General features: G+C 73.3%; 56 protein-coding genes and 1 pseudogene (1 of these 57 cut by a window edge). 27 read left to right on the top strand and 30 right to left on the bottom strand.

Features of this window, described 5'->3' with window-relative positions:
- Positions 1 to 793, bottom strand: partial view of a phenylacetic acid degradation bifunctional protein PaaZ gene (paaZ, locus tag ACFPL3_RS37845; protein WP_343944792.1) — the start only. Its footprint begins 1,259 nt before the window's first position; only the first 793 of its 2,052 coding nucleotides appear in the window; its start codon is at positions 791 to 793; its stop codon lies beyond the left edge, outside the window.
- Between the two features lie 171 nt (positions 794 to 964).
- Between paaZ and ACFPL3_RS37840 the strand changes: the two genes are divergently transcribed.
- Positions 965 to 1,363: a nuclear transport factor 2 family protein gene (locus tag ACFPL3_RS37840; RefSeq protein ID WP_343944791.1), complete on the top strand. Its 399-nt coding sequence runs from the start codon at positions 965 to 967 to the stop codon at positions 1,361 to 1,363.
- On the opposite strand, the gene ACFPL3_RS37835 is transcribed toward ACFPL3_RS37840, so the two are convergent.
- Positions 1,248 to 2,048 (bottom strand): winged helix-turn-helix transcriptional regulator, encoded by an 801-nt coding sequence (locus ACFPL3_RS37835; RefSeq protein WP_343944790.1) that lies wholly within the window; start codon positions 2,046 to 2,048, stop codon positions 1,248 to 1,250. The two genes, ACFPL3_RS37840 and ACFPL3_RS37835, sit on opposite strands and share 116 nt — an antisense overlap.
- A 107-nt stretch (positions 2,049 to 2,155) precedes the next feature.
- Between ACFPL3_RS37835 and ACFPL3_RS37830 the strand changes: the two genes are divergently transcribed.
- The 9 genes from ACFPL3_RS37830 to paaE all read left to right on the top strand — a co-directional run bounded on the left by ACFPL3_RS37830 (position 2,156) and on the right by paaE (position 9,838).
- Entirely contained in the window at positions 2,156 to 3,535 is a 1,380-nt protein-coding gene (locus tag ACFPL3_RS37830; protein ID WP_343944789.1) for an FAD-binding oxidoreductase, read from the top strand.
- A 38-nt stretch (positions 3,536 to 3,573) separates the two neighbouring features.
- Positions 3,574 to 4,368, top strand: coding sequence for an enoyl-CoA hydratase/isomerase family protein (locus ACFPL3_RS37825; RefSeq protein WP_343944788.1), 795 nt, complete (start codon positions 3,574 to 3,576; stop codon positions 4,366 to 4,368).
- 4 nt (positions 4,369 to 4,372) lie between these two features.
- Complete coding sequence (locus ACFPL3_RS37820) at positions 4,373 to 4,972, top strand: TetR/AcrR family transcriptional regulator (protein ID WP_343944787.1); 600 nt, start codon at positions 4,373 to 4,375, stop codon at positions 4,970 to 4,972.
- Between the two features lie 309 nt (positions 4,973 to 5,281).
- Entirely contained in the window at positions 5,282 to 5,926 is a 645-nt protein-coding gene (locus ACFPL3_RS37815) for an excalibur calcium-binding domain-containing protein (RefSeq protein WP_343944786.1), read from the top strand.
- A gap of 130 nt (positions 5,927 to 6,056) precedes the next feature.
- Positions 6,057 to 6,998 (top strand): 1,2-phenylacetyl-CoA epoxidase subunit PaaA, encoded by a 942-nt coding sequence (gene paaA, locus ACFPL3_RS37810; protein WP_343944785.1) that lies wholly within the window; start codon positions 6,057 to 6,059, stop codon positions 6,996 to 6,998.
- Positions 6,995 to 7,294, top strand: coding sequence for a 1,2-phenylacetyl-CoA epoxidase subunit PaaB (gene paaB, locus ACFPL3_RS37805; RefSeq protein WP_343944784.1), 300 nt, complete (start codon positions 6,995 to 6,997; stop codon positions 7,292 to 7,294). The genes paaA and paaB overlap by 4 nt, the downstream gene beginning before the upstream one ends.
- Positions 7,291 to 8,208 (top strand): 1,2-phenylacetyl-CoA epoxidase subunit PaaC, encoded by a 918-nt coding sequence (gene paaC / locus ACFPL3_RS37800; RefSeq protein WP_343944783.1) that lies wholly within the window; start codon positions 7,291 to 7,293, stop codon positions 8,206 to 8,208. Before paaB ends, paaC begins: the two co-directional genes overlap by 4 nt.
- Before the next feature lie 8 nt (positions 8,209 to 8,216).
- Complete coding sequence (paaD, locus tag ACFPL3_RS37795) at positions 8,217 to 8,747, top strand: 1,2-phenylacetyl-CoA epoxidase subunit PaaD (protein ID WP_379590600.1); 531 nt, start codon at positions 8,217 to 8,219, stop codon at positions 8,745 to 8,747.
- On the top strand, positions 8,747 to 9,838 hold the full coding sequence (paaE, locus tag ACFPL3_RS37790; RefSeq protein WP_343944781.1) for a 1,2-phenylacetyl-CoA epoxidase subunit PaaE: 1,092 nt from the start codon (positions 8,747 to 8,749) through the stop codon (positions 9,836 to 9,838). Before paaD ends, paaE begins: the two co-directional genes overlap by 1 nt.
- A gap of 317 nt (positions 9,839 to 10,155) precedes the next feature.
- Here the strand turns inward: paaE and ACFPL3_RS37785 are convergent, their stop codons facing one another.
- The 4 genes from ACFPL3_RS37785 to ACFPL3_RS37770 all read right to left on the bottom strand — a co-directional run bounded on the left by ACFPL3_RS37785 (position 10,156) and on the right by ACFPL3_RS37770 (position 14,690).
- Positions 10,156 to 10,671 (bottom strand): hypothetical protein, encoded by a 516-nt coding sequence (locus ACFPL3_RS37785; protein ID WP_343944780.1) that lies wholly within the window; start codon positions 10,669 to 10,671, stop codon positions 10,156 to 10,158.
- 17 nt (positions 10,672 to 10,688) lie between these two features.
- Positions 10,689 to 11,138, bottom strand: a complete 450-nt coding sequence (locus tag ACFPL3_RS37780; protein ID WP_343944779.1) for a hypothetical protein — start codon at positions 11,136 to 11,138, stop codon at positions 10,689 to 10,691.
- 373 nt (positions 11,139 to 11,511) lie between these two features.
- Complete coding sequence (locus ACFPL3_RS37775) at positions 11,512 to 13,245, bottom strand: choline dehydrogenase (protein ID WP_343944778.1); 1,734 nt, start codon at positions 13,243 to 13,245, stop codon at positions 11,512 to 11,514.
- 80 nt (positions 13,246 to 13,325) lie between these two features.
- Positions 13,326 to 14,690, bottom strand: a complete 1,365-nt coding sequence (locus tag ACFPL3_RS37770; RefSeq protein ID WP_343944777.1) for a lipopolysaccharide biosynthesis protein — start codon at positions 14,688 to 14,690, stop codon at positions 13,326 to 13,328.
- A 192-nt stretch (positions 14,691 to 14,882) separates the two neighbouring features.
- On the opposite strand from ACFPL3_RS37770, the gene ACFPL3_RS37765 reads away from it, so the two are divergent.
- Positions 14,883 to 15,248, top strand: a complete 366-nt coding sequence (locus tag ACFPL3_RS37765; protein WP_343944776.1) for a hypothetical protein — start codon at positions 14,883 to 14,885, stop codon at positions 15,246 to 15,248.
- Positions 15,249 to 15,267: 19 nt separating this feature from the next.
- Here the strand turns inward: ACFPL3_RS37765 and ACFPL3_RS37760 are convergent, their stop codons facing one another.
- The 9 genes from ACFPL3_RS37760 to ACFPL3_RS37720 all read right to left on the bottom strand — a co-directional run bounded on the left by ACFPL3_RS37760 (position 15,268) and on the right by ACFPL3_RS37720 (position 24,871).
- Entirely contained in the window at positions 15,268 to 16,119 is an 852-nt protein-coding gene (locus tag ACFPL3_RS37760) for a sugar phosphate nucleotidyltransferase (protein ID WP_343944775.1), read from the bottom strand.
- Between the two features lie 303 nt (positions 16,120 to 16,422).
- Positions 16,423 to 17,484 carry a serine hydrolase domain-containing protein gene (locus tag ACFPL3_RS37755; protein WP_343944774.1) on the bottom strand — a complete coding sequence of 354 codons (1,062 nt, stop codon included), beginning with the start codon at positions 17,482 to 17,484 and terminating at the stop codon, positions 16,423 to 16,425.
- The gene (locus tag ACFPL3_RS37750; RefSeq protein ID WP_343944773.1) at positions 17,484 to 18,434 is read right to left on the bottom strand and encodes an ABC transporter ATP-binding protein; all 951 of its coding nucleotides are present in this window, start codon (positions 18,432 to 18,434) and stop codon (positions 17,484 to 17,486) included. Before ACFPL3_RS37750 ends, ACFPL3_RS37755 begins: the two co-directional genes overlap by 1 nt.
- Positions 18,434 to 19,393 carry an ABC transporter ATP-binding protein gene (locus ACFPL3_RS37745; protein WP_343944772.1) on the bottom strand — a complete coding sequence of 320 codons (960 nt, stop codon included), beginning with the start codon at positions 19,391 to 19,393 and terminating at the stop codon, positions 18,434 to 18,436. The genes ACFPL3_RS37750 and ACFPL3_RS37745 overlap by 1 nt, the downstream gene beginning before the upstream one ends.
- 82 nt (positions 19,394 to 19,475) lie before the next feature.
- Entirely contained in the window at positions 19,476 to 20,618 is a 1,143-nt protein-coding gene (locus ACFPL3_RS37740) for an anhydro-N-acetylmuramic acid kinase (protein ID WP_343944771.1), read from the bottom strand.
- Positions 20,615 to 21,514 (bottom strand): N-acetylmuramic acid 6-phosphate etherase, encoded by a 900-nt coding sequence (murQ, locus tag ACFPL3_RS37735; protein WP_343944770.1) that lies wholly within the window; start codon positions 21,512 to 21,514, stop codon positions 20,615 to 20,617. The genes ACFPL3_RS37740 and murQ overlap by 4 nt, the downstream gene beginning before the upstream one ends.
- Positions 21,511 to 22,389: an ABC transporter permease gene (locus ACFPL3_RS37730; RefSeq protein WP_343944769.1), complete on the bottom strand. Its 879-nt coding sequence runs from the start codon at positions 22,387 to 22,389 to the stop codon at positions 21,511 to 21,513. The genes murQ and ACFPL3_RS37730 overlap by 4 nt, the downstream gene beginning before the upstream one ends.
- Complete coding sequence (locus ACFPL3_RS37725) at positions 22,386 to 23,348, bottom strand: ABC transporter permease (RefSeq protein WP_343944768.1); 963 nt, start codon at positions 23,346 to 23,348, stop codon at positions 22,386 to 22,388. Before ACFPL3_RS37725 ends, ACFPL3_RS37730 begins: the two co-directional genes overlap by 4 nt.
- Positions 23,345 to 24,871: an ABC transporter substrate-binding protein gene (locus tag ACFPL3_RS37720; RefSeq protein ID WP_343944767.1), complete on the bottom strand. Its 1,527-nt coding sequence runs from the start codon at positions 24,869 to 24,871 to the stop codon at positions 23,345 to 23,347. The genes ACFPL3_RS37725 and ACFPL3_RS37720 overlap by 4 nt, the downstream gene beginning before the upstream one ends.
- A 98-nt stretch (positions 24,872 to 24,969) precedes the next feature.
- Between ACFPL3_RS37720 and ACFPL3_RS37715 the strand changes: the two genes are divergently transcribed.
- Both ACFPL3_RS37715 and ACFPL3_RS37710 read left to right on the top strand, forming a co-directional pair.
- Positions 24,970 to 25,830 carry a MurR/RpiR family transcriptional regulator gene (locus ACFPL3_RS37715; protein WP_343944766.1) on the top strand — a complete coding sequence of 287 codons (861 nt, stop codon included), beginning with the start codon at positions 24,970 to 24,972 and terminating at the stop codon, positions 25,828 to 25,830.
- Between the two features lie 383 nt (positions 25,831 to 26,213).
- Positions 26,214 to 26,417 carry a hypothetical protein gene (locus ACFPL3_RS37710; RefSeq protein ID WP_343944765.1) on the top strand — a complete coding sequence of 68 codons (204 nt, stop codon included), beginning with the start codon at positions 26,214 to 26,216 and terminating at the stop codon, positions 26,415 to 26,417.
- Positions 26,418 to 26,811: 394 nt separating this feature from the next.
- Here the strand turns inward: ACFPL3_RS37710 and ACFPL3_RS37705 are convergent, their stop codons facing one another.
- On the bottom strand, positions 26,812 to 27,456 hold the full coding sequence (locus ACFPL3_RS37705) for a universal stress protein (protein ID WP_343944764.1): 645 nt from the start codon (positions 27,454 to 27,456) through the stop codon (positions 26,812 to 26,814).
- 103 nt (positions 27,457 to 27,559) lie between these two features.
- A complete protein-coding gene (locus tag ACFPL3_RS37700; protein WP_343944763.1) occupies positions 27,560 to 28,393 on the bottom strand; it encodes a sugar phosphate isomerase/epimerase family protein in 834 nt (277 codons plus the stop codon).
- 188 nt (positions 28,394 to 28,581) lie between these two features.
- Here ACFPL3_RS37700 and ACFPL3_RS37695 point away from each other — a divergent pair, with 188 nt between their 5' ends.
- A complete protein-coding gene (locus ACFPL3_RS37695) occupies positions 28,582 to 28,770 on the top strand; it encodes a hypothetical protein (RefSeq protein WP_343944762.1) in 189 nt (62 codons plus the stop codon).
- 35 nt (positions 28,771 to 28,805) lie between these two features.
- Here ACFPL3_RS37695 and ACFPL3_RS37690 read toward each other — a convergent pair whose 3' ends face one another.
- Positions 28,806 to 29,009 carry a hypothetical protein gene (locus tag ACFPL3_RS37690; protein WP_343944761.1) on the bottom strand — a complete coding sequence of 68 codons (204 nt, stop codon included), beginning with the start codon at positions 29,007 to 29,009 and terminating at the stop codon, positions 28,806 to 28,808.
- Between the two features lie 252 nt (positions 29,010 to 29,261).
- Between ACFPL3_RS37690 and ACFPL3_RS37685 the strand changes: the two genes are divergently transcribed.
- From ACFPL3_RS37685 to ACFPL3_RS37675, 3 genes are all read left to right on the top strand, one after another.
- A complete protein-coding gene (locus ACFPL3_RS37685) occupies positions 29,262 to 31,028 on the top strand; it encodes a choline dehydrogenase (protein ID WP_425564221.1) in 1,767 nt (588 codons plus the stop codon).
- A gap of 96 nt (positions 31,029 to 31,124) precedes the next feature.
- Complete coding sequence (locus tag ACFPL3_RS37680) at positions 31,125 to 32,147, top strand: LacI family DNA-binding transcriptional regulator (protein WP_343944759.1); 1,023 nt, start codon at positions 31,125 to 31,127, stop codon at positions 32,145 to 32,147.
- 20 nt (positions 32,148 to 32,167) lie between these two features.
- A complete protein-coding gene (locus ACFPL3_RS37675) occupies positions 32,168 to 33,619 on the top strand; it encodes a mannitol dehydrogenase family protein (RefSeq protein ID WP_343944758.1) in 1,452 nt (483 codons plus the stop codon).
- Between the two features lie 18 nt (positions 33,620 to 33,637).
- Here the strand turns inward: ACFPL3_RS37675 and ACFPL3_RS37670 are convergent, their stop codons facing one another.
- The 3 genes from ACFPL3_RS37670 to ACFPL3_RS37660 form a co-directional block, all read right to left on the bottom strand.
- Entirely contained in the window at positions 33,638 to 35,095 is a 1,458-nt protein-coding gene (locus ACFPL3_RS37670; RefSeq protein WP_379590590.1) for an FAD-dependent oxidoreductase, read from the bottom strand.
- Positions 35,096 to 35,236: 141 nt separating this feature from the next.
- Complete coding sequence (gene uxaC / locus ACFPL3_RS37665; protein WP_343942686.1) at positions 35,237 to 36,661, bottom strand: glucuronate isomerase; 1,425 nt, start codon at positions 36,659 to 36,661, stop codon at positions 35,237 to 35,239.
- 3 nt (positions 36,662 to 36,664) lie between these two features.
- Positions 36,665 to 38,014, bottom strand: coding sequence for a Gfo/Idh/MocA family oxidoreductase (locus tag ACFPL3_RS37660; protein ID WP_343942687.1), 1,350 nt, complete (start codon positions 38,012 to 38,014; stop codon positions 36,665 to 36,667).
- Between the two features lie 250 nt (positions 38,015 to 38,264).
- On the opposite strand from ACFPL3_RS37660, the gene ACFPL3_RS37655 reads away from it, so the two are divergent.
- From ACFPL3_RS37655 to ACFPL3_RS37635, 5 genes are all read left to right on the top strand, one after another.
- Entirely contained in the window at positions 38,265 to 39,593 is a 1,329-nt protein-coding gene (locus tag ACFPL3_RS37655; protein ID WP_343942688.1) for an ABC transporter substrate-binding protein, read from the top strand.
- Between the two features lies 1 nt (position 39,594).
- Positions 39,595 to 40,563 carry a carbohydrate ABC transporter permease gene (locus ACFPL3_RS37650; protein WP_379590587.1) on the top strand — a complete coding sequence of 323 codons (969 nt, stop codon included), beginning with the start codon at positions 39,595 to 39,597 and terminating at the stop codon, positions 40,561 to 40,563.
- Positions 40,563 to 41,465, top strand: a complete 903-nt coding sequence (locus ACFPL3_RS37645; RefSeq protein ID WP_343942690.1) for a carbohydrate ABC transporter permease — start codon at positions 40,563 to 40,565, stop codon at positions 41,463 to 41,465. The genes ACFPL3_RS37650 and ACFPL3_RS37645 overlap by 1 nt, the downstream gene beginning before the upstream one ends.
- On the top strand, positions 41,462 to 42,055 hold the full coding sequence (locus ACFPL3_RS37640) for a hypothetical protein (RefSeq protein WP_379590585.1): 594 nt from the start codon (positions 41,462 to 41,464) through the stop codon (positions 42,053 to 42,055). The genes ACFPL3_RS37645 and ACFPL3_RS37640 overlap by 4 nt, the downstream gene beginning before the upstream one ends.
- Positions 42,056 to 42,235: 180 nt before the next feature.
- Entirely contained in the window at positions 42,236 to 43,258 is a 1,023-nt protein-coding gene (locus tag ACFPL3_RS37635; protein ID WP_343946317.1) for a zinc-binding dehydrogenase, read from the top strand.
- 7 nt (positions 43,259 to 43,265) lie between these two features.
- On the opposite strand, the gene ACFPL3_RS37630 is transcribed toward ACFPL3_RS37635, so the two are convergent.
- Genes ACFPL3_RS37630 through ACFPL3_RS37620 form a run of 3 tightly spaced genes read right to left on the bottom strand, consistent with a single transcriptional unit; the run spans position 43,266 to position 45,296 of the window.
- Positions 43,266 to 44,144 carry a helix-turn-helix transcriptional regulator gene (locus tag ACFPL3_RS37630; protein WP_343946318.1) on the bottom strand — a complete coding sequence of 293 codons (879 nt, stop codon included), beginning with the start codon at positions 44,142 to 44,144 and terminating at the stop codon, positions 43,266 to 43,268.
- A gap of 57 nt (positions 44,145 to 44,201) precedes the next feature.
- Positions 44,202 to 44,426: a DUF397 domain-containing protein gene (locus tag ACFPL3_RS37625; protein WP_343946319.1), complete on the bottom strand. Its 225-nt coding sequence runs from the start codon at positions 44,424 to 44,426 to the stop codon at positions 44,202 to 44,204.
- A gap of 24 nt (positions 44,427 to 44,450) precedes the next feature.
- On the bottom strand, positions 44,451 to 45,296 hold the full coding sequence (locus ACFPL3_RS37620) for a helix-turn-helix domain-containing protein (RefSeq protein WP_343946320.1): 846 nt from the start codon (positions 45,294 to 45,296) through the stop codon (positions 44,451 to 44,453).
- A 59-nt stretch (positions 45,297 to 45,355) separates the two neighbouring features.
- On the opposite strand from ACFPL3_RS37620, the gene ACFPL3_RS37615 reads away from it, so the two are divergent.
- Complete coding sequence (locus ACFPL3_RS37615; protein ID WP_343946321.1) at positions 45,356 to 45,940, top strand: LURP-one-related family protein; 585 nt, start codon at positions 45,356 to 45,358, stop codon at positions 45,938 to 45,940.
- 43 nt (positions 45,941 to 45,983) lie between these two features.
- Here ACFPL3_RS37615 and ACFPL3_RS37610 read toward each other — a convergent pair whose 3' ends face one another.
- On the bottom strand, positions 45,984 to 46,592 hold the full coding sequence (locus ACFPL3_RS37610) for a TetR/AcrR family transcriptional regulator (RefSeq protein WP_343946322.1): 609 nt from the start codon (positions 46,590 to 46,592) through the stop codon (positions 45,984 to 45,986).
- Positions 46,593 to 46,682: 90 nt separating this feature from the next.
- Between ACFPL3_RS37610 and ACFPL3_RS37605 the strand changes: the two genes are divergently transcribed.
- Both ACFPL3_RS37605 and ACFPL3_RS37600 read left to right on the top strand, forming a co-directional pair.
- The gene (locus tag ACFPL3_RS37605) at positions 46,683 to 47,114 is read left to right on the top strand and encodes a nuclear transport factor 2 family protein (RefSeq protein WP_343946323.1); all 432 of its coding nucleotides are present in this window, start codon (positions 46,683 to 46,685) and stop codon (positions 47,112 to 47,114) included.
- Positions 47,111 to 47,938 (top strand): NAD(P)H-binding protein, encoded by an 828-nt coding sequence (locus ACFPL3_RS37600; protein ID WP_343946324.1) that lies wholly within the window; start codon positions 47,111 to 47,113, stop codon positions 47,936 to 47,938. The genes ACFPL3_RS37605 and ACFPL3_RS37600 overlap by 4 nt, the downstream gene beginning before the upstream one ends.
- On the opposite strand, the gene ACFPL3_RS37595 is transcribed toward ACFPL3_RS37600, so the two are convergent.
- From ACFPL3_RS37595 to ACFPL3_RS37575, 5 genes are read right to left on the bottom strand one after another with little or no spacing between them, the layout of a single operon-like run.
- On the bottom strand, positions 47,874 to 48,875 hold the full coding sequence (locus ACFPL3_RS37595; RefSeq protein ID WP_343946325.1) for a phosphotriesterase family protein: 1,002 nt from the start codon (positions 48,873 to 48,875) through the stop codon (positions 47,874 to 47,876). The genes ACFPL3_RS37600 and ACFPL3_RS37595 overlap by 65 nt on opposite strands.
- The gene (locus ACFPL3_RS37590; RefSeq protein WP_343946326.1) at positions 48,872 to 49,894 is read right to left on the bottom strand and encodes a DctP family TRAP transporter solute-binding subunit; all 1,023 of its coding nucleotides are present in this window, start codon (positions 49,892 to 49,894) and stop codon (positions 48,872 to 48,874) included. The genes ACFPL3_RS37595 and ACFPL3_RS37590 overlap by 4 nt, the downstream gene beginning before the upstream one ends.
- Before the next feature lie 11 nt (positions 49,895 to 49,905).
- Entirely contained in the window at positions 49,906 to 50,790 is an 885-nt protein-coding gene (locus tag ACFPL3_RS37585; RefSeq protein WP_343946327.1) for a shikimate dehydrogenase, read from the bottom strand.
- The gene (locus ACFPL3_RS37580) at positions 50,787 to 52,061 is read right to left on the bottom strand and encodes a TRAP transporter large permease (RefSeq protein WP_343946328.1); all 1,275 of its coding nucleotides are present in this window, start codon (positions 52,059 to 52,061) and stop codon (positions 50,787 to 50,789) included. Before ACFPL3_RS37580 ends, ACFPL3_RS37585 begins: the two co-directional genes overlap by 4 nt.
- Complete coding sequence (locus tag ACFPL3_RS37575; RefSeq protein ID WP_343946329.1) at positions 52,058 to 52,594, bottom strand: TRAP transporter small permease; 537 nt, start codon at positions 52,592 to 52,594, stop codon at positions 52,058 to 52,060. Before ACFPL3_RS37575 ends, ACFPL3_RS37580 begins: the two co-directional genes overlap by 4 nt.
- A gap of 134 nt (positions 52,595 to 52,728) precedes the next feature.
- On the opposite strand from ACFPL3_RS37575, the gene ACFPL3_RS37570 reads away from it, so the two are divergent.
- Both ACFPL3_RS37570 and ACFPL3_RS37565 read left to right on the top strand, forming a co-directional pair.
- A complete protein-coding gene (locus tag ACFPL3_RS37570) occupies positions 52,729 to 53,742 on the top strand; it encodes a LacI family DNA-binding transcriptional regulator (RefSeq protein ID WP_343946330.1) in 1,014 nt (337 codons plus the stop codon).
- Positions 53,739 to 54,854, top strand: a pseudogene (locus ACFPL3_RS37565) (sugar phosphate isomerase/epimerase family protein); the annotation flags it as partial. The gene ACFPL3_RS37570 and the pseudogene ACFPL3_RS37565, both read left to right, overlap by 4 nt.
- Positions 54,855 to 54,964 lie beyond the last annotated feature (110 nt).

The raw sequence follows: 54,964 nt of genomic DNA, 5'->3' as shown, positions 1-54,964 counted from the left end.
CGGAGAGGTTGAGCGAGTCGGCCTCGGCGGTGAACCGCACCGCGTGGCGCACGACCGCGGGGTGCGTGCGCAGGGTGGCGGCGGTGGACGCCGAGCCGGTGAACGAGACGAGGTCCTGCTCGGTGAGGTGGTCGAGCAGGTCGCCGGTGCTGCCGGCCACGAACTGCAGCGAGCCCTCGGGCAGCAACCCGGACTCGACGATCAGCTCCACGAGCGCCGCGGTGAGGAAGGCGGTGGGGCTGGCCGGCTTGATCAGCGAGGGCACCCCGGCGAGGAACGCGGGCGCGAGCTTCTCCAGGGGCCCCCACACCGGGAAGTTGAACGCGTTGATCTGCACCGCCACCCCGTGCAACGGCGTGCAGACGTGCTGGCCGACGAACGTGCCGCCGCGGCCGAGCGGCTCGACGCCGCCCTCGACGTAGAACGTGTCGTTGGGCAGCTCGCGGCGGCCCTTCGAGGCGAAGGCGAGCAGCACGCCGATGCCGCCGTCGACGTCGAACTTCGAGTCGCCGAGAGTGGCGCCGGTCTGAGCGGAGACGGCGTAGAGGTGCTCGCGGTGCTCGCGCAGGTGCTGACCGAGGGCTTTCAGCAGGGCGGCGCGCTGGTGGAAGGTGAGCTCGCGCAGCGCGGGGCCGCCGACGCGGCGGCCGTGGTCGAGCGCGGCGGCGAAGTCGACACCGGCCGAGGAGATCCGGGCGATCTCCGCACCGGTCACCGCGTCGTGCAGCGGCCGGCCCTCCTCGGTGGGGCGGTGCCAGTCACCGCTCACGTAGCTGCGCAGGACGGGCGCCATCGGCGGTGCCTCCGTTGGTGTCACTCAACCGACCGTTCGTTCGGGGGGTGACGCTAGCACCTGCGGGCCGCGCATCCCAGGCCCGCGGCCCCGGAGGCATTCGCTCTGGACGCGGCAACCCGCGGGTGGACAATCGCCGGCACCTGAGCGCGCATCGCGAGGAGGTCGGCCATGACTGATCGGGACACGGTTGTCCGGCACGGGGCATCGGTCGAGACGCTGGAGGCGATCGCCGACGCGTTCAACGCGCACGACCTCGACGCGATCATGGAGTTCTTCGCCGAGGACTGCGCCCTCGACATGCCGCGCGGGCCCGATCCCTGGGGCACGCGCGTCACCGGGAAGGCAGCGGTGCGCGACGCGCTGGCCTCGCGCTTCGCCGGACTGCCCGACGTCCACTACGGCGACGCGCGGCACTGGGTCAGCGGTGACCTCGGGGTCTCGGAGTGGCTGCTCACCGGGACGGCGGCCGACGGGCGTCCGGTACGCGTGCGCGGCTGCGACCACTGGGAGTTCCGCGAGGGGAAGGTCGCGCGCAAGGACTCGTACTGGAAGATCGTCGAGACGTAGCCGTCCCGGCGCCTGCCGCGGGCGTGATGTGGGCGAAGCCGCTGCGGGCGTTCCAGGTGGGGAACGCCCGCACCAGCCACGTGGGCCCGTGGAGCCGGATCCGGCCGTCGCGCACGGCTTCGGCCCAGCTGAGCTGCCCGGCGTGCCACTTCACGAAGGCCTCGGCCTCGGCCGTGACGAAGAGGTCCTCGTCCAGGCCGGGGTAGGTCTTGCAGATCTCGGTGTCGCCGCGCTCGACCAGGAGCCAGTACCGCTCCGGGCGGCGGCGGCCCGTGAAGTCGAAGCGGATGACGACGCGGCGCTCGGGGAGCCGGTCCCGGCGGAGCATGTTGCACATCGACCACAGGGCCACGAACGGGTCCAGGTGCTCCGGGGCGATCTCGAGCCAGTGGGCTCCCCATTCGCCCAGCGACCTGCAGACCGCGAAGAGGTCGTGACCGGCGGGCGTCAGCTCGTAGTGGCGGCCGCGGCGGCCGGGCGTGGCTGTCGACGCGACGATGCCGAACCGTTCGAGCTGCTTGAGCCGCTGTGAGAGCAGGGTGCGGGACAGCCCCGGGGCGCCCTCCAGGATCTCGCCGAAGCTCCCGCAACCCAGGTGCAGGTTGCGGATGATCAGCGGCGTCCAGCGCTCCGCGAAGATCTCGGCGCCGCGGGCGATCGGGCAGTACTGGCCGTACGTCCGCACGACGCCAGTGTCCCGCCCTCCGGGGTGCCCGGGAAGTCCAGATTCCTGACTTCACGGCGGCGGTCCGTGGCGGTGCGATGGCCGCATGGGGCGAGGAGGCGATCGCGATGACCGCGATGACGACGACGATGGACGGGTTCCGCGGTGAGCTGATCACCGCCGACCACGCGGACTACGACACCGCCCGGGCCGTGTGGAACGGCGCGGTCGACCGGCGCCCCCGGCTGGTGGCCCGGTGCAGTGGGACGGAAGACGTGGCGGCGGCCGTGCGCTTCGCCCGCGACCACGACCTGGAGATCGCCGTCCGGGGTGGCGGCCACAACGTCGCCGGCATCGCGGTGTGCGACGACGGGCTCGTCGTCGACCTGTCGGCGATGCGGGCCGTCTCGGTCGACCCCGCCGCCGGCACGGCCCGCGTGCAGGGCGGCGCGCTGTGGGGCGACGTCGACCACGCGAGCCAGGCCCACGGTCTCGCCACCACCGGCGGGATCGTGAGCCACACCGGCGTCGCAGGGCTCACGCTCGGCGGCGGAATCGGCCACCTCATGCGCAGCCACGGGCTCGCCGTCGACAACCTGCTGGCGGCCGAGGTCGTCACGGCCGACGGCAGCGTCGTCCTGGCATCCGCGAACGAACACCCCGACCTGTTCTGGGCGCTGCGCGGGGGCGGCGGCAACTTCGGGGTGGTCACGTCGTTCCGCTTCGCGCTGCACGCGGTCGGCCCGACCGTGCTGGCCGGACCCGTCTTCTGGGCGGCCGAGGACACCGATGCCCTCCTGCGCTTCTACCGCGACTTCGTCGGCGACGCACCCGACGAGCTCGGCACCATCGTCCGGCTCGGCACCGTCCCGCCGCTCCCGGTCGTCGCCGAGGAGCTGCACTGGCGACCGGCCGTCGCCGTCACCTGCTGCTGGTCCGGCGCCGTGGACGACGGCGAGCGCGCGGTGGCGGAGCTGCGCAGGTTCGGAACGCCGCTGGTGGACCTGATCTCTCCCACGCCGTACGTCGCCTTCCAGAGCGGCATCGACTCCACCGTGCCCCACGGGTGGCACTACTACTGGAAGGGCACGAACCTCGCCGGTCTCTCCGACGACGTCATCACGGTCATCGCCGACCACGCCTACAGGGCGGGCTCGCCCCGGTCGTACGCGGCGTTGTTCCACATCGGTGGCGCCGTCGCCCGGGTCCCCCGCGAGGCCACGGCCTACGGCAGCCGCGACGCCGCCCACGTCATGAGCATCGACGGCGTGTGGCTGCCCGAGGAGTCCGGCGAGCACGCCGCTGCCGAGACCGCCTGGGCGCGGCGGTTCCTCGAGGCGCTGCGGCCGCACCACGCCGGTGTCTACGTCAACTTCCTCGATGCCGACGACGGCACCGGGCGCGTCCGCGAGGCTTACGGCGATCGCACCTACCGGCGGCTGGCCGAGGTCAAGGCCGAGTACGACCCCGACAACGCCTTCCACCACAACAAGAACATCCGCCCGTAACGGCGACCGATCGTTCGGTCGGCCGTTACCCTGGCGCGATGACCGATGATCCGGCCGTCCGCGTCGAGCGGGACGGGGCCGTCGCCGTCCTCACGTTGGCGCGGCCCGCGCGCTACAACGCCCTCACGGTGGAGCTCAAGACGGCGCTGCTCGCGGCGCTCGGCGAGCTGGCCGGCGCGGGCGACGTGCGGGCGCTCGTGCTCACCGGCGCGGGCAAGGCGTTCTGCGTGGGGCAGGACCTCGGCGAGCACGCCGATGCGCTGCGCCGGGACCCGGGCACGGCATTGAGCACCGTCGCCGAGCACTACAACCCGATCGTCCGCGGGCTCACCGACCTGCCGTTCCCGGTGGTCGCCGCGATCAACGGCCCGTGCGTCGGGGCAGGGCTGGGCTTCGCGCTGGCCTGCGACCTGCGCGTCGCCGCGACCGGGGCGTCCTTCTCCACGGCGTTCACCGGCATCGGGCTCACCGCCGACTCGGGGCTCTCGGCGAGCCTCACCCACGCCATCGGCGTCTCGCGGGCCCTGGAGCTGCTGCTGCTCGGGGAGAGCTTCACCGCGGAGGACGCGCAGGCCTGGGGTCTGGTGCGCACGGTGGTGCCGCCGGAGGAGTTGCGCGGGGCCGCGCTCGAGCTGGCGCGGCGGCTCGCGGCCGGGCCCACGCGCGCCTACGCCGAGGTCCGGAAGGCGGTGCGGTACGGGGCCACCGCGCCCCTGGACGACGTGCTCGCCGCGGAGGCGCTCGCGCAGACGCGCCTGGCCGCCACGGCCGACCACGTGCAGGCGGTGACCGCCTTCCTGGAGAAGCGGCGCCCGACGTTCGAGGGCCGGTGAGCGCGTGAGCACCCAGACCGGCGGGCGGGTGCGGCGGCCGAGCCACGGGCCCGGGTCGCTGCTGGAGGTGGCGGTGGGGGAGTTCCTCACCCGCGGCTACGACGCCACATCGATGGAGGACCTCTCCCGTGCCGCCGGGATCACGAAGTCGTCGTTCTACCACCACTTCAGCGGCAAGGAGGCGCTCCTGCGGGCGGCTCTCGAACGCGCGCTGGACGGCCTGTTCGCGATCCTCGACTCGGAGGGCGCCCGCACCGGCACCCCGCTGGAACGGCTGCGCCACATCGTCCGGGGCCAGGTGGGCGTGCTGGTGGCGGAGCTGCCGTACGTCACCGTGCTGCTGCGGGTGCGCGGCAACACCGAGTCGGAGCGGTGGGCGCTCGAGCGCAGGCGCGAGTTCGACGCCCGCGTCGCCGCGATCGTCCGGGAGGCGGTGGAGGCGGGCGAGCTGCGGGAGGACGTCGACCCCGCGCTCGCGGCCCGGCTCCTCTCGGGACTGGTGAACTCGGTCGTCGAGTGGGCACGGCCGGGCCGCGACCCCAACCGGCTCGCCGACGCGGTCGCCCGCGCCGCGTTCGAGGGGATCCTCCCGGCGCGGGCGTGACGCTCCGCCTCGATCTCGAGGCGCCGTGGTGGGGCTCTCGCGCCCGATATCGAGTTGAGACCTGCATCGCTGAAACAGCGCCGTCAGCGGAAGCGAACAAGCATGCGGCTCCCACGCGGGCCGCGAGCAGCGCACTGCACCGCATCCCGGTCGCCCGACGCCAGGCGACCCGGAGGCCGGTCGTGGAGCGGGCGAGCGGACGGCCGGGCGGCCCCGATCAGCAGGTGGGCGTGCCTGCTCCACGGGCCGGTCCGCCGAGCCGACCCGCCGCCGATCCGAGCGGCCCCACCCGTCCCACGAGGAACAACCATGCGCAAGCCTGCGAAGATCGGTCTCGGTGTCTTCGGGTCCATCGTCGCGATCATCGTCATCGCCGGGATCGCCAACGGCGGGGACCCGGCCCCGGTCCCGGCCGCCGCGCCCGCCACGTCCACCGCCGCGGCAACCCCGACCCCTCCCACCGCCACGCCCCCACCCACCACAGCTGCTGCGCCCCCGGCCGACGAGCTGTTCGTGGCCGCCGTGGTCGACTCACGGGAACTGGTCGGTGTCGGCCGCTCGATCTGCGGCGCCATCGGCACGCCGGACGTGTCCCACGCGAGCCTCGTCGCGGAGCTCGGCGCATCGAAGTGGGGAGTCGCCATCGCCGAGGCCGTGGTCGCCTCGGCCGAGCAGAACCTGTGCCCGGAACGGCAGTACGTCGTGCCGCCGGCCCCGTCGACCGTCGCGGCGCCCGCTCCGCCGGCCCCGCAGGCTGCCCCGAAGCCCGAGCCGAAGCGCGAGCAGGCCCCGCGGTCCGAGCCCGCTGCGGCGCCCCGGGACGAGGCTCCGTCGTCCGCGTACTACGAGAACTGCGCTGCGGCCCGGGCTGCCGGCGCCGCTCCGCTGCGCGTGGGTGAGCCCGGCTACCGCGGCGCGCTCGACCGGGACAAGGACGGCACCGCCTGCGAGTGAGTCGCACACCGCCCTGAGGCGTCGGCCCCTCCCTTCTCCGTGCACCGGCGGAGGGGCGGGCTGCCGCCTTGCGCACCCGGCATCCGTGCGTCACCATGAACCGAACGAACATTCGGTACGGAGGCTAGGCATGGACGAGACGGCCCTGGCCGCGCACTTCGACGCGACGATCGCGGGCGACCAGCGGATCGAGCCGCGGGACTGGATGCCCGAGGCGTACCGCAGGACGCTGATCCGCCAGATCGCCCAGCACGCGCATTCGGAGATCATCGGGATGCAGCCGGAGGGCAACTGGATCCGGCGCGCCCCCAGCCTGCGGCGCAAGGCGATCCTCCTGGCGAAGGTGCAGGACGAGGCCGGGCACGGGCTCTACCTCTACGCCGCCGCCGAGACGCTCGGGGTCGACCGCGAGGAGCTCACCGAGAAGCTCATCTCGGGCAGGCAGAAGTACTCGTCGATCTTCAACTACCCCACGCTGTCCTACGCCGACGTCGGCGTGATCGGCTGGCTCGTCGACGGCGCGGCGATCTGCAACCAGGTACCGCTGTGCCGCTGCTCCTACGGCCCGTACGCCCGCGCGATGGTGCGCATCTGCAAGGAGGAGTCGTTCCACCAGCGGCAGGGCTACGAGCTGCTGCTCGCGATGGTGAACGGCACCGACGCGCAGCGCGAGATGGTGCAGGAGTCCACCAACCGGTTCTGGTGGCCGTCGCTGATGATGTTCGGTCCGCCCGACGGCGACTCGCCCAACACCCGGCAGTCGATGGACTGGGGCATCAAACGGCACACCAACGACGAGCTGCGCCAGCGCTTCGTCGACATGACCGTGCCGCAGGCCGAGGCCCTGGGCGTCACGCTGCCCGACCCGGGCCTGCGCTGGAACGCCGAGCGCGGCCACTACGACTTCAGCGAGCCGGACTGGGACGAGTTCAAGGCCGTGATCTCCGGCTCGGGTCCGTGCAACGCGCAGCGGCTGGCGCAGCGGCGCCGGGCCCACGAGGAGGGCGCGTGGGTGCGCGCGGCCGCGCAGGCGTACGCGGAGAAGCAGGCGAGCAGGACGGCGGCGGCATGAGCGACGACGGTGCGCGGCGCGGCTGGCCGCTCTACGAGGTGTTCGTGCGCGGCAAGCGCGGGCTCAACCACGTGCACGTCGGGTCGCTGCACGCGCCCGACGCCGAGATGGCGCTGCACAACGCCCGCGACCTCTACACCCGGCGCAACGAGGGCGTCTCGATCTGGGTGGTGAAGGCCTCCGACATCACCGCCTCCAGCCCCGACGAGAAGGACCCGTTCTTCGCGCCGTCGGCCGACAAGGTCTACCGGCACCCGACGTTCTACGCGATCCCCGAGGACGTGCCGCACCTGTGAACACCGACAGCGGGACCGAACACGACCCGACGAACGCCTACCAGTCGCTCGTCGAGACGCTGGGGCACGACGACCCCCGCTGGGCCTTCGGGTCCGGCGTGGAGGATGTGCAGGCGGAGATCACCTCACCGGTGCCCGACGGCGTCGACCCGGCCGACCTCGCCGCGTACTGCCTCATGCTCGGCGACGACGCGCTGATCTACAGCCACCGGCTCACGGAGTGGGTGACGAACGCGCCCGAGCTGGAGGAGGAGGTCGCCCTCGCCAACACCGCGCTCGACCTGCTCGGCCAGGCGCGGGTGCTGCTCGCGCGCGCCGGTCACGTGGAGGGGCGCGGGCGGGACGAGGACGCCCTCGCCTTCCTGCGCACCGAACCGGAGTTCCGGAACATCGCGCTCGCCGAGGTGCCCGACGACCGCGACTTCGCCCGCGCGATCGCCCGGCTCCTGCTGTTCTCGACCTGGCGGCTCGCGCTGCTGCAGCGGCTGCTCGGCTCGCGGGACCCGGTGGTCGCGGCCGTCGCGGGCAAGGGCGTCAAGGAGCTGGCCTACCACCGCGACCACGCCGCGCGCTGGACCCTGCGCCTCGGCGACGGCACCCCGGAGTCACACCGGCGGATGCAGGCCGCGCTCGATGCGCTCTGGCCCTACGTCGAGGAGCTGTTCCGCACCTCCGACGTGGAGCGCCGCCTCGCCGACGCGGGTGTGACGGTGGACCCGGCGCAGGTTCGCGGGGAGGTCGACGCCGTGCTGGACGAGGTGCTGGGCCGCGCCACGCTGACCCGGCCGACGGCCCCGCCTGCCGGCCCGATCAACGGGGGCGCCGGCCGGCAGGGCCTGCACACCGAGTACCTCGGCCACGTGCTCGCCGAGATGCAGAGCCTGGCCCGGCAGCACCCGGGGGCGACATGGTGACCCGACCCGTGAGTGGATACGAGTGCTCCAGCACTCGTATCCACTCACGACCGGATGCCCGCCGGGTCGTCGCCGAGGTCGTCGACCCGGAGATGCCGATGCTCACGCTCGACGACCTCGGCGTCGTCCGCGCGGTCGAGACCGACGCGGACGCGGTGACCGTCACGATCACGCCGACCTACTCGGGCTGCCCCGCGTTGGAGGCGATGCGTGACGACCTGCGCGCCCGGCTCGCCGCGGCCGGGTACGCGCGGGTCGAGGTGCGCACGGTGCTCTCGCCGCCGTGGAGCACCGATTGGATCACGCCGGAGGGCCGTCGCAAGCTCGCCGAGCACGGTGTGGCCCCGCCTGATCGCGTGGGCGTCCGCGGCGCGGGCCCCGTCCCGCTGACGCTCGCGGCCCCGCCTGCCGTCGTGCGCTGCCCGCGGTGCGGCTCGGCCGCCACCGAGGAGCTCTCCCGCTTCGGCCCCACCTCGTGCACGGCGCTGCGCCGCTGCACCGCGTGCCGGGAGCCGTTCGAGCACATGAAGGAGCACTAGTGGGCGCGCCGCAGATCGATGTGCCCGTCCCGCGCACGAGCGGCTTCCACCTGCTGCGGGTGGCCGACGTCGAGCGGCTGTGCGACGACGCCGTGGCCGTCACCTTCGACGTGCCCGCCGACCTGCAGGACCTCTTCGCGTTCCGCCCCGGTCAGTACCTCACCCTGCGGCTGCACCACGACGGCACCGAGGAGCGGCGGTCGTACTCGATCTGCGCGCCGGCCGGTGCGCTGCCCAAGGTCGGGGTGCGGCGGGTCGACGGAGGCCTCTTCTCCGAGTGGCTGGTCGACCGGGTCGCACCCGGCGACGCGATCGAGGTGGCCCCGCCCGCCGGCTCGTTCACCCCGGAGCTCGCGCCGGGCACGCACCACGGGCTGATCGCCGCCGGGTCGGGGATCACCCCGGTGCTCTCGATCGCCGCGTCCGTGCTCGCCGCCCACCCGGACGCCCGCGTCACCCTGCTCTACGGCAACCGGCGCACCGACACCGTGATGTTCACCGAGGAGCTCGCCGACCTCAAGAACGCCTACGGCCCGAGGCTGCACCTGCTGCACGTGCTGTCCCGGGAGCCGATGGAGGCCGAGATCTTCACCGGCCGGCTCGACGCCGCGAAGCTGCGGCAGCTCCTCGGCGCGCTCGTCGACGTCGGCGACGTGGACCACTGGTGGCTGTGCGGGCCGCTCGGGATGACCGAGGCCGCCGTCGAGGTGCTCACCGGGTTCGGCGTCGACCGCAAGCGGGTGCACCGCGAGCTGTTCTACGTCGACGAGCCGCCGCCGGAACTGCACCGCGCCGACCCGGCGATCGAGGGCGCCACCAGCGAGGTCACGGTGGTGCTGAACGGCCGCTCCACCACCATGACCCTGCCCCGCGCCGACAGCGTGCTCGACGCCGCGCAGAAGGTGCGCGGCGACCTCCCCTTCGCGTGCAAGGGCGGCGTCTGCGGCACGTGCCGGGCGAAGGTCACGGCGGGCGAGGTGGCGATGCGGCGCAACTTCGCGCTGGAGGACGAGGAGGTCGAGGCGGGTTTCGTCCTCACCTGCCAGTCCCGCCCCGTCTCCGACGCGGTCACGGTCGACTACGACAGCTGACGCCCCGGCGTGCTCGCACATCGGTCGTGGAGTTCGCACACCGATTGCAGTCGGTGTGCGGGCGCGCATATCGGTGTGCGAGCGCGCCGGGGCGGGGTGGGGAGCTCCCTTCCCTGCCCTTCTGGGCGCGCGACGCCACCAGGAGGCGGTCTTCCGGAGATCGGGTTGTCAGCGTGGGGTGCTCGCACATCGGTTGTGGTGCCGGCACATCGGTTGCAGTCGGTGTGTGAGCACGCGTGGTGGTGTGTGAGCCCCGCGGGGGCCGGATTCCGACCCGCGTGCCACCCAGCGGCCTGCCGGGTCGTGGCCGGTGAGCGTCAGTTCAGGAGGAAGTCGTTGGGCGCGACCTTGTTGATCGCCGCTCCGAGCCCGGCGGCAACGAGCGTGGCGGCGAATGCCGTGGTGAACATGGCGGTGAGGACGCGCCGGATCCGCCTGTCTCGTCGCACGAGGTCCCCGTGCGCGAGGACGACCACGGCGACGGCCGTGGCGAGGAAGGGAGCGAGCCAGCCGATGTGCTCTTTCCACTCCATCCCGAAGGTGTGCCACCAGGCGGTGGCGTCGCTGCTCAGCAACCACGCACGCGGGTAGGCGTCGAGGGTCGTGGCTGCGGGCGGTTCGGCCCGGTAGCCGGGGTAGATCATCCAGGTCCCGGAGATCACCGTCGCCCAGGCCGTCAGCGCCATCCCGATCACGCTGGCGATCTGGACCCGCCGGGCGATCGGACCGGTGGGCACGCGGATGAGCGTGGCGAGGCCTCCGGCGAAGGCGTGCAGGAACACGACGGAGACGGTGATGTGGACGATCAGGAACAGCTGGTTGGCGGTGAACACGGCGCTCCTCGAGCGGCTCAGTGCCCGGCGATCATGCCGTAGACGGGTGGGAACGTCCCGAGCAACCCGATGGTCAGCAGCACGGTCGTCCAGGTGGTGACAGTGGTGATCTTCGGTTGGGACTTCCGGAGCGCGGCGTGCAGGACCAGCCAGACGACGGGGTAGAGCACGACCGCGGCCACGGCCTTCCCGGAGAGCGGCCCGACGGCCGTCGAGAGGGTGAGCCACTGCTTGACCACGCTGATCGACTCGGCGAGTACGACGGCGACGCCGAACGCGGCGCAGCCGACACCGGCCGCGATGATCGTCGCGGCGACGCGGCCGTCGACGTTCTGCGACGGCGTCCCCTCGGCCGGCCCGGTGCGGGCCGCGCCGGGCGGTCGGGCAGGTCGTGGGGTGGCCCGAACCGCGATGGGAGCGGTGGCCGCTTCCGCCGACATCACGTCCGGGGGCGTCGGACGACCCACCGGTGCGGGCATCCGCGTGGTCGCGTCCGGCTCGGTGCGCCGGTGTACCCAACCGGATGGCGGCGCTGACCACCGTTCGGTCTCCGGCTCCACCGGCCCTTGCCGATGGCCCGCAGCTGGGCGGGGACGAGGGCTCGGCCGAGGCGGCAGCCCGGCTGCCGGCGGCGGCTCGTGTCGTGTCGTCACAGCCTCCCCCTCGTCTCGCGTGCTCCACCGCCGGGCTCGCGCCAGGCGCGCAACAGGTGTTGCGATGTGATCCGCGGAGAGGCTAGCTCACCCGTGCAGGTGCACGTCAGTGCACGATCGCCCTCGTTCCGGGCTGGTCGGCGGCTGCGTTGCTCCGGGCCGAACGGTTCGTGCGGATCGGCAGGCGTCATCGCTCTGATCCGTGGGGTACGCCGGTGGCGTGGCCGGTCCCGTGCCGATCGGCACGGTTCGACGGCACAGGGCTGTCGTGCGTGCCGTCGGGACGGCTGGTGCCCCAGGGCTCGGGGGGCGGCGCGGTGTTGCCGAGGATGAGGTCGGCCGCCTTCTCGGCGATCATCATCGTCGGTCCGTAGGTGTTGGCGTTCGGCAACGCGGGCATGACCGAGGCGTCGACGACGCGCAGGCGTTGCACGCCGTGCACCCGCATGGTGCGGGGGTCGACCACGGCGTGCTCGTCGAGGCCCATCGCGGCGCTGCCCACGGGGTGCAGGCCGGTCTGAGCGCTGCGCCGGACCCAGTCGAGTATCGCGTCGTCGCCGTCGACGTCCGGTCCGGGGAGGATCTCCCCTCCGTCGTAGGGCTCGAACGCCGGCTGGGCGAACAGCTCCCTGGCCTTGCGCACGGCGATCGGCCAGAGCTGGTGGTCCTCGCTGCCGGTCAGGTAGTTGATCCGGATGACGGGATGGACGGCCGGGTCGCGCGAGGTGATCGTGACCGAGCCGCGGGCGTCGGTGCGCATCACGCCGACGTGCAGCTGGTAGCCGTGGTCACGGGGGCCGAGCGCGGTTTCCTCGCTGTGCATCGCGATCGGGGCGAACATGAACATGAGGTCCGGGTAGGGCGCCGTGTCGGAGCTGCGCACGAACCCGACGGCCTGCATCGGGTTGTTCGCCCCTGGCCCGGTGCCGGTCAGCAGCGACTGCGCGATGATGCCCGGCCAGTTCAGCTTGTTCTTCACGGCGACGTCGGAGACCGGCCGGCTGGCCGCGTGCTGCATGTGGACGGCGAGGTGGTCCTGCAGGTTCTGCCCGACCCCCGGCAGCTCGTGCACGACGGGGATGCCCAGCGGCTCCAGGTGGTGCGTGTCCCCGATTCCGGAGAGCTGGAGCACCTGCGGGGTGTTGATGGCGCCGCCGCAGAGCACGATCTCCCCGCCGTAGACGGTCGACATCCTGCCGCGGCTGTCGCGGTAGCGGACGCCCACCGCACGGGTCCCGGCGAACTCGATGTTCGTCACCAGCGCGTGGCAGCGCACGTGGAGGTTGGGCCTGCCACGCACCGGGCGCAGGTAGGAGGCGGCTGCCGACTCGCGCCGACCGTGCCGCACGGCCTGGTCGAGGCGGGCGAATCCTTCCTGCTGGACGTCGTTGATGTCCGGGGTGACCGGGTGGCCGGCTTGCCGGGCGGCGGCGAAGAAGGCGTCGAACAGCGGGCCCCGCGCGGGGCTGCGTTCCAGTGACTGGGGACCCTGACGGCCGCGGGTCGTGCCTCCTGGTTCGTCCCGGACACGTTCGAGCCTGCGGTAGTAGGGAAGGCAGTGGGCGGCGTCCCACTCGTGCATCCCGGGTCGCTCGGCCCAGCGGTCGTAGTCGGCGGGGTTGCCCCGCTGGTAGACCATCCCGTTGATGCTGCTGGACCCGCCGAGGACCTTGCCCCGGGGTTGGCGCATGCGGCGACCGTGCATCTGCGGTTCGGGCTCGGTCTCGTACATCCAGTCGTGCGTCCGGTTGCCGACCGGGAAGCCCATCGCGAGCGGCAGGTGCACCGCGAGGTCCCACCAGTAGTCCGGTCGGCCCGCCTCCAGGACCAGCACCCGGGTGCCGGGATCGGTCGTGAGCCGGTTGGCCAGCACACATCCCGCCGATCCGCCGCCGACGATGATGAAGTCGAAATGTGACATCGGTCCCCCCGTCTTCGGACACCGGTCCGGTGTCCCTGTCGTTGCTGAAAGCGTGTTGTTCGTGTGGTGATCGTGTGCTGTCAGGTCGTTGCCGGACGGCCGGCTCGTCGGCGGATCCGGACGAGGACCACGTGCACCGCGCAGGCCACCTGGACCGCGACGTAGCCCAGTGCCACCGGCAGCAACGCCGCTCCGACCCCGTCGGGGTGCGTTCCGGTCGACGCCGGCACGAGCAGCGCGGCGACGAGCACGAGCAGTGCGCTGGCGGTGTGCAGCCGCGCGTACGCCATGCCGTGCCCGGCGGCCGTGCGCACCCCGAGTTCGTGCACGACGAGCAGCCGGAACGCCAGCCCGAGCAGCAGCAGCCGGAGCACATCGGCGGCCGCCGCATAGCCCGGTCCGAAGATCGACAGCCCCGGCCCGGCCAGCACTGCGCCCACGGCGAGCGCCGGCAGGAAGATCATCAGGAGGCGGCGGCGCGACGAGGACGTCAGCTCCGCCGCACGGTTGGGGGTTCGTGCCCAGCTGGCCGACAGGGAGTGCATGTAGTAGTTCGCGGCGGTCTCGATGACCACCGCGGCCTGCCACGCGATGAAGAAGGCCGCGCCGGACTCCGGCCCGAACCGCAGGATCACGACCAGCGGCACCTGGTTGAGCAGCAGGGTGTAGCCGACCTGCGCCGTCGCGGTCGGGCCGAGGAAGCCCACCACCTCCGACCGGCAGGGCATGGTCCCGCCCTCGGCCTGACGGGCGAAACGCCGCACGACCACCAGGAGGACCAGCGAGCCGACCCCGATCCACACCACGATGGGCCCGACCCACGACAGGACGACCCCCTGCGCGCCGAACGCCGTGCCCAGCACGACGAGCAGCGAGATCCGCACGACGGCGAACAGGCCGTTGCGCCAGACCGTCCACCAGGGTTTGCCGATCGCGACAAGGATGTAGTCGTGCACCACGAACACGCCCCACCCGGCGGTCGCGAGCGCGAACAGGCACATACCGACAGCCAGGGGTCCGTCCGCACCGGCGGCGGTGCGGGCGAGGTCGGGTACCGCGATGACGTAGCCGAGGCCGACGATCGCGGACAACGGCATGATCAGCAGCAGGCTGCGCCAGGCCAGCGGCTGGGCGTGGCGACCGGCGACCGGCAGCCAGCGGATCAGGCCGAGGCCGAGGTTCAGCTGGGTGATACCGGCGATCAGGATGAACGCCGAGACGACGGCGGCCGCGTGGCCGACCTCGGCCTGGGGCAGGAGGCGCGCGGCGATGAGCCAGCTCGCGAGCCCGGCGAGCGCGCCGAGCGCGGAGCTGATCGACAGGGCGAGACCCTCGCCGATCCCACCCGACGACTTCGTCCCGGCGTCTGCCGTCGTCGGCGGGGTCATCGGACCGGCGCCGAGGATCATGATCGGCTGGGTCTGCAGCTCGGCGATCGCCGACATACCCCGGTGCCCTGCCCTCGTCCCCGCCGTGCCGGGACGGGCGAGCGGGATGGGAACGGTCGCAGACAGATCCGGCTCGGTCGCGTGCGACTTGTGCCCTGTCACCGCGCCACGCCCTGCTGCACGGGCATGATCGGGGTGCGTCCACGGAGGATCGAGTCGGGTGTTCGGGCAGGAAGGTCGTAGCTGACGATGGGGCAAGACGCCGACGACCCGGCCGTCCAGGCACTGGTCGAGTTGAGGGCGGGCCTGGAACGCACGATCTCCGACTTGAGCACCGCCGCGGCTCGCGCGGACGAGCTGATCGAGCGGCGCGCGTCCGGCAGATCCTGGTACGACATCGTCTCGACCGAGGAACCCCCGCTCGTCATCGAGACGATCACCCGGGTGCTGGATGAGCTCGGTGAGCTGGGCAGCCGGTTCCGCCGCGAGGAGGCGCTCGCCCTGCAACGCGAGGACATCAACATCACCCGGATCGGAGAGCTGTTCCGGGTCAGCCGCCAACGGGTGTCGGCGCTCCTGCACGACCGGCCCACCCGTGCCCGGCGCGAGCCCTGACCACCCACCATCGCGGAACTCATCGGCACCGCCCCGTGCCGTTCCCCGCGGCTGCCGGCACCAGCGGATCACGGCGCGGCTCCCCGGCGGTGGTGCCGGGTTCCTGTTCCCACAGCATCCACGGCCGGTTGCCCGCAAGGTAGGCCGCCTCGAGCGCGTGCCGCTCCTTCACCGTGTCCGCGGGCTGCCAGAACCCGCGGTGCCGGTGGGCGAGCAGCTTGCCCTCCTTCGCCAACGAGGTACAGGCGTCAGTGATCAGATCCCCGCCGGACGGCAGGTGGTCGAAGATCTCCGGCCGCAGCACGAAGTACCCGCCGTTCTCCCACAACGGCATCTCCTGGAGCGGCAGGATCGCGGAAACCCGGTCGTCGTCGCCGACGTCCACGCAGTGGAACGCCGACTGCGGCGGCACCGCCAGCAACGCCGCCGCCGCGTCCGTGCGCCGGAACCGCGCCACCATCTGATCCAACGGCAGGTCGGTCAGCACGTCGGCGTAGTTGGCCAGGAACATCTCCTCGCCCGCCACATGCGGGCGCACGCGCCGCAACCGTTCCCCGATCGGCGAGTCCAGCCCCGTGTGGACGAACGTGATCGTCCAGTCCTGCACGTCCGACCCGAGCAGTCGCACGCGCCCGGACTCCAGGACGAAGTCGTTGGAGTCCGTCTCGGAGTAGGTCAGGAAGAACTCCTTGATGTGGTTCGCCCCGTACCCGAGGCACAGCACGAAGTCGGTGTGCCCGAAATGCGCGTAATAGCGCATCACGTGCCAGATCAACGGTCGTGGCCCCACCGGGTGCATCGGCTTGGGCAGGTCGGACACCCCGTCCCGCATCCGCATCCCGTACCCGCCGCAGAACAGCACCACCTTCACGAGTCGGCCCCGTCCCGAGTTCGCGCCACGACTCCGGCCCTGCCGTCCTCGCGCCCCGCGACCCGGCCCGGCCGAAACCCCCCGCCGCTGACGCTCATGCACACCCTCCGTCACGCACTGTGAGCGCAATACCTATTGCGCTCTCTCGTTAGCATGACGCGCACGGGTGCCCACGGGTTGCCTGCCCCCGCCGAATCGATCGGATCCGGTGCGCCGCGCCGTCGGCCGGCGGTGTCGAGGTGGCCCGTCGCGTCGTCCGCACCGGTGTCGACCTGGTCGACCTCGACCCGGGGCGCGCGAGCCCTACTCGTGCAGCAGCCGGTGCGCGGCCTGCAGCGCCGGCACCCACATCTCCTCGTTCGGCAGCGGCTCGCCGGGCACCTGCAGGCGGTTGGTGGCGAGCACGACGCTCGCCCGGTGCTCGGGCAGCACGGCGAGGGTGGTGCCGGTGAAGCCGGGGTGGCCGTACGCGGTGGTCGTGCAGGCGTCCACGGTGGTGGTCCAGGAGCGGTAGCCGCGCGATTGGCCCGCGTCCGGCCCGGGCGCCAGATAGCGGCCGATGCCCCGCCACGGGCCGTCGCCCGCGGCGGACGCGCACAGGGCGGTGCCGAGGCGTAGCAGGTCCTCGACCGTCGAGAACAGCCCGGCGTGCCCGGACACCCCGTGGAACGTGTGGAAGGCGTTGCCGTCGGCCACCTCGCCGACGATCACGTGGTCGCGCCAGCCGGTGAAGTCGGTGCGGGAGCGGGGCACCGGGTAGGGCTCGCCCGTGTCGAGCATCCGCTGCTCGATCGCGTCGCCGGTGCCGCTCGCGGCGACCTCGGGCCCGGTCGGCGCGCCGAACGCGGTCGCCTCCAGCCCGGCCGGGTCGAGCACGAGCTCCGCCAGCGCGGACGGCAGGGCGGCGCCCGCCGCGACCTCGACGACCTGCCCGAGCAGCATGAACCCGAGGTCGGAGTAGTGCCGCCCACTGCCGGGGGCGTAGCGCAGCGGCAGGGTCCGCGCGAGCCGGGCGCCCTCCTCGGGGCCGGCGGCGTCGCAGTAGGTGGGCCACCACTCCCACAGCCCGCCGCGGTGCAGCAGCAGGTCGTCGACCGAGACCGGGGGAGCGTCGGGGAGGTAGCGGTGCAGCGGGTCGGCCGGGTCGACGCCGAGCGCGGCGAGCGCGGTGGTGGTGAACGCCTTCGTGATCGAGGCGAGGTCCAGGCAGGTCGGCGCGGTCATCGGCAGCGGCTCGGCCACCGCGAGCACCTGGCGGTGCCCGGTCACGGCGAGCGCGTCGACGTCCGGCGCGCGCACGGCGAGGCAGGCGCCCGGCGGGCCGCCCGCCGAGGCGGTCAGCGCGTCGACGACGTCCTGGAGCATCACCGCAACGCCCCGGCCCGCGCCGCGACGTGGCAGGCCGCCCGGTGGCCCGGGCGGATCTCGACGAGCGGCGGGGGGTCGGCGCGGCAGACGTCCTCCGCCTTCGGGCAACGCGGGTGGAACGGACAGCCCGCGGGCGGCCGGACCGGGTCGGGCACCTCGCCCACCACGGTGGGGGTGAGCGGCTGGTCGAGCGTCGGGTCCGGAACGGGCACGGCGGCGCGCAGGCCGGCCGTGTAGGGGTGCAGCGGCTCGGAGAGCACCTCCCGCCAGCCGCCCTCCTCGACGATCCGCCCGAAGTACATGACGGCGACGCGGTCGCTGATCTGGCGCACCATCGCCATGTCGTGGCTGATGAACACCTGCGCGAGGCCCAGCTCGGTGCGCAGGTGCGCGAGCAGGTTCATCACCTCGGCCCGCACCGACACGTCGAGCGCCGACACCGGCTCGTCGAGCAGCAGCACCCGCGGCTCCGGCGCGAGGGCGCGGGCGATCCCGACGCGCTGGCGCTGGCCGCCCGACATCTCGTGCGGCAGCCGGCGGGCGAACGCGGCGGGGAGCCCGACGAGGTCGAGCAGCTCCTCAACCCGGCCGGGGCGGTGCAGGCCGTGCACGGCGAGCACCTCGTCGAGGGCCGCACCGACGGGCTGGCGCGGGTCCAGCGAGGAGAACGGGTCCTGGAAGACCATCTGGATGTGCCTGCGATGCGCGCGCAGGCGCTTGCCGCGCAGGGCGGTGAGGTCCACGCCGTCGAGCAGGACCCGCCCGTGTGTCGGGTCCTCCAGCCGCACCAGCACCTTGGCGAGCGTCGACTTGCCGCAGCCGGACTCGCCGACGATCCCGAGCGTCTCGCCGGGCCCGAGCGTGAACGAGACCCCGTTGAGCGCGTGCACCTGCGCGTCGGTGCCGCGCACCGGGAACCGCTTGACCAGGTCGACCGCTTCCAGCACTACGTCCACTCCTCGGCGGGCACCCAGCAGGCCGCGCGCCCGGCGCCCCGCTCCTGCAGCGGCGGCCGCTGCGCGCACACGTCCCGGGCCTGCAGGCAGCGTGGGCGGAACGCGCACCCGTCGACCCGTTCCGTGGGCAGCGGCGGACGGCCCGGGATCTGCGCGAGCGGGGGACGGGCGTCGTCGGCGGGGTTGGGCAGCGACGCGAGCAGCCGAGCGGTGTACGGGTGCTGCGGTGCGGCGAACACGTCGCGCACCGGGGCGTCCTCGACGACGTGCCCGCCGTACATCACCACCACCCGCTCCACGAGCCGCGCCACCACGCCCAGGTCGTGGGTGACCCAGACCGTCGTCATCCCCAGCTCGCGCTGCAGCTCGGCCACCAGCCCGAGGATCTGCTGCTGGATGGTGACGTCGAGGGCGGTGGTCGGCTCGTCGGCGATCAGCAGGGTGGGGCGCAGCGCGAGCGCCATCGCGATCACGACGCGCTGCCGCATGCCACCGGAGAACTCGTGCGGGTACGCCCGGACGGTGCGGGCGGGGTCCGGGATGCCGACGCGCGCGAACAGCTCGAGCGTGCGCCTGCGGGCCGCGGCGGCGTCCACGCCGTGCACGCTCATGACCTCGGCGACCTGGTCGCCCACCCGGATCATCGGGTGCAGCGAGGTCATGGGGTCCTGGTAGACCATCGCGATCTCGCGGCCGCGCAGCGCCCGCATCTCCTGCTCGGAGAGCGTCGCGAGGTCCTTGCCGTCGAAGCGGACGCTCCCGCGGGTGATCCGCAGCGGGTCGCCGAGCAGCCGCATCAGCGCGAGCATCGTGACCGACTTGCCCGAGCCGCTCTCGCCGACCACACCCACGGTCTCGCCGCGGCGCAGCACGAGGTCGACGCCGTGCACGATCTCGAGGTCCCGGGCCCCGACGGCGAGGTCCCGTACCTCCAGCACGGGCGCGCTCACGGTGCCCACCCGATTGCCAGCATGGTGGCTTTACTGGCACAACACGCCAGTATGGCCACCTTGCTGGCGTAGGGGTGCGGGGTCACCGGGCCACCTCCTCGCTCACCGTCAGGCGGAGCGCCTGCGGGGCCTCCGCCGGCTCGGGCAGGCGCAGCGGGCCCGCCCCCGGCGTGATCGTGCCCAGGATCCGGGGCGCTTTTGCGCCGGTGCAGCTCGGCAGGGTGGCCGGGAGGCCGTGCAGCGTCTGCCATCCGATCAGCGCGAACGCGATCGCCTCCTTCGCGTCCCGCGGCGCGCCCAGCTCGTCGGACGCCACGAGCCGGACGCCGGGCAGCTCGGCGCCGAGCATCCGCATCAGAGTCGGGTTGGCCGCGCCGCCGCCGGAGACGACGAGCGTGTCGACGTCCGCCGCGCGCACGGCGTCGGCGACGGTCCGCGCGGTGAGGGCGGTGAGCGTGGCGACGAGGTCGGCGGGCTCGATGCCCAGGAAGGGCTCGAGGTAGCCGTCGTGGAACAGTTCCTTGCCGGTGGTCTTGGGCGGCGGCAGCTGGTAGTAGGGCTCGGCGAGGAGCGCGGCGAGCACGCCCTCGTCCACGCGGCCGCGGGCAGCCAGCGCCCCGTCGACGTCGTAGCCGGCGGGGTGGGCGCCGGTGCGCACGACGGCGGCGTCGATCAGGGCGTTCGCCGGACCGGTGTCCCAGGCGAGCTTCCCAGGGAGGGTGATGTTGGCGATCCCGCCCAGGTTGAGCGCCGCGGGGTGGCCCGGCAGCCCGGCGAGCAGCAGCGTGTCGAGGTAGGAGACGAGCGGCGCGCCCTGGCCGCCCGCCGTGATGTCGCGGATCCGGACGTCGGCCACGACCGGCACGCCGAGGCGCTCGGCGATCCACGCCGGTTGCCCGATCTGCAGCGTGCCGAGGGCGCGGGTGCCCTCCACCCAGTGGTAGACGGTCTGGCCGTGCGAGCAGACCGCGTCGACGCGGGGCGCGGCGCCCGCGGCGTCGGCGAACGCCTGCCCGATGAGCGTGTCCAGCGCGCACACCTCGGCGAGCGTGGTGGCGGCCGGCGGCAGTGCCGCCCGCAGCCGGGCCCGCAGCTCGGGGGCGTACGGGGTGCTCGCGGTGGCCGTGACGTGGCCGTGGAGGACGCCGTCGCGCAGGGCGAAGTCGACGACGGCGGCGTCGATGCCGTCGTGCGACGTGCCGGAGATCAGCCCGAGGACCCTCACCGCTCCTCCAGGACGTCCCGGAGCCTGCCGCCGGCCGCGGCCAGGCGGGCGCTCGCCTCGTCGGGGTCCAGCCCGCGTTCGAGGTGCAGGATCGCGTGCTTCACCCGCATCCCGGTGGCGGCCAGCGCCTCCTCGGCCCGTTCCCGCGAGGCGCCGGTGACGGAGCGGACCATCCTGATCGCCCGTTCCCGCAGCTTCGCGTTGGTGGCGCCGAGGTCCACCATGAGGTTGCCGTAGGTCTTGCCCAGCTGCACCATCGTGATCGTCGAGAACATGTTGAGCACGAGCTTCTGGGCCGTGCCCGCCTTGAGCCGGGTGGAGCCGGCCACCACCTCCGGGCCCACAACCACCTCGATCCCGTGCTCCGCGGCCGCCGACAGTGCGGTGCCCGCGTTGCAGGACACCCCCACCGTCAGCGCGCCCCGCTCGCGCGCCTCGCCGACGGCCGCGAGGACGTAGGGGGTGCGCCCGCTCGCCGTGATCCCGACGACGGAGTCGGCGGGCCCCACGCCCTCCGCCGCGATCACGGCGCGTCCGGCGTCGGCGTCGTCCTCCACGCCCTCCTGCGCGGCGAACACCGCCGCCTCGCCCCCGGCGATCAGGCCGCGCACCAACTCGGGCGGTGTGCTGAAGGTCGGCGGGCACTCCGAGGCGTCCAGCACCCCCAGCCGGCCCGGGGTACCCGCGCCGACGTAGAGCAGCCGCCCGCCGTCGCGCATCCGCTGCGTCACCGCCTCGATGGCGGGGACGATCTGCGGGAGCGCGGCCCGCACGGCGGCCGGGACGGTGGCGTCGGCCTCGTTCATCAACGTGGCGAGCTCGGCGACGCTTGCGCGGTCGATGTCCGCGTACCGCGGGTCGGCGCGCTCGGTCTCCAACCCGGAAAGCTCGGTCACCGGCCACTCCCGTTCCGTGGGTCCAGGGCGTCGCGGAGGCCGTCGCCCAGCAGGTTGAGGCCCACGACCAGGGCGACGATCACCGCGCCGGGGGCGGCCATGGTCCACCAGGCGACGTTCACGAGCACCCGGGCCTCGAGGACCATCGCGCCGAGCGACGGGGCGGGTGGCGGGGTGCCGAGCCCGAGGAACGACAGCGACGCCTCGGTGAGCACCGCCCACGACAGCGACAGCGTGACCTGCACGATCACGATCGGCGCGATGTTGGGCAGCACGTGGCGGACCAGCGTGCGCAGCGGGGAGAACCCCAGCACGGTGGTGGCGCGCACGAAGTCGGCCTCCCGCAGCGAGAGCACCGGCCCGCGGGTGACCCGTACGAAGATCGGGGTGTAGACCACCGCGATGGCGACGGCCACCGTCAGCCAGGTCCGGGTGAACGCCGAGGCCAGCGCGAGCGCGAGCAGCAGCGGCGGGAACGCGAAGAGGACGTTGGTGACGCCGAGGACCGAGCGGTCCGACCAGCCGCGGAAGTACCCGGCGGCCACCCCGGCCGCCGTGCCCGCCACGGCGGCGATCGCCACCGCCACCACCGCGATCTGCAGCGACGCGGCCGCGCCCGCCGAGGAGCGTGCGAAGACGTCGCGGCCGAACTGGTCGGTGCCGAACCAGTGCGCCCCGGACGGCCCGGAGAGCCGCTCGGCGGGCACCTGGGCGAGCGGGTCGGGCAGCAGACCCAGCAGCGCCGCGAGCGCGCCCAGCACGATGATCCCGACGAGCACCGCGCCGGCCGCGCCGCTGCGGCTGGCGAGCGTGCGGCGCAGCAGCCCGCGCCGTCCGCTCGCAGCGGGCGCCTCCGTGGCGACGACCGTGCTCACGACGCGCGCACCCGCGGGTCGATCACCCGGTACAGCAGGTCGGTGCCGAGGTTGACCAGCACGAACGTCAGCGCGATGACGAGCACCGTGCTCTGCACCACCGCGTACTCCTTCTGCTGGATGCCGAGCAGCACCTGCCGGCCGATCCCGGGCACCGAGAAGATCTGCTCGACGACCACGGCCCCGCCGAGCAGGTAGCCGAATTGCAGGCCGGTCATCGTCACGATCGGCACGAGAGCGCCCGGCAGGACGTGGCGCAGCGCGAGCCGCTGCGGGCCGACGCCCTTGCCGCGCGCGGTGCGCACGTAGTCCTGGGAGCGCACCTCCAGCAGGGCGGACCGCGCGGTCCGCATGATCGGGGCGGCCAGTCCGAAGCCGAGCACGACGGCCGGCATGAGCAGTTGCTGCAGGTGCAGGCCCGGGTCGGCGGTCAGCGCGGCGAACTGCTCGGCGTTGGGGTTGTAGCCGAGGAACCGGGCCGAGAGGGCCAGCAGCGCCGAGCCCAGCAGGAACGCCGGCACGGACAGCCCGGCGAGCCCCACCGCCTGCCCGGCGGCGTCCCGCGCCGAGTTCGGGCGCGAGGCCGACAGCATGGCGGCGGCGATCCCGAGCACCAGCCCGATCACCAGCGACAGCACCGCCAGCTCCAGCGTGATCGGCAGCGCCGACGCCGTCATCTCGAGCACCGACTGGCCGGAGCGCTGCGAGGCGCCGAGGTTGCCGGTGGCGACGGCGCCGAGCCAGGACAGGAACTGGACGGGCAGCGGCTGGTCCAGCCCGTAGTAGGCCTCGAGCGCGGCGCGCTGGGCCGGGGTGAGCGCGGCCGCCTCGGTGCCGAGGCTCGCCGTGACCTGGTCGCCCGGGATCGCGCGCAGCATGACGAACACCAGCACCGCGACGCCGAGGAGGGTGGCGAGCGCCTCGAGGAACCGGCGGAGCAGGGGATGACGAACGATCATGACCCGCCGACGGTGGTCTCGCGCAGGTTCTTCAGCGAGCCGTTGGCCATCGGGGTGAAACCGCTGACGCCGGTGCCGGTGACCGTGTAGGTGTAGCTGGTGAAGAGCCAGACCCAGGCGGCGTTGTCCTCCAGCTCCGCCGACACCTGCTGGTAGATCGCCTTGCGCGCCTCGGGATCGGCGGTGGCCTTGCCCTGCTCGAAGAGCTCGTCGAGGGCGGGGGAGGAGTAGCCGGCGACCTTGTTGAAGTTGCCGGTGCTGGTGAAGTACCGCCCGTACATGCCGTCCGGGTCGGGACGGCCGCCGTTGAGCGCCACCGCGGTCTCGAAGTCGGCCGCCACCCAGCGGTCGACGTAGGCGCCGGACTCGAGCACCTCGAGGTTGAGCGTGATGCCCGCCTCGGCCAGCTGGGCCTGGATGTTGGTGGCCTCGTTGACCGACGTGGCGTACTCGCCCTGCGACACGATCGTCGACAGCGTCAGGCCGCCCGCGTGCCCGGCCGCGGCGAGGTGGCGCTTGGCCGCCTCGACGTCGCGCTGCGGGCACGGGCGCGCGTCCGGGTCGGAGCGGTAGGCGGGAGAGGTGATCGGTCCGGTCACCTCCCCCTCGCCCAGTGCCGCGGTGTCGAGCACCTGACGGCGGTCGATGGCGCACTGGATCGCCAGCCGCACGTCGAGGTTGTCGAGCGGCGACCGGCGGGCGTTGAGCTGCAGCACGTGGTAGGACAGCTGCGGCGTCTTCGTCACGGTGAGGCCCGACCCCTCGGCGCTCTGCGCCACGAGCGGGTCGTCGAACACCGCGAAGTCGATGTTGCCGGACTGCATCGCCGAGACGATCGAGGTCTCGTCGGGGATCACCCGGAACTCCAGCGTCGGCACGCGCGGCGCGCCGCCCCAGTAGGCATGGTTGGGCGACAGCGCGATCGACTGGTCCGGCGTGCGCTGCGCGAGCGTGAAGGGGCCGGTGCCGTTCGGCGTCTCCTGGAGGGCCTGCTCGGTGGCGTCGCTGGGCAGCATGGCGAGGTTCACCGAGGCCAGGGCGGACAGGATGCCGGCGTCCGGGCCGGAGAGGGTGAGCACGAGCGTGGCCGGGTCCGGCGCCTCGACCGAGGCGACGGCGCCGAGGCTCGCGGCCGACACGGCGCCGGTGGCCTCCTCGCGGATGCGGTCGAGCGATGCCTTCGCGTCGGCCGAGTCGAAGGCGCTCCCGTCGGCGAACGTGACGCCGCTGCGCAACGCCATCGTGATCGTCAGGCCGTCCTCGGACACCTCCCAGGACTCGGCCAGACCGGGCACGACCTCGAGGTTCTCGTCCAGCTCGGTGAGCGTGCCGTAGAGCTGCTCGAGCACCTGGACGGCCTGGAACTGGGTGGCCTTCCAGGGGAAGAGGGTGTCCGGGTCGGACGTCGCCCCGACCACCAGCCCCCTCGGCTCGCCCCCGGAGGAGGCGCCGTCGCCGCCCCCGGAGCAGGCGGCGAGCAGCACCGCTCCCGCCACGACCACCGCACCCAGCCGTCCACGCATGGCGGCTACCGGATCACAGCCGCCGCGGGGAGGTCAAGAGTTTCCATGAACGGCGATGCAGAAGTAACAAAATGCCGCGGAGTGCCATACTGCGGCGCGTGAGCGTCCTGGTGCGGATCCGGTCCGTCGCGCCCTCGCTGCGACCCGCGCAGCGCCGGGTGGCCGACGAGGTGCTGCGCGACCCCGCGGGCACCGCGGAGCTGCCCATCGGAACGCTCGCGCAGCGGTGCGCGACGTCGGCGGCCACGGTGATGCGGTTCTGCCGGTCGGCGGGCTTCCAGGGCTACCCCGAGCTGCGGCTCGCGCTCGCCCGCGAGACCGGAAACCGGGCGGCGACCGACGGCGCCGTGCTCTCCCCGGACATCGACCGCGACGACTCGCTCGCCGACGTCGTGGCGAAGATCGCGTTCAGCGACGCGGCCGCCGTGCAGGACACCGCCGCCAACCTCGATCTCGACGCCCTCGCCGCGGCCGTCGACGCCGTGGCCACGGCGCGCCGGATCGACGTCTACGGCATCGGGGCGAGCGGGTTCGTCGGCCAGGACCTGCACCAGAAGCTGCACCGCATCGGGCTGCTCGCCTTCGCCTGGCCCGACCCGCACGCCGCGCTCACGTCGGCAGCGCTGCTGGACGACGACTGCGTCGCGATCGGCATCTCGCACACCGGGTCCACGGTCGACACCGTCGACGCGCTGCGCGCCGCCCGGGAGTCGGGCGCGCGCACGATCGCGATCAGCAACTTCGTGCCGTCCCCGCTCACCGCCCACGCCGACCTGGTACTCACCACCGCCGCCCGCGAGACGACCTTCCGCTCCGGTGCGATGGCGAGCCGGATCGCCCAGCTCGCCGTGATCGACTGCCTGTTCGTCGGCGTGGCCCAGCGCTCGTTCGACCGGACTACGACGGCCCTGAACCGCACGTACCGCGCCGTCCGGTCGCGGCGGCTGATGGAGGAGTAGCCCCTGTCGGCCCCCCGATCGGCGAGTCCCGCGTTTCGCGGTCGGAGATGCGCGTTCTGCTGGGTGAGCGCGACGAGCCGTACGAGGCGGTCCCCGAGAAGCGGTGAGGTGCTGCTCGGGCGGGTTGATCACGGCGAGTGGTACGTGGCTGCTGGTGGCGCGACGGTGTGGTGCTTCTCGGGGGCGGGTGGCGCAGGGGCGGGCTGGTGATCGCGACGAGTCGCACAGGGCGGTCCTGGGGGGCGGCGGGGTGTCGCTCGAACCGAGCAGCACCTCGCAGCAGGTCCCGAGACAAAGCGGTACTGCTCGAGCCGCGGGTGGCTTGGCGGTCAGGTCGGTGGGGACGGCGAGTCGTATGAGGCGGTCGTCGGGGGAGCCGTGGGGTGCTGCTCGGGCGGGTTGCTCGCGGTGAGCAGTACGTCAGTGCTGGTGTCGCGACGGTGCAGTACTTCTCGGCCCCGGAGCACGGCGGGCGGCTGGTGATCGGCAGGCATCGGCGATCGACAAGCGAGGTGGCGATCGCACCGAGCCGTACAAGGCCGTCCCGCGGCAGCGGCAACGTGCTGTTCGGGCGGGTTGATCGGTGAGCAGTACGTGGCTGCTGGTGTCGCGACGGTGTGGTGCTTCTCGTGGGCGGGTGTCGCAGGGGCGGGCTGGTGATCGCAGGCGGCCCCGGGGAGCGGCGATGTGCTGCTCGAACGGATCTTGGTTGTTGATCGAACTGAGCAGTACGTCGCGGTGGATGGCGCGACAGTGCTGTACGGCTCGAGCGGTGGGTGCGACGGGGGCAGGTCGGTGGGCGCGCCGAGTCGTACGGGGTGGTCGTCGGGGGAGCGGTGAGGTGCTGCTCGGTCGGGTTGATCGCGGCGAGCAGCACGGGGCTGCTGGGATCACGACGGTGCGGTACTGCTCGTGCCGAGCGGGCGGCCGAGGCAGGACGGTGAGCAGGGCTGCCGCGACAGCCTGGTATAGCTCGCCGCCTCAGCCGGGGCGGGCCGCCAGGAGGACGGGGCAGGGGGCGTGCTGCACCGCGCTGCACCCCACGAGCCCGACGCGGGCGGGGATGCGGTGGCGCGGGCCACCGAGGACCAGGACGTCGGCGTCGAGCCCCTCTCCCACGAGCTCGTGGGGGTGCACCCGCAGCAGGCGGGGGGTGACGGTGAGGCCGGGGGCGTCGGCCGCGAGCTGCGCGACGGACGCGTCGAGGACCTCGTGACCGCGGGCAAGCGCGTCGGTGAGTCCGACGCTGCGTTCGCCGAACGAGAGCGGGACGCAGTGCACGGGCGCGACGGTGGCGCCGAGCTCGGTGGCGACGAAGGCGGCCTCGGTGAGGACGCCCGCGTCGGCCGGCAGGTCGCGGACCGCGGCGACGACGCACCCGGTGCCGCCCGGCCCGTCGCCGGGCGGGCCGACGACGAGGACGCTGCGCCCGGCCAAAGCGGCGACGGTGACGAGGCGTTCCTCGGGGCTGCCGGGTGCGGGCTCGAGCCGCACCTGCCGCTTGGTCCGCCGGCACGCCCCCGCCACCCATGTCGGCACTTCCGGCTCGTGTGCCATGACGACGAGTGGCTCGGCGGGTCGCGGCGGGGCGGTGGGCGGGGCGAGCGCGGACATGCGCTGGCTCATCCAGGGCTCCCTCTCGGCGACTGGCTCGCTCGCTGAGCGACGGTGCTCCAGTCCTGCCCGTTCGACCAGGCCGCCCGCACTACTTCACCCGGAAGGGCGATCCCTATGCGGTGAGCTCCCGCAGGTATGCGAGGTCGTCGGTGAGCCGTTCCCGCAGGGGCAGGGCGGTGGCGAAGTCCTCGAGCGACACCCAGCCCTCGTAGCCGACGCCGGCGAGCGCGTCGAACAGCCGCTGCAGGGGGGCCGCGCCGGTGCGCAGCGGCGCCCACTCCCAGCTCCACGGCGGGGACGCGCCGGGTGCGGGTGCGAGCACCGCGTTCTTGACGTGCACGTGGGCGAGGTGCTCGCCGAGGATCTCCAGGCTCCACGGGTCGAACTCGTAGCCCTCGCGCACCATGTTGCCGACGTCGTGGATGACGCCGACGGCGCGGGGGTCGACGCCGTCGAGGAAGCGGGCGGCCGCGGAGGCGCTCGCGATGATCGACTGGTGGTGCAGTTCGAGCAGGGCCTGCACGCCGTGGCGCAGTGCGAGGTCGGCGACGGCCCGGTACTCGTCGCGGCGCCGCGCGAAGGTCTCGCGGTAGCCCTCCGGGCCGGGCGCCCCGACCTGCACCCGCATCCGGGGCGCGCCGAGCGCCGCGGCGCCGCGCATGAGGCGCTCGACGGCGTCGAGGTCGTCGCAGCGGGCGTAGGGCCCGATGGCGGGGACGGTGAGGCCTGCCGCGCGGGTGAGCTCCGCGATCCGCGGGGCGTCCTTCTCGAAGGTGGCCGCTTGCAGGGTGCAGCGGTTGCCGCGCCAGAAGCCGGGCGGGTCGTCGGTGGCCGGGTCGTCGGCAACGCGCCACTCGATGCCGTCGAAGCCGAGCGCCGCCACTTCGCCGAGGGCTTCCTCGGGCGTCCATTCCGGGAGGCTCACCGTGCAGACGGCGATCTTCATGCCGGCGAGTCTCCCACCGCCCGGGCAGGCGGGGGAGGTGGGAGAGATCACTCACAGGGGCCCGGATCCCCCGCGTGGGTGGCCCGTGGTGGTCACTCCTTGCGCGCCCCACCCGTGCGAGCGATGATCGGCGACACCGACCGGAGGCATGTGGTCGCGCAGCGTCAGCATCGTTCTGGGGAGGCGTCATGTCGGGGGACCACGACTATTCCGGTGATTACGGGTACGACCTCGCGCACGAGGTGAACGCGGCGCTCGCCGAGATCCCGCGCCCGCGCCGGGCGACGTCGGTGCCGGTCGTCAGCGCGTCCGCGGCGATCCATGGGGATCTGCACGGCGACCTCGGCTACGACTCGGCGCACGAAGGGGGCAGCTGACTGAGGTGACTCTCAGGTCCTGCCTCAGCTGGCTCTCAGGTCCCGGTGCGCGTGCGGCCCTCGGCGGCGAGGCGGTACCGCAGCTGCTGCTCGCTGAGCTCGTCGAACTCGCGGGGTGTGAGGTAGACGGTGCGCAATCCGTCGCTGACGCGGACGATGTCCCCCCGCTCACCCTCGGGTGCGGGTTGCCCGAGTGGGTTCTGCAGCAGGCGGGTGACCTCGAGCGGCGGCCCGCTCACGTGCCGCTCGCGAGGCGCGGCCGGCCCTCGGATGTCGTCTGGGTGAACGGCACATAACCATTCTGCACCGCCTGGACGAACCGTTCCGCAGCGCAACGGCTGCTGCGGCCCCCGCCGCGTCGAGGGTCGGCTGGATCCGGCTAACGTCGATCAGGACCCGCTCGATAGCTGGATGCCGCGTGCTGCGGTAGGGCGCAGGGCGGCGACGGTGGAACCGGTGCCGCGCGCGCCGCGAGGGGGGAGAGGGACGAATTGTCTTCAACCGGCTGTGACGTCTTGATCGTTGGAGGAGGGCCGGCCGGGTGCATCCTGGCCAACCGTCTGAGCGCCGACCCGTCGGCGCGGGTGATCCTGCTGGAGGCCGGTGGCACGGACCACTGGTGGGACCTGCGGATCCAGCTGCCACTCGCGATGGGATTCCCGGTCGGCCACCGCTCCTTCGACTGGCGCTACGAGTCCGAGCCCGAGCCGAACCTGGGCTCGCGCAGGCTGCACCACCCGCGCGGCAAGGTCCTCGGCGGCTCGAGCAGCATCAACGGGATGCTCTACGAGCGCGGCCACCGGGGCAGCTACGACCGGTGGGCCGAGGAGGCGGGCTCGCCGGAGTGGGACTACGACCACTGCGAGCCCTACTTCCGGCGGCTCGAGGGCTGCGTGGGCGAGCCGCGCGGCACGGGCCGGGGGCGCAGCGGCCCGCAGTCGCTGCAGCGCGGCCCGGCGGAGGGCCCGATCTTCGACGCGTTCTTCGAGGCCGCGCAGCAGGCCGGGTACAAGGTCGTCCCCGACGTCAACGACGACGCGCAGGAGGGCTTCTCGCCCCTGGACCAGGCGGTGCGGGGCGGCAAGCGCGCGTCCGCGGCGGCGGCCTACCTGCACCCGGTGGAGAGCAGGCCGAACCTGGAGATCCGCACCCACGCCACGGTCAGCAAGGTGCTGTTCGAGGGCACCCGCGCGGTGGGCGTGCGCTACCGGGACAAGGACGGGGAGACCCACGACGTCCGCGCCGCCGAGACGATCCTGTCCGCGGGCGCGATCGGCACGCCGCAGATCCTGCAGCTGTCCGGCGTCGGCGACGGCGAGCACCTGCGCAGCCTGGGCATCCCGGTGGTGCACCACCTGCCGGGCGTGGGCGAGTCGCTGCAGGAGCACCTCGCCGTGCACGTCCAGCACAAGTGCATCCAGCCGGTCTCGATGTCGGACATCCGCAACAAGGCCAAGTGGCCGGGCGTCGTGCTCGACGCGCTGGTGTTCGGCAAGGGCCCGGGCACGCGCAACCCGATGCAGGCGGGCGGGTTCGTCCGCAGCGACTTCGCCGAGGGCGACGAGCCCGATCTCATGTTCCTGCTCGCGCCGCTGGCCATGAACAGCTCCGAGGAGTCGGTCGAGGTCACCGCGCACGGCTACCAGATGCACGTGGGCGTGATGCGGTCGGAGGCGCGCGGCTCCGTGAAGATCGCCTCGCCGATCCCGGCCGTGCACCCGAAGATCCTCGTGAACTTCCTGTCCGACCCGAAGGACCGCCCCCGCTGGATCAACGCACTCCAGCGCGCGCGGCACCTGCTCGGGCAGCCGGCGTTCCGCGACCTCGACGGCGGCGAGACGCTGCCGGGGCCCGGTGTGCGCAGCGACGAGGAGATCATGGCGTGGGTGCGGCGCACCGGCCGCGTGGGCTACCACCCGGCGTGCACCGCGGCGATGGGGCGCGGCGAGATGTCGGTGGTCGACCCCGACACCATGCGCGTGCACGGGGTGGACGGGCTGCGGGTCGTCGACGCGTCGGTGATGCCCTCGCTCACCAACGCCAACACGCTCGCGCCCACGATGATGATCGCGGAGAAGTCCGCCGACATCATCCTCGGCAACGCCCGGCTGCTGCCGCGGCGCCCGCAGCGCCCGCGCCTGGTGGCGCCGCCCGAGGAGCCGCTCGTGGCGTCGCAGGCTGCGCCCCGGTCCGCGTCGCAGTCGGCCCTGCAGCCCACCCCGCTGCCGTCGGGGGCGGCGTTGTTCGCCGAGAAGTGAGCGGCCCGCGGTCGAAACCGCGACCGTAAGCGTTTGCGTTCTTGACACTTGCTGCAATGGTTTGCAGGCTGTGCTCAGCCGGCGGACGGGAGCAGCATGGCGGTCACGATCCACGACGTGGCGAAGGGCGCCGACGTCTCGGTGTCCACCGTGTCGCGGGCGTTCACCATGCCCGACATGGTGAACGCCGCGACGCGGCGCAAGGTCCTGCAGGTGGCCGAGGAGCTCGGCTACCAGCCCAACCGCGCCGCGCGCGGGCTCGTCACCGGCAAGACCGGCAACATCGGCGTGGTCGTGCCCGACGTCGCCAACCCGTTCTTCTCGGCGATGCTCAAGGGCTGCACGGCCCGGGCCCGCGAGGTGCGCCACGTTGTCTTCCTCGCCGACGCCGCGGAGGACCCGCGCGTCGAGGCGGAGGTGGTCGGAGCGATGGCGAAACAGGTCGACGGCGTCGTCCTGTGCTCGCCCCGCATGCACCCCGACCACTTGGCGCGGCTGGTGGGCACCACCCCGCTCGTGCTGATCAACCGGGACGAGGCCGGGCTGCCCGCCGTGCTCATGGACTCCGCCGACGGCGCGCGCCAGGCCCTCGAGCACCTCGCCGCGCTCGGCCACCGGCGGGTGGCCCACCTCGCCGGACCCGCCGCGTCGTGGGCGGGGGAGCAGCGGCTCGTCGGCCTGCGCGCCGCGGCGCCCGTCTGCGAGGTGGAGACGATCGAGCTCGGCCCGTTCCCGCCCACGTTCCAGGGCGGCGTGCAGGCCGCCGACCTCGCGCTCGCCCGCGGCGTCACCGCGATCCTCGCCTTCAACGATCTGATGGCCGTGGGCGTGCTGAACCGGCTGGCCGCCCGCGGCGTCGCCGTGCCCAGCGACGTCAGCGTGGTCGGCTACGACGACATCGAGATGTCGTCGATGACCACCGTCCCGCTCACCACGGTGCGGATGCCGATGGAGGCGGGCGGCCGCGCCGCCGTGGACCTGTTGCTGGACAACCTGGACGCCGGCGCCGATCCCGACGCCACCCCCACCCGCCGGTGGCTGCCCACCCAGCTCATCGTGCGGTCCACCACCGCGCCCCCGTCGCAGGACGCCGCCGCCCGCGCGCTGGCGGGCCGCTGACCCGAATGGATCTTCCCCGCATGCCCCGTCTCGGCTTCGCCGCGCTCGCCGACCTGCCCGCCGCGCACCGCCCGCTCGTCGACCCGCGCGCGCTCGGAACCGGCATCGTGCACCTGGGCATCGGCGCGTTCCACCGCGCCCACCAGGCCGTCTTCACGGAGGAGGCGGTGGCAGCCGCCGGTGGTGACTGGGGCATCTGCGGGGTCACCCAGCGCAGCCGCGGCGTGATCGACCAGCTCCGTCCGCAGGACGGCCTCTACGCGGTGCTCGTGCGCGGGGAGCAGACCTCCGTGCGGGTGGCCGGAGCCGTGCGCGACCTGCTGTTCGCCGCGGAGGAGGGGGAGCGGTTGCAGGCCCTGCTCGCGGCGCCCGCCACCCGCCTCGTCACGCTCACCGTCACCGAGAAGGGCTACCGGCACGACCCGGCCACGGGCAGGTTGCGCCTGTCCGACCCGGACGTGGCCGCCGACCTCGCCGGGGGCGCACCCCCGCGCACCGTGGTGGGGCAGCTGGTGCGCGGGCTGCAGGCCCGCCGGGCCGCCGACGCCGGGCCGATCACCCTGTTGTCCTGCGACAACCTGCCCGCCAACGGCGAGGTGCTGCGTGGGCTGGTGAGCGACTTCTGCGCCGCCCTCCCGGCCGCGGAGGGCGAACCGCTCGCCGCCTGGATCGGCGAGTCGGTGTCGTTCCCGTCCTCGATGGTCGACCGGATCGTCCCTGCCACCACCGACGACGACCGCGCCGAGGCCGCCCGCCTGCTCGGGTTCTCCGACGAGGGCGTGGTCGTCACCGAGCCGTTCCGACAGTGGGTGGTGGAGGACCGCTTCGCCGCCGGACGCCCGGCGTGGGAGCGCGCCGGGGCCGTGCTCACCGGCGACGTCGCGCCGTACGAGGCGATGAAGCTGCGGCTGCTCAACGGCAGCCACTCCACCCTCGCCTACCTCGGCGCGCTGGCCGGGCACGAGCACGTGGCCGACGCGATGGCCGACCCGGGCATCGCCGGGGTCGTCGCCCACCTCATGGCCGACGACGTCGAGCCCACCCTGGCCGTGCCCGACGGGTACGACGTGGCCGCCTACCAGCGCGAGCTGATCGAACGCTTCCACAACCCGGCGCTGCGCCACCGCACCGTGCAGATCGCGATGGACGGCACGCAGAAGCTCCCCCAGCGGCTGCTCGGCACGATCCGCGACCGCCTCGCCGCCGGCGCCGAGCCGCGGTGGGCCTGCCTGGGCGTGGCGGCGTGGATGCGCTACGTCTGGACCGCCCCGGCCGTCGACGACCCGATGGCCGACCGCCTCCGCACGCTCACCGCTGACGCCGCCACGCCCCGCGCGGTGGTGGAGGCCCTCCTGTCCCTCGAGGAGGTCTTCGGCGCAGAGCTGCCCGCAGACGGGCGGTTCCGCGACCTGGTCACCGACTCCCTCGAGGCGCTGATGAAGGGCGGCGTGGCGGCGGCCACGGCCGGTTGAGGCGGCCGCCCCCGAGGTTCAGGAAAGCCACATTGAGGGCCGGAGAGGCCTGGAATGTGGCTTTCCTGAACTCCCGGCCGCGGCCAGCAGCGCGGTGCGGTCGGGGCCCGGGAGCGGGTAGCGCGGCGCGTCCCCGCCGGCGGTCCACACCCGCTCGATCGCGCCCGGCCGCGACAGCACCTCGCCCGGGAGCGCCAGCAGGCCGGCCACCTCCAGCAGCATGCGCAGCACAGTGGGGTCGTTGCGCGTGCCCGCCGTCATCGCCTTCACGAGCGCCCAGGACTCGTCGCGGGCCGCGGGAACCCCCGTCCGGTCGCTCTCGAGCTCCGCGAAGCGGGCGCCCGACGTGCGCACCGTGGCCCGGTACCAGGGCTCGACGCTCTCCGCGGTGTCCTGCGCCCACCGCAGCGCCACCTCCACCGGGTCGGCGCCGCCGGCCGCGCGGAGCAGCTCGCGCAGCCGCACCGCGTGCAGCAGCCCGATGGACGCGCCACGCCCCAGCGACGGGTTGGTGAACGCCGCCGCGTCCCCCAGCGCCAGCACCCCGGTGACGACCGGCCGCCCGTCCACCACGAGGCGGCGCAGGCGGTCGCCGATGCCGCCGAACGCGTCCACGCCGGTGATCGGTTCGGCGTCGATCCAGTGCGCGGCGAGCGGGTAGCAGCGCATCGCGGCCGTCCACGACCCGGGATCGCGCAGCGCCCGCAACGGCTTGTCGCGGGCGCTCCCGACGAACGTCACCGACCAGGTGCCGTTGTCCGCGGGCAACGTCAGGATCGAGACGGAGTCGTACCACTGCTGCACCGGCCCCCGGATCTGCGGGAGCGGGCCCGTGAAGTGCCGGGAGTAGTAGACGAACCCGCCCTCCTCCTGCTCCTCGGCGGGCGGCTCGGCACCCAGGTCGGTGAGCAGCGCGGGCAGCGGTGAGCCGCGGCCGCTCGCGTCGACGACGAGGTCGGCGCGCAGCTCCTCGCCGTCGCCGGCCCGCGCGCCGGCCACGTGCGGCACCGCCGGCAGCACCGCCTGCCCGGTCAGCAGCGCCCGCACCGCGCTGCCGCGCCGGACCCGCACCCCCGGCTCCGCCGCCGCGGCCCGGGCCACCACCGCTTCCAGCACGGGCCGGCGCGCCGTGAGCGTCGCGAACCGGTCGTCACCGTCGCCGATGCCGCCGGTCACGGCCGCCGGCAGCGCCGCAAGCACGTCGTAGCGCAGCGCCCCGGCCGCGACCAGCGCGTCGGCGACGTCGGGCAGCTCGGCCTCCAGCAGGTGGCGGAACCGCGGCTGCATGAAGTGCGGCAGCCGGAACTGGGCGCACCCGCGCCGCTGCCAGTCCTCCCACGCGGTGGCAGGCTCCGGCGGCTCGGCCGGGTCGCGCTCGACCACCGTGACCCGGTGGCCGTCGCGGGCCAGGAGCATCGCGGCCAGCAGACCGTTCAACCCGCCACCGACGACGAGGACGTGCCGGGCATCCGGCATGGCGCACCTCCCTGCCCGCCTGTGAGCAGGAGGACGCCCTGATCAAGCCCGCTGATACGAGGGCCTCCCCGGGTGGTACAGGAAAGCCACATTCAAGGCCTCTCCGGCCCTGAATGTGGCTTTCCTGAACTTCCGGGGGGCCTACCCACGCGGGGCGTAGGCCGTCCGCGGGATCGTGACCGAGAGGTCGACGGCCGTCTCCTGGGCCTCCTCGAGCCCGAGCTGGCCGTTCGCCACGAGCTGGGCGAGGTAGCCGCTGTCGACGCGGCGGGCCAGGTCGTGGCGGGCCGGGATGGAGGCGAAGGCCCGCGTGTCGTCGACGAAGCCCGCGGTGTTGTAGAAGCCCGCGGTCTCGGTGACGGCCTCGCGGAAGCGCCGCATGGCGTGCGGGCTGTCGAGGAACCACCACGGCACGCCGAGGCGCATCGACGGGTAGACGCCGGCCAGGGGCGCGAGCTCGCGGGAGTAGGTGGTCTCGTCGATCGTGAAGACGACGCACCGGAAGGCGGGGTCGGTGCCGAACGCCGACAGCATCGGGTGCAGCCCGCGGACGAAGTCGACGGGGAGCGGGATGTCGAAGCCCTTGTCGGGGCCGAACCGGTCGTGGACCTCGGGGTGGTGGTTGCGCAGGACGCCGGGGTGGATCTGCATGACGAGCCCGTCGTCGCGGCTCATGCGGGCCATCTCGAAGAGCATGTGCGCGGCGAAGGCGTCGGCGGCGGCCGGTTCGACCGCCCCGGAGAGGGCGGCGGCGTAGATGCGCTCGGCGTCGGCGCGGTCGAGCGGGGTGGTGTCGGCGGTGGTGTGGCCGTGGTCGGTGGCCAGCGCGCCGTGGCGGCGGAAGTACTCGCGCCGCTGTTCGAGGGCGGCGAGGTAGCCGGCGTAGGTGTCGATGCCGATGCCCGCCACCTCGCCGAGCTCCTCGACGTCCTGCTTCCAGCGTGGCTGGCGCAGGTGCACGAGCGCGTCGGGGCGGAAGGTGGGCACGACGCGGCCGTCCCAGCCGGACGCGGCGATCGCGGCGTGCGCGTCGAGGCTGCTGGAGGGGGCGTCGGTGGTTGCGAGGATCTCCAGCTTGAACCGGTCGAACAGCGCCCGCGGCCGGAACTCGGGCTGCGCGATGCACGCGGCGATCCGGTCGTAGATCGCGTCGGCGGTCTCCTCGGAGGGCTGCACGTCCACGCCGAACACGTCGTGCAGCTCCTGCTCCAGCCAGAACCGGCTGGGGGTGCCGCGGAACAGGTGCCAGCCGGCGCAGAAGCGGCGCCAGATCGCGCGGCCGTCGGTCTCGACGGGGCCGCCGTCGCGGCGGGGCACGCCGAGGTCCTCGAGCTGCACGCCCTGGGAGACGAGCATGCGGGTGACGTAGTGGTCGGGCACCACGAGCAGCTGGGCCGGGTCGGGGAACGGCGCGTCCTCGGCGAGCACGGACGCCTCGACGTGGCCGTGCATGCTGATCAGCGGCAGGTCGCGGACGACGGCGAAGATCTCGCGGGCGATCGCGCGCACCGCGGGGTCGGTGGGCAGGATGCGGTCGTCGTCGAGGACGAGCGGGCGCGGGGCCATCGGTCAGAGCTCCAGGATCTCGTCGGCGCGGACCGGCAGCCCGGTCTCGAAGGATCGGTTGGCCGCGAGGCCGGTGAGCAGCGACAGCGCGCCGTCGCGGTGGGTGGACGCCCGCCCTAGCGGGTCGGGGGCGATCTCGCCGCCGAAGATCTCGGCGAGCATCCGCTCGTCGCCGCCGCCGTGGCCGCCGCTGGTGTCGGGCAGGTCCAGGTCCTCGGGCTTCTCCCAGTGCTTGCGCAGGGTGAGCCGGGCGCCGCGCTCCGGTTCCGGGCGCACCTCGGTGCCGGGCCGCCCGTGCAGCGCCTCGCCCGCCACCGTGCCCGCGGTGCCGGGGTCGACGAACGAGTTCTCCATGACGTCGAGTTCGAGGCGCCCCGCGCTGCCGTTGAACCCCACGCGGTAACCCTCCCACGGCGAGTAGGCCGTGAGGTGGTAGCTCATCGTGGCGCCGCTGCGGTAGCGCACGGCCACGGTCATGTCGTCCTCGATCGTGACGCCGGGCCCGAAGACGTTCTGGTCGCGGTGGTAGCCGTCCTCGTGCTCGGCGTCGAGGTAGAGCGCGGTCATCGTCTCGTTGCCCGCGAGGTGCAGCGCGAACGGGTCGTCGGCGGCCTCGGAGGCGCCGTGCGCGCGGGCGTAGGGCCGGGCGAGCCCGCGGCGGGTGCCGTTCTCGTCGCCGTAGAAGAACAGGCGCCCGAGCCCGTAGACGACCTCGGGGGACGACGCGATCCACCAGTTGACCAGGTCGAAGTGGTGGGTGGCCTTGTGGACCATGAGCCCGCCGGAGTTGGCCTTGTCGCGGTGCCACCGGCGGAAGTAGTCGGCGCCGTGGCGGGTGTCGAGCAGCCACTCGAAGTGCACCGAGCCGATCTCGCCGATCGCGCCCGACGCGATCACCTCGCGCACCCGGGTGTGGAGCGGGTTGTAGCGGTAGTTGAAGGTGACGGTGACCTTGCGGCCCGTCTCCGCCTGGGCGTCGAGGATCCGCCTGCAGCGCTGCGCATCGGTGGTCATCGGCTTCTCGGTGATGACGTCCCGGCCGGCGCGCAGCGCGGCCACGATGTACTCGTCGTGGGTGCGGTCGATCGAGGTGACGATCACGGTGTCGACGCGCTCGGCGTCCAGCATCGTGGCGAAGTCCTGCGCGCGGTAGGTCGGGACGGCGGGCAGGCCGCGCTCGACGACGGTGCGGTTGTGCGCGTCCATGCGGGTCTGGTTGAGGTCGCAGAAGGCGACGAGCTGCGCCGTGTCGACGTGGGCGCGCGTGAGCGCGTCCACGAACATCTGGGCGCGGCCGCCGAGGCCGACGATCGCGTAGCGGGGGCGCGGCGAGTTCGCGGCGCTGGGGGACATGCACACTCCCTGTGCTGGACCGCTTGCAAAGGCTTGCAAGGCGGCGAGTCGGCTGAGCGGGCAGCTCACGGCGTTGTGGAGCACCGCTGCCGGGGCGGCGGTGGACCCATGATGCAAACGGCTGAAAAAAACCGCAAGACGTTGTTGACGACAGCGCGCTCGCTCTGAACTAATGGCCCACAGCCAGGTCCTGTGCCCGTCGCCACAGAGGGCGGCCGAACCGGGGCCAGTGTGATCGAAGGAGCTCCCCATGGCCATCTTCGGGTCCCGGTCGGTGCGCGCGCTGTTGGCGGGCGCGGCCGCGGTCACCGTCCTCGCCACCGCAGCGTGCGGGGGCGGGTCGCGCGCGAGCGACCAGGAGGCGGGCGGCCCGCCCGAACGCGAGGAGCCGGTGCAGCTCGAGGTCACCTGGTGGGGCGGGCCCGCGCGCGCGGAGATCACGCAGAAGGTGCTCGACCTCTACACGCAGAAGCACCCGAACGTCACCTTCACCACGCAGTGGCAGGGCTACTCGGGCTACTACGACAAGGTCAACACCACGGCCGCGGGCCGCAACGCCGCCGACATCATCCAGATCGACAACCGGGTGCTGCGCGAGTACGCCAACAAGGAGCTGATCGCGCCGCTCGACGCCTGGGTGGGCGGCACGCTGCAGGTCGACGGGATCGACCCGAAGCTGCTGGACACCGGCAAGGTCGACGGCACGCTCTACGCCGTGCCGCTCGCGGCCAACACCGGGTCGTTCGTGGTGGACAAGACGGTGGTGGAGCCGCTGGGTCTGCTCCCGCCGGAGACCGGGTGGGCCTCGTGGGAGGAGTTCGGCTCCTGGGCCGCGCAGGTCAACCAGGCCACCGGCGGCGCGCCGTGGGCGTTCCGCGACGAGAGCTCCACCATGGGCGCGTTCGAGTTCTGGCTGCGCCAGCGGGGCAAGGAGCTCTACAACGGGCAGGCGCCGGGCTTCACCGTCGAGGACGTCACGCAGTGGTTCGAGATGTGGGCCGGGTTCCGCCAGAGCGGCGCCGCGTCGCCCGCCGAGGTCGCACAGCCGGCCAACGGCGGTGACATCTCGAAGAACACCGTGATCACCCAGCAGACGGCAGGCACGTTCAGCTACGACAACCAGCTCACCGAGATCGCCAAGGGCACCGACCACGAGCTGGTGCTCATGCCGCTGCCCGGCCCGCAGACCGGCGCCTACGCCCGCCCGTCGCAGTTCTTCACCGCGTACGCACAGGGCGACAATGTGGCCACCGCCGTGGACGTCATCAACTTCTTCGTCAGCGACCCGGAGGCCGGCGCCATCCTCGGCACCGAGCGCGGCCTGCCGCCCTCGAAGCAGGTGCGCGACACGATCTCGCCCGCGTTCGACGAGCAGCTGAAGTACGTGCTCGAGTTCGACGAGCGGGTCACGGCACAGGCCGGCCCCACCCCGCCGGTGCCCGCGCAGGGCGACTCGCAGATCACCCGCCTGCTCACCGCGGCGTCGGAGAATGTCGGCTTCGGGCGCCAGTCGCCCGCCGACGCGGCGGCGGAGTTCGTCGCCCAGGTCACGGGCGAGCTCGAGCGCGCGGCCAGCTGACGTGAGTACGTCCACGGTGGACAAGGCAGCAGGTCCGGCACCCGCGTCCGGCCGGGGGGAGACCGGCCCCGGCCGGCCGGGACGCCGGAAGGAGGCGGTGGCGGGCTACGTCTTCCTCAGCCCGTGGCTGCTCGGCCTGTTCGGCATCACCGCGCTGCCGATGCTCTACTCGCTCTACCTCAGCTTCACCGACTACGACCTGCTCCAGGACCCGGACTGGGTGGGCCTCGAGAACTACGAGCGGATGTTCACCGGCGACCCGCAGTTCTGGAACGCGGTGGGCGCCACGCTCCTGTTCGCGGTCACGTCGGTGCCGCTCAAGCTCGCCGTGGCGCTCGGCGTCGCGCTGCTGCTCTACCGCAACCGGCGCGGCGTCGGGCTGTACCGCTCGCTGTACTACGTGCCCTCGCTGCTGGGCGGCAGCGTCGCGATCGCGATCGTGTGGCAGACGCTCTTCGGCGGCCAGGGCGCGATCAACGGGGTGCTCGCGATCTTCGGGATCGAGGGCCGCGCGTGGATCAACGACCCGGCCACCGCGCTCGGCACGCTGGTGATCCTCGCGGCCTGGCAGTTCGGCGCCCCGATGGTGATCTTCCTGGCGGGGCTCAAGCAGATCCCGCAGGAGATGTTCGAGGCCGCCGCGCTCGACGGCGCGGGCCGGGTCAAGCAGTTCTTCCACGTCACGCTGCCGCTGCTGTCGCCGGTGCTGTTCTTCAACGTCGTGCTGGAGACGATCGCGGGGTTCCAGGGCTTCACGGCCGCGTTCGTGATCAGCGGCGGCACCGGCGGGCCTGCCGACTCCACGCTCCTCTACACCGTCTACCTGTACCTGCGCGGATTCGGGGACTTCCAGATGGGCTACGCGTCGGCGATGGCCTGGGTGTTCCTCGTGGCGCTGGGCATCATCACGGCGATCGTCTTCCGCAGCGGCTCGCTCTGGGTCCACTACGCCGACGAGGGGGACCGCTGATGGTCACCACCACCGCCGTCGCCCCGGTCGACGCCTCGCCCACCGCGCCGGGCCCCGGGCGCGCGGGCGGACGCTGGTACGAGGGCGCGGGTGCCCACGTCGTGCTGATCCTCGTGCTGGTGGTGGCGCTCTACCCGATCGCCTACATGTTCGGCACGTCGTTCAAGTCTCCGCAGGAGATCCTCAACAACGTCAACGTGCTGCCGCGGGAGTTCACGCCCGGCAACTACGCCGACGGCTGGATCGGGATCCCGGGCGTCACGTTCGGCCGCTTCTTCCTCAACAGCGCGGTGGTCTCGGCCGGCGTGGTGATCGGCAACGTCGTGGCCTGCTCGCTGGCGGCGTTCGCGTTCGCCCGGCTGAAGTTCCCGCTGCGCGGCGTCTGGTTCGCGATCATGATCGGCACGCTGCTGCTGCCGCACCACGTGCTGATCGTGCCGCAGTACGTGCTGTTCAACAGCCTGGAGTGGATCAACACCCCGCTGCCCTTGATCGTGCCGAAGTTCCTCGCCACCGAGGCGTTCTTCGTGTTCCTCATGGTGCAGTTCATGCGCGGCATCCCGCGCAGCCTCGACGAGGCCGCCGAGATCGACGGCTGCGGCCCCTACCGGCGGTTCTTCTTCGTGATCCTGCCGCTCACCAAGCCCGCGCTCGTCACCACCGCGGTGTTCTCGTTCATCTGGACCTGGAACGACTTCTTCACCCAGCTCGTCTACCTCAACGACCTCGAGGCCTACACCGTGCCGATCGGCCTGCGGCTGTTCCTCGACTCGAGCGGGCAGAACGCGGTGGCGCCGATGTTCGCGATGTCGGTGCTGTCGCTGGTGCCGGTGTTCCTGTTCTTCCTGGTGTTCCAGCGGCTCATCGTCGACGGCATCAACACGAGCGGGATCAAGGGGTGACCACCGCGGTGCCGGTGGCGCGGGGCTGGAAGGAACAGCTCCGGCGCGTGGGCGAGCTCGCCCTGCTCGGCATCGTGGCGGTGGTGGTGAGCCTGCCGGTGCTGACGCTCGGCGCGGTCGTGGCCACCCTGTCCACGGCCGTCGGGCACTGGGCCGACCACGACGACCTCCCGCGGTGGCGGGAGATCGGCGCCGAGTTCGTCCGGCGGCTCCTGCCCGGGGTGCCGGTGAGCGTGGCCGTGGTGCTCGCGGTGCTCGTGGTGTCCCAGCAGCTCGCCTGGCTCCGCGCCGGCGTGGTGCCCGGGGGAGGCGTGGCGCTGGCGGGCTTCGGGCTGGCGGTGGCGTGCCTGTCGGCGGTGGCGCTGCTCGCCGTGCCCCGGCTGGCCGGCCCCGGCACGTGGCGGGCCGCGCTCGCCGCGGGCTGGACCGACCTCCTGCGCGCCCCCGCCGCCGGCCTCGCGGCCCTGGCCGTCACGGCGATCGCGGTGCTGCTGGCGCTGCTCCTGCCCGGGGTCGTGCTCGTGCTCCCCGCGCTGCTGGTGCTGGCGCTGCACGCGGTGCACCGCCGGTTGGTGCTGCCGCGCGGGTAGCCGGCCGGCGCCCTTGGGCCGCGGAGTTCAGGAAAGCCACATTCAAGGCCTCTCCGGCCCTGAATGTGGCTTTCCTGAACCATGGGGGAGGCCCTCGCAGTACCTGGTATGGCACGCACTCCCGGGCCGCGCCGCACCGCGGTTCTCTGGACGCCGAGATCGACCAGTCCGGAGGGACCGATGCGAGCAACAGTCATGTACGGCGCGGGCGACGTGCGGGTGGAAACCCTGCCCGACCCGGTGCTGCAGGAGCCGACCGACGCGATCGTGCGCGTGCTGCGGGCGTGCGTGTGCGGCACCGACCTGCACCCCTACCGCTCGAAGCCGCCGAGCGCGCAGGGGGCGCCGATGGGGCACGAGTTCCTCGGTGTCGTGGAGGAGATCGGTTCGGCGGTGTCCGGGCTGCGGACGGGAGACGTGGTCGTCAGCCCATTCGCCTACTCGGACGGCACGTGCGAGTACTGCTGCGAGGGGCTGAACACCGCGTGCCCGAACGGCGGGTTCTTCGCGGGCGCCCAGGCCGAGGCGGTGCGGGTGCCGCAGGCGGGGGGCACGCTCGTGCCGCTCCCGGTGGGGGAGGACTCGCCGCTGCTGCCGTCGCTGCTGACGCTGGCCGACGTGTTCGGAACCGGCCACCACGCGGCGGTGCAGGCGGGTGTGGACGAACGGACCACCGTGACCGTGATCGGGGACGGCGCGGTGGGCCTGCTCGCGGTGCTGGCGGCGAAGCGGCTCGGCGCCGAGCAGATCATCCTGATGGGACGCCACAAGGAGCGCACCGACCTGGGCCGCGAGTTCGGGGCCACCGACGTCGTGGCCGATCGCGGTGCCGAGGGCGTGGAGTTGGTGCGCGCGCTGACCGGCGGACACGGCACGCACGCCGTACTCGAGGCCGTGGGGCACCGGCCCGCGTACGACCAGGCGGTGGGTGTGGTCCGCGCGGGCGGCGTGATCAGCCGGGTCGGCGTGCCGCAGTACGAGGACGCCCCGGTGGGGATGGGCAGCCTGTTCCGCCCGAACGTCACCCTCACCGGCGGCCCGGCGCCGGTGCGCGCCTACATCGACGAGCTGCTGCCCGACGTGCTCGAGGGCCGGGTCGAGCCGGGCAAGGTGTTCGACCGCACCGTGGGCCTCGACGAGGTGCCCGACGCCTACCGCGCGATGGACGAGCGGGCCGCCCTGAAGGTCCTCGTGACGCCCTGACGCGCGCTCAGCCCGGGACGGTCTCGGTCGGGAGGCCGTCCTGGGTGGCGGCCCAGGAGGCGAGCAGCCGGAGCGCGTCCGCGGTGGGGGTGCCCGCAGCCGCCGTGTAGGCGTAGAGCAGCAGGCCCGGCGCGGAGGACAGCTCCATCGACTCGACGTCGAGGTCGACGGGGCCGACCACGGGGTGGCGCAGCCGCTTGCGGCCGCTGGGATGGAACTTCACGTCCTGCGACGCCCAGCGGCGGCGGAACCGCTCGGAGCGGGTGGACAGCTCACCGATCAGCTGGACGAGCGCCGCGTCGTGGGGGTTGCGGCCGGCCTCCAGGCGGAGCATGGCGGCGGCGTCGTCGGCGATGCGCTCGTAGTCGACGAAGAACTCCTGGGCAGCCTCCGGCTCCAGGTAGACGAACCGGGGCATGTTGGCCGGCCGCCGGGGGCCGGCGAGCACGGGGGAGTAGAGCGCCCGGGCGAGCCCGTTCATCGCGACGACGTCGAGCCGGCCGTTGCCCACCCAGGCCGGTGCGTCGGTCATCGCGTCCAGCACCTGCTGGATCGTGGGGCGGACGGTGGCGGGGGAGGAGCGCCTGCCGCGGGTGCGGCTCTCGCGGGCCAGGGCGAACAGATGGGCGCGCTCGGCCTCGTCGAGCCGCAGCGCCCTGGCGAGGGCCTCGAGCACACCGTCGGACGCGCCGGCGAGGCTGCCGCGCTCCATGCGGACGTAGTAGTCGACCGACACCCCCGCGAGCATGGCGACCTCCTCGCGCCGCAGGCCCTTCACCCTGCGGTTGCCGCCGTAGGCGGGCAGGCCCGCCTCCTCGGGGGTGATCCGGGCGCGCCGCGTGCTCAGGAACTCCCGGATCTCCGAGCGGGGGTCGATGGAGCCCATGGGCTCACGGTAGGGGCGCGGGTGGCCGGGTGGGAGGCACTGCCAGTACCCCGGGGCTCAGGACTGCGGCGTGCCGAACTCGCCGGCCCGGACGCCGGTGAGGAACGTCTGCCAGGCCGGGGCCGAGTGGCGGTGGGCCGCCCGGGACCGGTCCTTGGTGTCGCGGACCGCCACGCCGCCACCCGGCAGCGGGGCCACCTCGACGCAACCACTGCTGGCCCCGCCGCTGCCGCTGAAGCTGCTCTTGCGCCAGGCCAGGCCGTCGAGGGTCGGGACGGGCATCGGGCACCTCTTCGCGTCGCGGCCTCACATCTCCATGGCCACCCGCTCGATCAGGGCCGCCGACTCCTCGGGGCTCAGCGCGCGCGACCGCAGGTGGTCGAACACGACCCTACCCCGGGCGACGTCCTCGGCCTTCTCGATATGGATCGATCCCATCGCGTGCTCGACGTAGCCGACGTCCGGTTCTCCCAGGTCGTCGAAGCTCAGCACGATGAACGCGCCCGTCGCGCTCGGATGCGCGCCGACGTCCGCGGGCAGCACCTGGACGGTGACCGTGTCGAGCTCCGCGGCCTCCACGAGGTGCGCGAGCTGCGCGCACATCACGTCCGGATCGCCGATCACGCGGCGCACCGCCGACTCCTCGATCACCGCCACCAGCGTGAGCGGGTGCTCGGGGTCGGTGAGCCGTCCCTGGCGGATCATGCGGACCCGCACGTCGTTCTCCCGCACCGCGCGGCTCCCGGCGTGCAGCGAGCTCTCGAACAGCGCCCGCGCGTAGTCGGCCGTCTGCAGGAGCCCGGGCAGGTAGTTCACCGTGTACTCGCGCACCGCGCTCGCCTCGGCCTCCAGCGGGACGTACCCCTGGTCGTCCAGGCCGTAGGCGCGCCACCAGCCCTTTGCGCTCGCCTGACGGGTGAGCGCCAGCAGCGCCTCCCACTGCTCGCCGGTGACACCGAAGATGTCCATCATCGTGCGCACGGCGTGGACGTCGACGCCCTGGTGGGCGTTCTCGATGCGGCTGAGCTTGCTCGGGGAGAAGTCCAGCCGGGGCGCAAGGTCCTCGATGGTCATGCCGGACCGTCGCCGCAGGTCGCGCAGGATGCGGGCGAGCTGGCGTCTGCGGACGAGGGCTCCGCTGCGCGTCCCCATGGTGACAGGGTGTCAGTGGGATGTGCGGGGTGAAAGATCCGGCTGCAAGACTCTGGACCATGCACGTCCCGCGCTTCTTCGTACGCCAGAAGATCACGATGATGGTCAACCGCTACGAGATCCGGGGCGCCGCTCCGGACGGCAGCGAGGGCCCACTGCTCGCGTTCGCGCAGCAGAAGCGGATGAAGCTGCGGGAGGAGATCGTCTTCTACACCGACGAGTCGCGTTCGCGCGCCGTGTTCTCGTTCAAGGCCCGCCAGCGGCTCGACGTGCACGCCGAGCACGACGTGTTCGACGAGTACGGCAAAGCGCTCGGCTACTTCCGCAAGGAGTTCGGCGCGAGCCTGCTGCGCTCCACCTGGCGCATGGCCGGCCCCGGCTACGAGGCCATCGGCAAGGAGCGCAGGCCCGTCATCGCGATCCTGCGCCGGGTGTGGGACTTCATCCCCTACCTCGGCGACATCTGGGTGCCGTTCGTCTTCCACTTCGACTTCGTCGACACCGCTACCGGGGCACCGGTGATGTCCAGCGAGCGCAAGAAGGCCATCCGCGACCGCTACGTCATCGACGTGCCCGACCCGCGCGTCGACTTCCGGGTGGCCGCGTCGATGGCGGTGGCGCTGGACGCGCTGCAGTCCCGCTGAGCCGAGGCCGCCCGAGGTCGCCCGACGGCGTCCTGAACCCGCGTCAGGGCGCCATCCGGCCCGTCAACGCCCGCAGCACCGCGTCGGCCACGGCGTCGAGGTAGCCGGGCTCCACCGGGGCCCCGCGCACGGACAGCCGCCAGTAGACGGGGGCGGCGATCAGGTCCAGCGCGAGCTCGAGGTCGGTGTCGGCGGGCAGCTCGCCGCGCGCGATCGCGCGCTGCAGCACGGCGGCCCCGATGGTGCGCCGTGGCCCGCCGATCGCCGCCCGCACGGCCTCGGCCAGCTCCGCGTTGCGCACGCCCTCGGCCGCCAGGTCGGGAAGGATCCGCGAGATGCGCGGATGGGTGAGCCACTCCGTGAACGCGTGCACGAGGCCGGCGAGGTCGCCGCGCAGCGAGCCGGTGTCGGGTGCGGCGGCGCGGTCGATGCTGAAGTCCGCCACCACCGCCATGACCATCTCCTGCTTCGACGGCCAGCGCCGGTAGAGCGCGCTCTTGCCGACGCCCGCCCGCCGGGCGACGGCCTCCATCGAGAGCTTGCCGTACCCGGTGTCGGCCAGCTCGTCCAGCACGGCCTCGGTGATCGCCTCGGTGACGTCGGCCTGCAGCACGGCGGCCCCGGTCGGCTGCCGCTTCCGGATCTCTCCCACGGCCGCCGAGTATGGCATGGACGGAACGGTCCCGTCGCGCGTATCGTCCGTCGGGACGGGACCGTATCGTCCAACCCTGAGGAGGCAACGATGAGCGGACCGACCGAGGTCGTCGACCGGGCCATGGAGCTGCTGCTCGCCCACGACATGGCGGGGTTCGCCGCGCTGTGGGCGCCTGACGGGACCATCGAGTTCCCGTTCGCGCCGGAGGGCTACCCGCAGCGCGTGGAGGGCCGCGCCGCTGTCACGGAGTACCTGCGCGACTACACCGACCACGTCGACGTCCGCGCGATCACCGAGCGCACGGTGCGCCGCACCGAGGACCCCGAGGTGGTCGTCGTGGAGTTCGCGGTGGACGGCGCCGCGGTGCGTACCGGCCGGCCCTACCGGATGCGCTACATCTGCGTGATCACCGTGCGCGACGGCGAGATCGCCGCCTACCGCGACTACTGGAGCCCCCTGGCTGCCGCCGAGGCGCTCGGCGGGGCGGACGGGCTCGCGTCACCGGGAGGCGCGCGATGACCGTGCTCGTCACGGGCGGCACCGGTACCACCGGCAGCCGCGTGGTCGCCGGGCTGCGGGAGCGGGGCGTGCCGGTGCGCGTCGCGAGCCGCCGCCCGGCGGCGGGGCAGGTCCGCTTCGAGTGGGCCGATCCGGCCACGCACGCGCCCGCGCTCGACGGGGTGCGCGCGGTCTACCTCGTCGCCCCGGTGGGCGCGGCCGACCCCGCGCCGATCGTGGCACCGTTCCTCGACCTGGCCCGTGAGCGCGGAGTGCGGCGGGTCGTGCTGCTCGGCTCCTCGGCGGTGGCGGACGGCTCACCCGGCCTCGGCGAGCTGCCCGCGCTGGTGCGCGCGGCGGTACCGGAGCCCACCGTGCTGCGCCCGTCGTGGTTCATGCAGAACTTCCTCGGCGACCAGCCGCTCGCCCGGTCCGCGCGCGAGCACGGCGAGCTGGTGACGGCCACCGGCGACGGCCGCGTGGGCTTCGTGGACGCGGGCGACATCGCCGCGGTCGCCGTGCACGCGCTGGCCGACGAGGTGCCCCACGTCGGCAGCCACGTCCTCACCGGGCCCGAGGCGCTCAGCTACGCCGACGTCGCGGCCGTGTTCACCGAGGTCGTGGGCCGGCCGGTCCGGCACCGCCCGGTCGGGGTGGCCGAGCTGGCGGCGCGGCACGTCGCGGACGGCCTGCCCCCGGAATACGCCACGTTCCTCGCCGGTCTCGACGCCGACATCGCCCGCGGTGCCGAGAACCGCACCACCTCCGCCGTACGGGACGTCACGGGCCGGTCGCCGCGCTCGTTGCGCGAGGTGGTGGCGCGAGCAGCCGCGCCGGGTTCGTGACGAGCATCTGCCGGATGTCGGCCTCGGTGGCGCCGCCTGCGCGCAGCATCGGCAGCACGCGGCGGGGGAGGTTCTCGTAGTGCCAGTGCGGTGCGTGGACCGCGCGCCACGACGGCGGGGTCATCCGGCTGAAGCAGGCGGCGTCGTGGGACAGCACCATCCGGTCGGCGTACCCGAGCCGGAGCAGGGCGAGGACGGTGGCGACCCGGCGTTCGTCGGGCAGGACGTGCTCCATCCCGAAGCGGTCCATGCCGATCGTGACGCCCTCGTCCATCAGCCGCCGCAGGTGGTCGAGGTCCTCGGTGTCGCCGCTGTGGCCGATGACGAGGCGGTCGGGCGCCACCCCGCGGCTTCGCAGGAACGCCAGCTGGTCGGCGCCGGTGCCCAGGTCGGGCCTGCTGTGCGTGGTGATCGTGACCCCGGTGTGCCGGTGGGCCTCCGCGGCGGCCGTGAGCACCCGGCCGACGTCGTCGGTGATGCCCTCCTCGTCGGTGACGACCTTGATCGTCCCCGCACGGACGCCGGTGCCCGCGATGCCCTCCTCGATGTCGCGCACGAAGTACTCGACGAGCGGGTCGGGGCCTTCCACCAGGCGTCCCGGGCCGTGGGTGCGGAAGAACGGCGGCAGGACGTTCGCGGTGTAGTAGCCGGTGGCCGCGATCAGGTGCACCGGCACCCGCTCGGCCACTCGGGCCACCCGGGCGACGTCGCGGCCGAGCCCGAGCACGGTCAGGTCCACCACCGTGCGGACGCCGAGGTCGTGCAGGCGGGTCAGCGCGGCCACCGCCGTGTCGAGGGCGGCGTCGGGGTCCCACTCCGGGTGCGGGTGGTTCAGGTCCAGCTCCGGGCTGCCGACGAAGACGTGCTCGTGCATCAACGTCGGCCCGAGCTCCGCGGGCGCCACCGGCCCGCGGAACGTCGGGACGGCCGGCGTCACGGGGTGGCCGAGCCGCGGATCGCCTCGTAGACCGTGAGCTGCTCCGGTGTGAGGTTGGCGCGCAGGTGCTCCTCGGCCTTCGCCCGGAACGCCGCCGTGTCGACGTCGTCGACCACCTGGAACGCGCCGTCGGCAGTCCACTTCTCGAGGATCTTCGCCTCGTCCTGCTCCACGCAGCCCGGCACCTGCTCCACGGCGGCGTCGACCGCCTTGGCCAGCGCGTCCTTCTGCGGCTGGCTGAGCTCCTCCCACGCCGGGCCGACGAGCACCAGGTTCGAGTTCTCCTGGTGGCTGGACATGCTCAGGTAGTCCTGCACCTCGCCGAGGTTCTGCGAGTCGATGTTGACGATCGGATTCTCCTGGCCGTCCACGATCCCCTGCTGCAGCGCCAGGTACAGCTCCTCGTACGCCACCTCGGTGGGGTCGGCGCCCAGCGCCGCGGCGTTCATCAGGAACTGCGGCGAGTTGGGGAAGCGCATGCGCAGGCCCGCGAGGTCCTCCGGCCTGCGGATGGGCTGGTTCGCGGTGAACTGCCGGGCGCCCGCCGACCACGCGCCGAGCACCGTGGTGCCGGTGGCCTCTGCGAAGCCGTCGGTGAGGGGCTTGGAGGCGTCGCTGCCGAAGAAGCGCGCGAGGTGCTCGCCGTCCTCGAACGCGTAGGCGGCGTCGACCACGCTCATCGGCTCGTGGACGGCGCCGAGCGCGGACGCGCCCTGGATGTCCATGTCGATGTCACCGGAGATCACCGACTGGATGCGGTCGGCGTCGCCGCCGAGCTGGCTGGCCGGGAAGACCTGGACGGTCAGGCCGACGTTCGCCGCCGCGACCTCGTCGGCGATCACCTGCGCCCCGCAGCGGTGCTGGGGCTGCTGGTCGGTGTAGCTGTGGGCCAGGGTCAGCTCGACGGCGCCGCCCTGCTCGCCGCCGCCCGGGTCGGCGCCTCCGCCGCAGGCCGCGGCGAGGACGAGCGGGAGGGTGAGCGCCGCGACGCGGGCACGGCGCCGGTGCTGTGTGGACATGGTCATTCCCTTCATCGGGCGATCTCATCGACCTCGTCGGCGACGAGCTCCTCGAAGTCGCGGGTCATGGCCGACCGGTCGGCCGCACGGCCGGTGATCAGCTCGAACGAGTCGGCGGCCTGGTTGATCGCCATCCCGGCGCCGGTGAGGACCCGGCAGCCGCGGCTGCGCGCGTGCCGCACGAGGTCGGTGAGCAGCGGCCGGTAGACGATGTCGGCGACCCACAGGTCTGGGCGCAGCAGCTGGGGGTCCACCGGCGAGCCGGGGTGCGCCGCCATGCCCATCGGGGTGGCGTTGACCAGCCCGGACGCTGCCGCGACGAGCCGCGGCAGGTCGGCCAGCGTGCCGGTCACGACCTCGATGTCCCCCCGGTGCCCGCGCACGGAGGCGGCGAGCCGCTGCGCGCGCTCCGGGTCGGTGTCCACGACCCGGAGCCGCTGCAACCCCATCCCTGCGAGCGCGTGCGCCACCGCCGTGCCGGCCCCGCCGGCACCCAGCAGCAGGACGTCGTCGACGGCGGCGTCCGCGAGCCCGGCCCGGACGGCCGCGGCGAAGCCCGTGACGTCGGTGTTGTGCCCGCGCGTGCACCCGTCGTCGACGAGGACGGTGTTGACGGCCCCGATCGCCGCTGCCTCGGGCGCCAGCTCGTCCACCACGGCTGCCATCACCTGCTTCACCGGGTGGGTGACGTTGAGGCCGTCGAAGCCCAGCTCCACCGCGTGCGCGAGCAGGCCGGCCAGCGCGTCGCGGTCGAGCCGCGACCCCGCCAGCTCCACGGTCTTGTAGGTGTAGCGCAACCCCTGGCGGGCGGCCTCGCGCTCGTGCAGCTCGGGGGAGAGCGAGGGTCCGATGCCCTGCCCGAGCAGTCCGGCGAGGTAGGAGCGCCGCCCGGTCACAGCCCCAGCACCTTCGGCAGCCACACGACGGCGTCCGGAAACGCGATGATCAGGACGACGAGGACGAGGAACGGCACGATGAACGGCAGCGAACCCACGAAGACCTCGCTGACTTTCGTGCGGGCCACCGAGCTCAGCACGTAGAGGACCGTGCCCACGGGCGGGGTGAGCAGCCCGATCATCAGCGTGATGATCATCAGCACGCCGAGCACGATCGGGTCGACGCCGAACCCGGCGCTGATCGGCATGAGGATCGGCACCACGAGCACGAGGACGGCGGTGGGATCGACGACGGTCCCGAGCACCAGCATCAGCAGCGCCGTGATCACCAGGAAGCCGGTCGGGCTGGCGGTGAAGGCGAAGATGCTCTCGGTCATCAGCTGGGGCACGCGCTCGCGCGCGAGGATGTAGCCCAGGAGCGACGCGGAGGCGACGATCAGCATGATCGCCGCGGTGGTCAGCACGGTCTCCGTCAGCACGGACGGGAGGTCGCGCAGGCGCAGCGTGCGCTGGGCGAAGCAGAGCAGGAGCATGTACGCCACGCCAACCGCCGCCGCCTCGGTGGGGGTGAACGCCCCGGTGAGGATGCCGCCGAGGATCACCACGGGAGCACCGAGCGGGGCGATCACGCGCTTGCCGGTGGCGCGCACGCGCTCCATCGAGAAGCCCACGGCCGCGATGTCGGGGTGGCGGCGGGCCTGCAGGAACACCACGACGCACAGCCCGATCGCCATGAGCAGCGCGGGCACGACCGACGCCGCGAACAGGGCCCCCGTCGACACGGCCGCCAGCCCGGCGAAGATCACGGCGGGGATGCTCGGCGGCATCACCGGGGCGATCAGCGCAGCGGCCCCGGTGACCCCGAGTCCGAACCGCAGCGGGTAGCCGTTGCGCAGCATCGCCGGGATCTGGATCTTGCCCAGCGCCGCGGCGTCGGCCACCGCCGACCCGCTCATCCACGAGAAGCCGAGGCTCACCCCCACGCTCACGTAGCCGAGGCCGCCCCGGACCCGGCCCAGCACGGCGAGGGCGAAATCGAACAGCAGCGCGGCGATCCCGCCGCGGTTGGCCAGCACGCCGAGCAGGATGAACAGCGGCACGGCGAGCAGGGGGAAGCTCGCCGTGGCGTTGACGATCAGCCGCAGGCTCATCCCGACCGACTGCCCGATCGAGAGCATGTAGACCAGCGACGGCCCGAGGAAGGCGAAGGCCACCGGCACGCGCAACGCGAGCAGCGCCACGATCCCCAGGCTCAGCAGGAGCAGGCTCACCCTCGCACCTCACCCGCAGCGGCGGGCGGCTGCGCCGACCGCGCGAACCCGACCGCGGCCGCCACACCGCGCACCGCGGTGCTGAGGAAGCCGAGGAACGGCAGGACGTAGAGCCACGAGAGCGGCATGCGCAGCGACGGCGACTTCACCATGCCCTGCGAGACGATCAGGTCCCACGCCTCCACCGCGAACGCGGCGCCCACGGCCGCCACCGTCAGCGACGCGAACACCCGCACCGCCCGCAGCACAGCGGGGTTGCGGATGCTGTCGACGAGCTGCAGCGCGATGTGCCCGTCGGAGGTGACCAGCACGCCGGCCACGGTGACGGTGAGCCACACGAGGCAGAAGCGGGCGAGCTCGCCCGTCCACGCCCAGCCGGCCACCGGCAGGTAGCGCTGGGCGGCCTGCACGAACACCAGCAGGAAGACGAGGACGAGCGCCGCGGCCGCCAGCCCGATCTCCACGCGGGTCACGAGGGCCGCCCAGCGCGCCCACCTGCGGCGCTCGGGCTCGTCCTCCACGTCTTGGCCCATCGCACGGCCCTCCGGCGTCGGTGCTCGGTCAGGTCAGCTCGGTCAGGTCGCGGTGGACGGTAGACAGACCACCCGCGCTTGGCAAGCGGTTGCCAAGGGTTGCCAAAGTGGCGTGATGCCACTGTGATGGGCGGGTGGCCAACCCGACCATCTACGACGTGGCCCGCGCCGCCGGCGTCGCCACGTCCACGGTGTCGCGCGTGTTCGGCAAGCCAGGGCGCATCGCCGACGCGACCCGCGACCGCGTGCTCCAGGCCGCGCGCGAGCTCGGGTACGAGCCGAACCCGCACGCCCGCGCGCTGACCTCCCAGCGCACCCAGACGATCGCGATGATCGTCTCCGACATCACCAACCCGCACTTCTTCGAGCTGATCCGCGGGGCGGAGATGCGGGCCAAGGCCGCCGCCTACACGCTCGTGCTCGTCAACGCCGAGGAATCCACGCGGATGGAGCTCGAGCAGGTCAGGCGCCTGACGCGGTCCGTCGACGGGTTCCTGCTCGCGGCGAGCAGGCAGCCGGACGACAAGCTCGCCGACCTCGCGGCCGCGCGCCCGGTGGTGCTGATCAACCGCAGGGTCGAGGGCGTCGCGAGCGTGGTGCTCGAGCCGTGGGAGGGCAGCAGGCAGATCGTCGCCCACCTCGCCTCGCTCGGGCACACCTCGCTCGTCTACCTCGCCGGGCCGACCAACTCGTGGATGGCCGCGAGCCGGTGGACCGCGCTCCGGGACGCCGCGGCCGAGCTCGGCGTGCGCGCGGTGCGGACCGGGCCGTACACGCCGACGGTGTCCAGCGGCGGGGCCGCAGCCGATGCGGCGATCGGCACCGGCGCCACCGCGATCGTCGCCCACAACGACCTGCTCGCCATCGGCGTGCTGCGCCGCCTCGCCGACCGCTCCGTCCGCGTGCCGGAGGACGTCAGCGTGGTGGGCTTCGACGACATCTTCGCGGCCGACCTGTGCACGCCGACGCTCACCACGCTCGGCGGAGCGCACTCCGACGTGGGGCGCGCCGCGGTGGAGATCCTCGTGGAGTCGCTCGGCCAGCCGCGCAGCTCGACGCCATCCCCGCAGATCGTGCTGCCCTCGCAGCTCGTGCTGCGGGCGTCCACGGGCACCGCGCCGGCGGGGGAGAGGACCACGCAGAGATGACCACGCAGCCACCCCGCCGTGGGATCGCCACCGTGTGCCTGTCCGGCACGCTCGAGGACAAGGTCGCCGCGGCGGCGTCGGCGGGCTTCGACGGGATCGAGGTGTTCGAACCCGACCTGCTCGCCTCGCCGTGGTCACCCGCCGAGCTGCGCAGCCGGTGCGCCGACCTCGGCCTCACCGTCGACCTCTGCCAGCCCTTCCGCGACCTCGACTCGGCCGACCCGCACCGGTTCGCGGCGAACCTGCGCCGCCTCGAGCACAAGCTCGCCGTCATGGAGCGGGTCGGGGCGCCCACCCTGCTCGTCTGCTCCTCGGTGGCTCCCGACGCGGTCGCCGACCTCGACCGGCTCGCCGAGCAGCTGGCCGCCGCGGCCGACCGCGCCGCCGCCCACGGGCTGCGCATCGCCTACGAGGCCCTGGCCTGGGGACGGCACGTGTCCACGTGGGACCGGTCGTGGGAGGCCGTGCGGCGGGCTGCGCATCCCGCACTCGGGATCTGCCTGGACAGCTTCCACGTGCTCTCCCGCGGCGGCGACCCCGCCGGGTTCGCCGACGTCGCCCCGGGGAAGATCTTCTTCCTGCAGCTGGCCGATGCCCCGCACCTGGAGATGGACGTCCTGCAGTGGAGCAGGCACCACCGGCTCTTCCCCGGTCAGGGGGCCTTCGACCTGCCGGGGTTCCTCGCGCACGTCCTCGACGCCGGGTACGACGGCCCGCTGTCGCTCGAGGTCTTCAACGACGTCTTCCGCCAGGCCGACCCCGCCCGCACGGCCGTCGACGCCATGCGCTCGCTGCTGTGGCTCGAGGACCGGGTGGCGGCGCAGCGGCCCGACCTCGGGCTCCCGGAGCGGCCCGCGGCACCGCCGCTCACCGGCCACTCCTTCGTCGAGCTGGCGGTCGACGGGGTCTCCGGCCCGCAGGTCGGCGACGTGCTGGGCCGGCTCGGGTTCGCCCACACCGGGCAGCACCGCTCCAAGCCCGTCCAGCTGTGGGAACGCGGATCGGCCCGCATCCTGCTCAACGCGTCGGTCGTCCGGCCGGCCGCCGCCGGGGTCGCCGAGGTGGCCGCGCTCGGCCTGGAGAGCACGGACCCCACGCGTTCCGCAGTGAGGATGTAGGTGAGCCCCGCAGCGGTCGTTCTGACCCAGCGTTCCGCTGACCGTGGTGTCCTTGTTCCGATCCGTCGGACGTGCCGCTGCGGGGCTCGCCTGTGCACTCACCG

The organism is Pseudonocardia zijingensis (assembly GCF_042657305.1).
Taxonomy (GTDB): domain Bacteria; phylum Actinomycetota; class Actinomycetes; order Mycobacteriales; family Pseudonocardiaceae; genus Pseudonocardia; species Pseudonocardia zijingensis.
The sequence above is the reverse complement of the archived record's forward strand: the minus strand, read 5'-3'. Positions and strand labels throughout refer to the sequence as shown.

Excerpts from the sequence above, each read along its gene's own strand:
- ACFPL3_RS37720 (WP_343944767.1), bottom strand. The coding sequence starts at position 24,871 with ATGCGTGGACGGCTGGGTGCGGTGGTCGTGGCGGGAGCGGTGCTGCTC.
- ACFPL3_RS37630 (WP_343946318.1), bottom strand. The coding sequence starts at position 44,144 with ATGGGCTCCATCGACCCCCGCTCGGAGATCCGGGAGTTCCTGAGCACG.
- ACFPL3_RS37815 (WP_343944786.1), top strand. The coding sequence starts at position 5,282 with ATGCGCAAGCCTGCGAAGATCGGTCTCGGTGTCTTCGGGTCCATCGTC.
- ACFPL3_RS37675 (WP_343944758.1), top strand. The coding sequence starts at position 32,168 with ATGCCCCGTCTCGGCTTCGCCGCGCTCGCCGACCTGCCCGCCGCGCAC.
- ACFPL3_RS37635 (WP_343946317.1), top strand. The coding sequence starts at position 42,236 with ATGCGAGCAACAGTCATGTACGGCGCGGGCGACGTGCGGGTGGAAACC.
- ACFPL3_RS37660 (WP_343942687.1), bottom strand. The coding sequence starts at position 38,014 with ATGTCCCCCAGCGCCGCGAACTCGCCGCGCCCCCGCTACGCGATCGTC.
- ACFPL3_RS37775 (WP_343944778.1), bottom strand. The coding sequence starts at position 13,245 with ATGTCACATTTCGACTTCATCATCGTCGGCGGCGGATCGGCGGGATGT.
- ACFPL3_RS37670 (WP_379590590.1), bottom strand. The coding sequence starts at position 35,095 with ATGCCGGATGCCCGGCACGTCCTCGTCGTCGGTGGCGGGTTGAACGGT.
- ACFPL3_RS37625 (WP_343946319.1), bottom strand. The coding sequence starts at position 44,426 with ATGCCCGTCCCGACCCTCGACGGCCTGGCCTGGCGCAAGAGCAGCTTC.
- ACFPL3_RS37575 (WP_343946329.1), bottom strand. The coding sequence starts at position 52,594 with ATGGGCCAAGACGTGGAGGACGAGCCCGAGCGCCGCAGGTGGGCGCGC.
- paaB (WP_343944784.1), top strand. The coding sequence starts at position 6,995 with ATGAGCGACGACGGTGCGCGGCGCGGCTGGCCGCTCTACGAGGTGTTC.
- ACFPL3_RS37840 (WP_343944791.1), top strand. The coding sequence starts at position 965 with ATGACTGATCGGGACACGGTTGTCCGGCACGGGGCATCGGTCGAGACG.
- ACFPL3_RS37755 (WP_343944774.1), bottom strand. The coding sequence starts at position 17,484 with ATGCTCCAGGACGTCGTCGACGCGCTGACCGCCTCGGCGGGCGGCCCG.
- ACFPL3_RS37770 (WP_343944777.1), bottom strand. The coding sequence starts at position 14,690 with ATGTCGGCGATCGCCGAGCTGCAGACCCAGCCGATCATGATCCTCGGC.
- ACFPL3_RS37830 (WP_343944789.1), top strand. The coding sequence starts at position 2,156 with ATGACCGCGATGACGACGACGATGGACGGGTTCCGCGGTGAGCTGATC.
- ACFPL3_RS37645 (WP_343942690.1), top strand. The coding sequence starts at position 40,563 with ATGGTCACCACCACCGCCGTCGCCCCGGTCGACGCCTCGCCCACCGCG.
- ACFPL3_RS37590 (WP_343946326.1), bottom strand. The coding sequence starts at position 49,894 with ATGTCCACACAGCACCGGCGCCGTGCCCGCGTCGCGGCGCTCACCCTC.
- ACFPL3_RS37680 (WP_343944759.1), top strand. The coding sequence starts at position 31,125 with ATGGCGGTCACGATCCACGACGTGGCGAAGGGCGCCGACGTCTCGGTG.
- ACFPL3_RS37655 (WP_343942688.1), top strand. The coding sequence starts at position 38,265 with ATGGCCATCTTCGGGTCCCGGTCGGTGCGCGCGCTGTTGGCGGGCGCG.
- uxaC (WP_343942686.1), bottom strand. The coding sequence starts at position 36,661 with ATGGCCCCGCGCCCGCTCGTCCTCGACGACGACCGCATCCTGCCCACC.
- ACFPL3_RS37825 (WP_343944788.1), top strand. The coding sequence starts at position 3,574 with ATGACCGATGATCCGGCCGTCCGCGTCGAGCGGGACGGGGCCGTCGCC.
- ACFPL3_RS37695 (WP_343944762.1), top strand. The coding sequence starts at position 28,582 with ATGTCGGGGGACCACGACTATTCCGGTGATTACGGGTACGACCTCGCG.
- ACFPL3_RS37765 (WP_343944776.1), top strand. The coding sequence starts at position 14,883 with ATGGGGCAAGACGCCGACGACCCGGCCGTCCAGGCACTGGTCGAGTTG.
- ACFPL3_RS37705 (WP_343944764.1), bottom strand. The coding sequence starts at position 27,456 with ATGAGCCAGCGCATGTCCGCGCTCGCCCCGCCCACCGCCCCGCCGCGA.
- ACFPL3_RS37600 (WP_343946324.1), top strand. The coding sequence starts at position 47,111 with ATGACCGTGCTCGTCACGGGCGGCACCGGTACCACCGGCAGCCGCGTG.
- ACFPL3_RS37725 (WP_343944768.1), bottom strand. The coding sequence starts at position 23,348 with ATGATCGTTCGTCATCCCCTGCTCCGCCGGTTCCTCGAGGCGCTCGCC.
- ACFPL3_RS37620 (WP_343946320.1), bottom strand. The coding sequence starts at position 45,296 with ATGGGGACGCGCAGCGGAGCCCTCGTCCGCAGACGCCAGCTCGCCCGC.
- ACFPL3_RS37605 (WP_343946323.1), top strand. The coding sequence starts at position 46,683 with ATGAGCGGACCGACCGAGGTCGTCGACCGGGCCATGGAGCTGCTGCTC.
- paaA (WP_343944785.1), top strand. The coding sequence starts at position 6,057 with ATGGACGAGACGGCCCTGGCCGCGCACTTCGACGCGACGATCGCGGGC.
- ACFPL3_RS37615 (WP_343946321.1), top strand. The coding sequence starts at position 45,356 with ATGCACGTCCCGCGCTTCTTCGTACGCCAGAAGATCACGATGATGGTC.
- ACFPL3_RS37700 (WP_343944763.1), bottom strand. The coding sequence starts at position 28,393 with ATGAAGATCGCCGTCTGCACGGTGAGCCTCCCGGAATGGACGCCCGAG.